The sequence below is a fragment of the Micromonospora sp. GCM10011542 genome (genome assembly GCF_042650685.1).
Taxonomy (GTDB): domain Bacteria; phylum Actinomycetota; class Actinomycetes; order Mycobacteriales; family Micromonosporaceae; genus Micromonospora.
The window spans coordinates 57296-114180 of record NZ_JBHSBO010000031.1; the positions used below are offsets into that span (position 1 = coordinate 57296).

Here is a 56885-nt window from a genome sequence, read left to right on the forward strand (position 1 = left end):
GGCTGCGACCGGCACGTGCCGCGCTGACTTCAGTCATTGCTGTCTGGATGACACCTGGCCCCACGGCGTTGACGGTGATGCCGTTGGGGGCGAGGTCCAGGGCAGCCGCGCGGGTAAGTCCCTCAAGGCCCGCCTTGGCGGCGACGTAGTTGACACGTTCGTCGTGGATCCCGAGCGCGGAGATGCTCGAGATGTTTACGACACGGCCCCACCGTTGGGCGCTCATCAGGGGAGCCACGGCCTTGAGCATCAGGAAGCTGCCCCGCAGGTGCGTAGACTGCACGGCGTCCCAGTCCTCGATTGGCATGTCCAGGATGTGGTTGTCCCGGGCGAAGCCGGCATTGTTCACCAGGACGTCAACCGTCCCGAAGTAATCGCGCACCTCAGCAACGGCGCTGGCCACGGCATCCACGTCGCTGACGTCGGCGGTGACGGCCACCGCGTTACCGCCGGCGGAAGTCACCTGCTCAGCGACCCGGCCAGCGGCCTCAGCGTTGCGATCGACGACGGCCAGCTGATAGCCGGCCGCGGCAAGCTCCACCACGATGCCCGCGCCGATACCCGACGCGCCTCCGGTCACGAGGACTGTCCTGACACTCATGCGGTCACGATGCATCAACGCCAGCACAAGATCAAACGCATTTCGCGGGTCACCTTCCGCATCCACGACGGCGACCAGTTCCTCACCGAAGTCCCTCGCATCACCAAAAGGCCATCGCCAGGTTCAAGGTCCGTAAACCCGAGCCGCCCTAAAGACGCCGCGACGACACGTGTCCGGACCGTCGATCGCCCGCCAACGAGAGGCATCAGACGTCTAGAGGAAGCCAAGCTGACGCGCCGTGTCTTGATAAACCGAAACGAGCTCAGCAAGCCGAATCGGCTTGCGGGACACCATCGACAGATCCTTGCCTTCCCTGGTCCACGGCGGTGGCAATGCGTTGATCCCCTGATCGAACGCAATGCTGGCCACCTCGGTCTCCCACCCCGGCCAGCGCAGGTTCTCGTAGAACTGAGTTACCGCACCGCCGAGCATCGCTTCCAGCCAGTCGCCATACCCGAGCTCGAGATCCTGCCAAGCCAGGCTGTCCGGGCCGAAGTAATGCACAGTCGGTCTCGCGCCCGGCTCCGGCTGCAACCAGGCGAACTGTCCGCCCATTACGTCGAAGGCGACGATCACGTAACCGGCGTCGGGATTCATCTCGGAAGCCACATCCGGCAGCCCGTCGTGCCCACCGCCCAGCACCCGAAGCCATCCATGGTCGATCACCAGTCCGCCACTGTTGGCGACCACCGCCCCGAGCCACGACCTGGTCGTGATCTCCAGCGTTGTCAGGCAGGCTGCGGCCCGCTCACGGTCGGCCGGCAGCACCTCCACCGGATACGGAGCTGCCGCCACAAGCGTCGAAATCTCGGCCCACGCAGACTGGTCCACCACCTCAGCCTCGCAGAAGCATCAACCATGCAAGGTTGAGGGCCTGCCGCCAACCAACCGAGATTGTCCAGCCGGACGTGTCACCCAACATCTCGCCGGCGGAGCCAGCGCTGGTCGTGCTGGGAACCCAGCCGGCGAGGTCAATCCTCACTTGGACCCACCGGTCTGACCCTCGATCTCGAACGCAGTAATCCTGACCTTTCAACCTCTGTAACCGGCGGATCGAGCCACCGAACGCCAAGCCGCGAAGGCCCAACTGGGGTCGGCCATGTCCGCGCTGATGAAGACCGTCTCCAGGTACGTTCCATCAGCGAAGTTGTAGCCGTAAAGGGTGAACACATCACCGTCCTGGCGGTAGAGCCAGGCGGCACGATGGCCCACCCCGTCCCGGCCCTCCTCACCCACCTTGCCTACCGGGTCCGGCGGCAGTTCGGCATCGAGCGAAGCGATGATGTCGGCCCCATCGGCGCATCGCCACGGACTTCCTGGCGAGACCCGCATCATGCGACCGGACGCGCGCCACGTTGTGACACCGTCTCTGGTGCGCTCCCGCGTCCAAGCACCGGACAGCTTGATCGACCAACCACCGCCCAGCAACGTCCGCACGCCTCCAAGTGTGGCGTGCCGCTGGCGTTCCGTCGATCAGCCCCTGCGGCGCAGGTCCAGCAGGCCCGACGTGACCGAGCATCTCCCATGCCTGACCGGAGATCGTCAATTTCGAAGGTGGCCAGCATCCGTCGGCTCGGCGGGAAACGAACCGCGTGGTTTCAAGACCAGGGGGTGGAAAACCTCCAGGCGGAGTCGGATGGTTTCCGGCTTCCGACCGCCCACGGCGCTGCCTAGCGTCAATCGTGTGATCGAACTACGTGAGCTGACGAAACGCTACGGCGGCCGGGTCGCCGTCGACGGGCTGAGCGTCCGGGTGCAGCCGGGGTTGGTGACCGGCTTCCTCGGCCCGAACGGATCCGGCAAGTCCACGACGATGCGGATGATCCTCGGCCTGGATGCCCCGAACCACGGCGAGGCGCTGATCGGCGGCGTCCGGTACCGGGACCTGAACTGGCCGTTGAAGACGGTCGGCGCGCTCCTCGACGCCGGGGCGTTCCATCCCGGCCGCAGCGCCCGAGCGCACCTGACCGCGCTGGCCGCGAGCAACGACATCCCCGGTTCCCGCGTCGAGCAGGTGCTGCGCACCGTCGGTCTGTCCGACGCGGCAGGGCGGCGTGCCGGCACGTACTCCCTCGGCATGCGCCAGCGGCTCGGCGTCGCGATGGCCCTGCTCGGCGACCCGGGCGTCCTTGTGCTCGACGAGCCGGTCAACGGACTGGACCCGGAGGGCATCCGCTGGATCCGGGACCTGCTGCGCGGACTCGCAGCGGAAGGCCGGACGGTGTTCGTGTCCAGCCACCTGATCGCCGAGATAGCGCTGACCGCCGACCGGCTGGTGGTCATCGGCCGCGGTCGGCTGCTGGCCGAGACGACCGTCGCCGAACTCGCCTGCGGCGACGACAGCCTGGAGGACGCGTTCTTCCGGCTCACCTCGCAGGCCACCGACTATCGCGGAGTGGGAGCGTCATGAATAGGTACGGATTTCGGCACGCGGCCCGGATGGAACGGATCAAGCTGGGCAGCGTCCGGTCGACGTGGTTGCTGGCGATCGCCGCGGTGGTCTCGATGGCCGCGGCCGGCGCCGGGGTGGGACTCGGATACCGATCGCACACCCCGGTCGCCACCGCCGCTCAGATCCTGAACAACAGCCTCGGCGGCGCCATCGTGGCCCAGCTGCTCCTCGGCGCGCTCGGCGTCCTGACGGTGACCGGCGAATACGGCACCGCGATGATCCGCTCGACGTTCGCCGCCGTCCCGCGGCGTCGGACCGTCCTGGCCGCGAAGGTCGCCGTGTGCGGCGGCGCGGCTCTCACCGTCGGCCTACTCGCGAGCTTCGCCGGCTACCTGAGCGGGCAGCTCGCGATCCGCGGCACCGCCATCCCGGCCGCATCCCTCGGGGACGCGGCGATCCTGCGCGCGGTCGTGCTGACCGGCGTGTATCTGGGCGTCACCGCGCTGATCGGGGTCGGCATCGGGACGATCGTGCGGCACTCCGGCGCCGCGATCGGCACGCTGTTCGCTCTGATGTTCGTCCCGATGATCGTGGCCGGCCTGTTCGGCGAGAGCGGAATCCAGGTCGGCCGCTTCGTCCCGCTGCTGATGCTGCTCAACTCGATCGCGGTGACCTCGCCTATACCGGGGCTGTTCTCCAGCTGGATCAGCGTGCTGCTGATGTGCGGGTACGCGGCGGTAGCGATCCTGTGCGGCGGCGTGCTGCTGCGCCATCGCGACGCGTGACCAACGACAATGGGCCGATGACCGCGCTGCGCGCTCCGTTCACCACACTGGCCCTGCGCCGGGCGGTGTTCTGCGTCGTCGGCGTGGTCAGCGCGGTCGCGATCCTGAGCGTACCGGCGGTCGTGCCGGCCCTGGGCGTCCTCGTCCTCTGGGCGACCGGCGCCATGTCCCACCAGCCCGCACCTGCCGTCGCACCGGTGTTCCTGGTCCTGTTTCCGCTCACCATCGCGCTCCTAGTCGTGCTGGCCGCCCCGGCCGGGCGCGCGATGGGAGCCGTGCACCGCTCACTCGCCGACCGGCTGCTCGACGTACACGTGGACGCCCCGCCGCCCCGGCTCTCGAAGCGGATCAGCGCCGTGGTCTCCGACGGAGCGGGCTGGCGGGCCGTCGGGTACGGCCTGCTCAAGGTGCCGCTGGCCATCCCCGAAGGTTACGGCGCGTTCTGCTACGTGTTCGGCCTGGTCAACCTCAGCTACCCGGTGTGGTGGCCGCTGTTTCGCAACCACCCGCCCGGAACGCGGCTCGGACCGGTGTGGGCGCTGACGCCGTTCGGCGCCATCGGTACGCGGACGTTCGCCGGAACGTTCCTCATCGCCGCGGCCGGCCTCGCCATGCTGCTGGTCGCACCGTGGTTGATGCGGGCAGGTACGGCACTGGACCTTGCCGCCATGCGACGGCTGCTCGGTCCGCGTCGGCTCGCCGAGCGGGTACGCGAACTGCAGGTCACCCGGGCCCGCGCGATCGACGACGCGGCCGCGATGATGCGCAGGCTGGAACGGGACCTGCACGACGGCGCGCAGATCCGGTTGGCCACGCTGGCGATGAACCTCGGCATGGCAACCGAGAAACTCGGTGTCGACGGCCCGCCGCCCGACCTCGTGCAGGCCCGCGAACTGGTCGCGCTCGCCCACCGCGGAGCGAAGGATGCGCTCGCCGACCTGCGCGACCTGGTGCGCGGGATCCACCCGCCGGTCCTCGACAGCGGCCTCGGCGACGCGCTGGCGACGCTCGCGACGAGCAGCGCCATCCCGGTCGCGGTGACCGTCGAGCTGCCCGACCGTCCGGCGCCCGCGATCGAGACCATCGCCTACTTCTGCGCCTCCGAGCTGCTCGCGAACACGGCCAAACACAGCCAGGCGACCCGGATCGGGCTCGGCGTCGTCCGATCCGGCGAGCGGCTGATGCTGACCGTCGAGGACGACGGCGTCGGCGGGGCGAACCCGGACGGTCCCGGCCTGTCCGGCCTGGCCCGCCGCATCGCCGTCGTGGACGGCCGGATGCGCGTGGACAGTCCGACCGGCGGTCCGACCCGGGTCGCGATCGCGCTGCCCACACGGGTGTGAACGGAGGCGACGACATGCGGGTGGTGATCGCGGAAGATGCCGCGATGATGCGCGAAGGGCTGGTCCGGCTGCTCACCGACCGCGGTTTCGAGGTGTGCGCGGCGGTCGCCGACGCGGACGCGTTGCGGTCCGCGATCGCCGCGGACGCGCCGGACGTGGCCATCATCGACATCCGGATGCCACCGACGCACACCGACGAAGGACTGCGCGCCGCGATCGACATCCGCCGCGACCATCCCGGCGTCGGTGTGCTGGTGTTCTCCCAGTACGTGGAGACCCGCTACGCGACCCGCCTGCTCGCCCACCGGCCGGCCGGCGTCGGATACCTGCTCAAGGACCGCGTCGCCGACGTCGCCGATTTCGTCGACGCGCTGACCCGGGTGGCCTCCGGCGGCACCGCACTGGATCCGGATGTGGTCGGCCACCTCATGCGGGCCGGGCAGGACACGGCCGGGGTGGCGTCGCTGACCCCCCGGGAGCGTGAGGTGCTCTCGCTGATGGCCGAGGGACGATCCAACGCCGGGATCGCGGCGGCTCTTGTCATCACCTCCGGGGTCGTCGAGAAGCACGTTGCGAACATCTTCGCGAAACTCGGTCTGCCGTCCTCGGAGAGCGACAACCGCCGGGTCCTGGCCGTCCTCCGCCACGTCAGCGGCGGCTGATTTCACGTGATGCTTCTGTCTGCACGTACGCTCGCCCGGGCCGGGCACGTCGCTCTTGTCGAGCCACTGCCCCGCTCCCCCACCGAGCGACGAGCCTCACCTGGGTCCGCTGCCACACGTCATGCCGCTTTTCGCGCAGCGCGGCGAGGAGGTTCCGCACCGTTCAGCGGCGCCATCCAGCGCAGGTGTCCGTCGACGCGTACCAGGCTCACCGGCCGGGTGGACTCCGGTCCGTGCCACGCCAGGCAGCCTTCCTCGGCACCCTCGCCATGGTGCGGAGCGAACGCCGGCTCCAGCCAGAGGTGGTACAGGGGACCGCCGTCTCCGATCGAGTCGACCGCCTTGTCGAACGCGGCGCGCCGCTCCGCCGGCACGTGCATCCGGGTCGCGGAGTGGAACACCAGCCGGGCCTCGCCTGGGGGCAACTGCCGGCCAAGGTCCGGGCAGACATCAACCGCGTCACCAGCGATGATCCGGACCGGCTCGGCCACCGCCTGCTCCAGCGCGGCGTCGAGCAGGCCGGCGGCCGATCGGTCCTCGGGCCAGATCAGCGCCCGCAGCCAGCGCCGCTGATCGGGGTCGAGGACATCGACCGGATGGAGGTCGACCCCCGTCCGGCTACCGATCTCGGGCAGGTGGGTGAGGTCGGGTGCGGGTCCGTCACCCCGCCATTCGCTCTCCACCGTCACCCGTGCGTCCGGGGATCCGAAGACCCGGCCGCCGAGCCGGTAGCGGTAGCGGTCGACGTGCAGGTGCAAGCCGGCGCTCGCACCGACCTCGACCAGATGCACCGGACCGTCGACGACGTCCCGCAGAGCCGCGAGGGCGAAGCGCAGGGCCAGGACGCGACGCACGACATTGGACTGCACCAGCCGGGTGGCGATGAGTTCCTCCACCTGCGTGCGGTAGCTGCGGCAGAAGTCGAGAAAGACCGCGCCGGCGGCTGCCGGGTCGCGCGCCGGCGTACCGACGACCGACGGATAGAAGTCACGCAGGTCATGCTCGACGCCGCTCAGCAACAGGTGGTGCACCGCGCCGAAGAGGAGGAACGACGGCTGCTGGCCCGGCCGCCGGTGCAGCAGGAGCTCCAGGGTCAGCTCGTCGTCGGCGACGACCTCGCACAGCGCCCGGTAAAGCGGGGAGGCCTTGAAGGTGTCGCCTGACTGCCGGAAGTGCCCGGCGAGTTCGGTGAGTTCCTCAGCCCTGGTCATGGTGCTCCCGTCGCATCGAGTCTGACGACCCGCCGCGGAGTGGCCGATCACGGCGGGCCGGATCCTGCACACCCTTCAACACCCCGACCGTGCTCGCAAGCGACGCACGACCGAGCGCTCGTGGCATCGACGCCCGGATAGGCGCTCTTCCCCGACGACCGATCCGGTGTTCGGCGTACGGGGCTCACCTGGGGGATGCCGGCCGGAACGCCTCGTCCTCGCAGCGTCCGGCGATGTATCTGGTACGCGGTGAACGCTCAGTTTCCGTAGACTTCGCCGGTGCAAATGATCTCCATGCAGCCTGGCCCCTTGTCGACGGACGCCGTCGCCCTTCGGGAAGCCATCGCGCGGGCACGAACCGGTCTTGTCGACCGGGAGGTGGTCGCCGAGGTTGTGGTGCTGTGCGCCGTCGCCGGCGAGCACGTGCTCGTCATCGGTGCGCCGGGCACCGCCAAGTCCGAGGCCGTACGGCGAACGGCTGATCAGCTCGGCGGTCGGTACTTCGAGTACCTGCTCGGACGGTTCACCGAGCCGAGCGAGATTTTTGGCCCGGTCGACCTGCGCCGGCTGCGTGAGGGATTGGTGGAGTTCGAGACCGCGGGCATGCTGCCTGAGGCGGAGGTGGCGTTCCTCGACGAGGTCTTCCTTGGCTCGACGGCGGTCCTCAACACCCTCCTGGGGATCTTGAACGAACGAGTGTTTCGGCGCGGATCGACTCTCCTGTCGTGCCCGCTGCGGGTCTGTGTCGGCGCCGCCAACAGCCTGCCCGACGATCCGGCCCTCGCCGCGTTCGCCGACCGGTTCCTGGCCCGCGTCTTCGTCTCTGCGGTCCCGGACGCGCGACTCGACGAGCTGTTGGAGGTGGGGTGGAGCGCCGGTTCTCGGCTGTCCGATCCGGCGGAATCACTGCTGCCGGCGGTGGATCGGCTGTCCGAGGCGGCTCGTGGGTGTGATCTCAAGGGTGTCCGCGACCAGCTGGGTGCCGCGATCCGTCGGCTGCGTCAGGCGGGTGTACCGATCAGCGACCGCCGGGCAGTGCGTTCGCAGCGTCTGGTGGCCGCTGCGGCGGCACTGGACGGGCGCACCGCGGCGACCGCCGAAGATCTCTGGGTGCTTCCGCTGATCGCGCCGACCCTCGACGCTCAGGCCTCGGCCCGGGAGGTGCTGTCGGACCTGGTGGCGCTGGGAAGAAATTCCAGTCTGGTGTACGCGGCCGAAGAGTTCACCCGGGGCCAGCAGGCCCGCGCGGACCGGCTGGTCGAGGCTGGCCGTCGCCTGCTCGACGAGTTGGGCACGGGGCCGCTGACGCACGATGACCGGCTGCGCGTCGAAGCGACGCTGCGGGAGATCGACGCGGGGTTCGTCCTGGCCGACGCCTCGACGGCGCTGCAGGACATGCGAGGCCTCCTGGTCGCCGTGATCCAGCAGTGAGCGCACCTCCCCTGTCCCTGCGGTGGCGTCGGCGCGACGAACCGCTGCCCGCTGTGGCCGTGGCCGCGTCCGGTGCCGTGGTGACCCAGCTGGGCGCGGACGCGCTGATGCGGGTGACCGCTGGCGCCCACCTGCGCGCCTGCGTGGGGCGGGAACAGAGCTGGTTGGTCGTGCTCGGCGACGAGGCAGACCTACCGTGGGCCGACGGTGCCGTCTACCTCGGTTGGGACGGTGGTCTGCTGGTACCAACGCTCGCCCAGCCCTGGCCATGCGCCGATCTGCTGCGCGAGCCGCTACGCCGCCTCACCAAGCAGCAGACCGGACTGATCGCATTGTTGCCCGAACTGGTCCTGGCCGGTCCACTGCCGCGGGAGCCGCTCGACCCCGCCCGGCTGGCACCCTCATGACCGACCCCTTGACCCTCCCGGCGTCGCTGGCTCCCTGGGCGCCGGCGCTGTCCGCTCTGACCGGCGACGTGGCACTTGCCCTGGGCCCGCTGGTACGACGGATCGATGACCTGATCTCCGGGACGGAGGACGGCTCCACGGGCGAAGGCCAACCGGACGGGTACGCCGGACTGGCAGCTCGTGGCCCCATCGAGCGGCTCCTCCCGTCGCAGTTGCTGCTGATGCAGGAGCTACCGGACGAGTTCGTCCGCCGCGCCGCGGGCGGGGAGCTTCTCTACCTGGCGCCGGCCACCCGATCCGATGCGGCGCGTGGACGGGTGGCCGTCCTCGTCGACACCGGCCCAGGGCAGCTGGGCGCCGCCCGGCTGGTCCAGCTCGCCGCGCTCGTCGTCCTGCATCGGCGGGCTGCCAGCCAGGGGCGGTCGTTGGTGCTCGGAGTGCTGGGTGAACAACCGGGCACCTGGCGCGACGGTGACCTGCGTGCACAGCTCGCACGCTGGTTGGTCGCCCGCAGCGCTACCGAGCCGGACCCGTCGACCGTGCGGGAGTGGACCGAGCAGCTGGATGCGGCCGATCAGGCGTGGCTGCTGACCGGGCCGCACCTGGCCAGCCACCTGCCGAACAGGAATCGGGTGCTGGTGAGTTACGAGCAGGAGTGGGGTGTCGACGGAGCGAGCACTGTGCGAGTCGTCGTCGGCGAACGACACCTCGACCTCCCGCTGCCGTCCGGCGAGGTCGCGCTGCGGGTCCTACGCGGCACCGGCTTCCGCGACGCCGCCGTCGGGGTCAGCGCCGGTGCCGGTCCGCTGCGGGCGCCGACGTTCCCGAGCGCCGCGCCGTACCTGATCGCCCGCGGCGACGGCCCGACCGAGGTCGTCTCGGTCCGGGTGCCGACCGGGCGACCACGACGACATCAACTGCCCGGTCCGGTGTTGGCCGCCTCCTGGTTCGGCCGCCGACTCGCTGTCCTCACCTGCGTCGACGAGACGCTGCGGGCGGTCGTGATCGGTAAACCGCTGGGCCGGCTGCAGGAGCTCGCCGTACCGCTGGCCACCGTCGGCTTATCGGTCGGCGATGTCGAGGCGGCCGCGAACGGAACGCTGTCACCGCTCTACTTCCAGGGCGGCGACCTGCTGTGCGAGTTCGGCGGCGACTGGCATCTACTGTCCACCAGGGACAGTCACCGGCTGCCGTCCTACGCGACGGTCGCCCCGGGCAGACAGATGGACGGCCCGCGGGTGGCCTGGCGCAACGGCGCCCACATCCGGGTCGCGGGCCTGTCCGGCGAGGTGGCGATCCCCGCTACTGCCCAGGTCGTCCTCGGCGCCGGGACGAGGACGGCCTGGTCGCTGGACGGCACCACCTGGCGCATCCACGCCGCGCCCGGCCTCGTCGGCGACGTGACGGTCCCGCAGGAGACAAAGGTCATCGGCGTGGTCGACATCGACGGCCCGCAGCTGGTGACCCTGTCGAGCGGCGGACTGATCGTGCGCCTGGTCTCGCCGGCTCGGACCCAGACCCTCACCCGCTGGTCGGGTGGAGTCGGTCAGCCGGCCCTGCACCCGAGCGAGCCATGGCTGGCCGTGCCACGCCCGGACGGGCTGATCGAGGTCGCCGACCTCGCCGCGAACCACGTCCTGCGCACGGTCGGAAGCACCGCATGAGTGCGTTCCGCGGTCGGCTCCCGGCCCGCGCCCTTCTCATCGACGTATGCCTGATCGGGGAGGCCGAGGCGCGCCGGCGGGTCGTCGAAACCTGGCAGCCCGCTGCCGCACTGTTCGAACTGCCCGGCGGAGCATGGCTGCTGGAGTTCGCCCAGGCGGTCGAGGTGCGCGCGGAACTGGCTGCCGGCCTCGTTCTCGTCGACAGCGACGGCGTCCTGCACCCCAGCGGCACGCCCGTCGAGGGCGCCAGAGCCGGCGACGTGCTGATCCCCCTCGCGGGCGCGACGACCCGGGTGGGCCGGGCCACGCTGACCCTCGTCGACCGAAGTTCCTGGATCGACCTGACCGCCCTGCGGATCGAGCCGCTCGCGGCACTGGACCGCCCGGTTGTCGCGGCGGCCGCACCAGCGCCCTGGCAACCGCCCCCACCCGCACCCGACCTACGCGCGATGGCCGGTGTCGCGTCGCCGCCGCAGCGGACCCGTCGGCTGTTGTCTGCGTCCACCCGATCGAGCCGTCGGCGCCAGCTCCCCGACACCGTCGTCGCGAAGATCGTCGCGGTCGGCGCGGCCATCCTCGTGTACGGCCTCGCCGCGCTCGTCGCCGCGCCGCTCCCGATGCTGGTTGTCGGCGCCGGTGCGGCCCTGCTGTACGGCATAAGCAAAATAGCCGCGTCGGGTACCGCCGCGTCGGCGGACGGTGGCGTACCGCAGACCAGTCGCGGCACGTCGTCGGGTAGCTGGTGGAACGCGCTGGTCACTCGGCTCGTGCTGGCCAGCCGCGCCGCTCGGCTGGCGGTCAGCGCGCAGCACCGCTATGTACGGCGGCTCAGCGCCGCCTTCGAGCGTCGTGACTGGGACAGGGCCCTGCGTGGAGCGATCTCGGTGAGCGGCCCCGGCGGACGCCCGACACTTCGCCTCCCCCGACCACGCACCGGCGACCTGGTGCCGCACCCGCATCTCGAGGGCGGACCGGCGCTCCCACTCGATTTCGGGGCCCAGCAGCATCTGCGCACGCTCTACCGGCAGGCGGCCACGGAACTCGACCGCGCCGGACGGGTAGAGGAATCCGCGTTCATCCTCGCGGACCTGCTTGGCCTCCCGGTCGAGGCGGTCGCACTGCTGGAGCGACACCGCAGGTACCGGCTCGCCGCCCAGCTCGCCGAAGGACGTGAACTCGACCCGGACCTGACGGTCAGGCTGTGGTGGCAGGTTGGCGATCGCGACCGCGCACTGCAGGTGGCGCGGACCCGGGGCGCATTTGCCGGAGCCGTCGAGCGTCTGGCCCGGGTCGATGTCGCGGCGGCCCGGCAGTTGCGTGCCGAGTGGGTACGTGCACGGCAGGCCGCCGACGATCATGTCGGCGCCGTCGACGCGGCCTGGCCCGACGACGAGCTGCGCCCGCTCGCGGTGACGAACATCCAGGCCGGCATGGCGCTCGGCGGGCACACCGCGGGGTACCTGTTCGCACACCTGGTCACCTGGCGCCCGACCGCCGACACCGTGACCACCGCGATCGCCCTGCTCGACGGCCGAGACGGGGAGTTGGCGCCGGCCCAGCACGGCTTCGTGACCGCTCTGGCCGAGCTGCGCTGCGCCGACAGGGCACAGGACCGCCGACTCTGCACCGCCGCGCTCCGTCTCCTGGTTCGGGATGCAGGACGTGATCCCGCGGTAGATGCCGACGAGCGCAGGCGGGTCGCCGGCAGGCTCCGGCAACGGGCAGACCGCCTGGCCGCCGCCGACCTGCCACCGCTGCCCGCTGGGCGGACACCTGCCCAGGGCACCCGGGTCGACATCACGGCGGCCGGCGAGGCGGGACAACTGCCGATCCATGACGCGGTCCTGCTCTCCGGCCGCACCATCCTGACCGCGCACGGCGAGTTCGGCGTACGCCTGATCGGCCTGGACGGCCGGACGCGCGCCGCCTGGGACGCGCCCGCGCACCAGCTTGTCGTTGCTGATCACGGCGCCAACGTCCTGCTCGTCGCGCGGCGCGGCCCCTCCTGCGAAGTCCGCAGCCTGGATCTGAGCGCGCGCCGGCTACGGCCACCAGTCGCCATCACCGCACACCAGGTGCTGCCCAGCTACGACGGCGCACTACTCACCGTCGTCGACGACGACGGCATCGCGTTCGTCGACCTGACCGCCGACCTCCCCCGCATCAGCTGGCGCGAACTGGACCCCACCATCGCGGTGCTGGACATCGCCCGGAGCCCGACCAGCCTCGCCGCACTGGTCCGGGTCACCCACCAGACAGGCATGGGAGCAGCCAGCACCGAGGTGTGGCGCTGGGACCTGCCCTCCCTCATGCTGCGGGCCCGCCGAACAGTCGATCTCGACGGCCTCGCCAGCGTCGCGGTGCTCGCGTCCTCGACGCTGGTGACGACCAGCCACGATGAGCACGCCGACACCTACCAGGTCAACGGGCATCGTGCAGCGGCCCAAACTGTCGACACGAAGCCCGCGCTGCTGGTTAGCGGCGGGATGTCCGCCCTGCGCATCGACGGTCCGGACGACACCACTGTGGAGATCGTCGACGCTGACCTCAGGGTCGTCTTCCCGCCCGCCGTCGGCGCGATCGGCATCCGAGGGCACGCAGACACCCTCACCGTTTGGGAGCAGAACGGCAGACTGGTCGTCATTGACCTCACGCTCCGCCAGGCCATCGCGCGCCTGCGGACGCACCTCTAGGACGAATCACCTCACCCGCCAGCCTCGTCCGGCTCGCCGCGATCATCAGGCGTGCGTCCGGCGGTCCCACCCACCGTCGGCAACCCCGCCAACCCTTAGCTCAGCGGCTCCGCCGCCCGGGTCGCCGTTGCCATGCGCGCGGATAGCCGAAGGTGCCCAGGGAAATCGGGACAAACGGACCTCGGGGGACTTCTATCTGCGTTCGTCCGGAGGCTGCTCTTTGGTCAAGTGGAGCAGCCACCCCTCGCCGGTGCGGATGAGCGCGTATCGCCGGCGACCGGTGCGGCCGTGCAACGTGAACAGCATCCGGCGGTCGGTGCGGTCGTGCTCCTCCCACGTGCCGATGTCGGCGATCGACTTGTCGGCGTCCTCGTAGGTGAGATGATCGAGGTGATGGTCGGGCACGGCGATCGCGAGCCGGTTGTCGCTGGGACTGTCCGGCATGCCACGAGGCACCGCCCAGGAGCGCAGCACGCCGCCCTCCTCGAGCCGCAGGTCATAGTGCGGTCGTGGTTTGCGGTGGTGGTGCAGGACGAAAGCGGCTGCCACTTTCTCATTGTCGGCGCTCACGGGGCCTAGGATCGTGTCGTGACGCATGCCCGCCTCCGCAGGTTGTCGGCTCTCCTTGGCTGGGCGCTCTACCTCGTAGCGGGCGTCGGGCTGTTGCTGCACTGGGGTTTCGTAATCTGGCTTCTGACGGGCGCAGGCATGCTCGCTATCCAGTGGTCGTATGGCTTCGGTCGGCGTGTCCAAGGACGGAGGGAGCCACGGCCAACATCGAAGGCAGGCCCGTGACGTCAAGGGCTTCTTGACGCAATGACGACGCTGGCTTGCACCCCGGGCAGCTGGTGTCCCAGACGCAACGTTGCCCCATCGCCAATAACGATCGGCGCGACCCTGGTACTCAGACAGCCAAAGCCGGCACCGTGCACGGCCCGAGCCGGCCGGCTGGCCCGCCCCGGTTGAGAGGCCGGGGCGGGCTGCCGTACCGAGGTTGGCCGGGTGCCGCCCAGATCACGGTCGGGGCGTCTCACTTGACGCCGTGCCCGCGGCTCGGGTGTTACGGGTGTTCGGGGTGGTTGTTCGGGCGCTTGAGGTGGGACAGGTCGTGCCGGGCCATCATGTTGCGGTCCGCGACGGACGCGCCCAACGCGAACTGCGGCCAGTAACCCATGATCTCCTGCCGGCTGCGCTCGCTCCATCGACGGGCGAGTTCGCTGCGGGACTTGTAGAAGTTCACCGCGTATCCGCCGGTGTAGAGCCGCAGGAGCGAGTACCCGCCGGGGTACTCCTTGACCGCGGCTACCTCCATCTGCGTGACGTTCGGCGCGATCGGGCTGACCGTACGCTTGTTGCGGTGGGTATGCCCCGCGTGGTGCAGGAAGACGCCGGGTGTCTTGGCGTAGTCGTTCAGAATGGTCGTCGCCTGCTCTGCCTGCAGTGAGCTGCCGGCGGTGATGGGGAACGCGGAGTTCTGCATGACCAGGGGGTGGTGGCCGAAGACGAGCGTGGGCTGCTCGGCGTGCTTGGCCAGGTCGTCGCGGAACCAGGCGAGTTGGTCGGTCGAGAGGGCTCCCGCGTCGCCCCCGTTGCCTGGCTTGTCGTACGTATCAAGGCCGATGACGTGCAGACCGGAGAGGTCCCGGGAGAAGTAGGTCAGCTTGTTGCGCGAGAAGAATCCGTCGTGGAAGCAGTCGTTGCCTTGCCACTGGCCGACGCGGCAGGTGGAGTACGGGTCGCCGGTGTGCGCCCGGTCGTGGTTGCCGCGGGTCACGAAGTAGTCGGTGCCGTAATCGCCGAAGCCGTCGAGTAGTTGTCCGGCGCGGCTGAGGTCGGACGGCACGGCCTCGGCGGAGATGTCGCCGGCGGCCAGCAGGTAGGACGGCTTGTGTCGCCGTACGTCCTCGACCAGGGACTGGAGCATGACCTCTGGGTACGGGGGAAGCCCGGGCTCCTGGGTTATGCCGATGTACTGGGGCTGGCCCCCGACGAGCCCGGCGTGCGTCTCTCCCATGTGCAGGTCGTTGCAGAGCACGATGGAGAAGAGGTACTTCCCCGGTGGCGGCTGCGGGGTGGTGAACGAGAAGGGTCCCACCTCCGTGTCCAGCCCGTACGGCGAGGTGCCGACGGCGTTGCCACTGATCAGGGTGAACGGGGTGGGTGACGCGGCTCGGCCACGGGACCGGGCTTGGTAGTAGTAGGTCTGTCCGGGTTCGAGCCCGGTGAGCTCGACGTAGTGGTAGGCGGTGTCGGAGCTGATTCCGCGGGCGACTCGGTTCAGCCGCGAGGGGTGGGTGCCGTAAATGATCTCGCCATCGGCGGGAGCGGGCTGCATCCGCCCGAGGCCATCATCGGTGCCCGGTAGGCCGGTGTACCAGGTGATGACGGCGTGGTCCTCGGCCAGGGTCACGAGTTCCAGATTGACGGGCAGAACATCTCCTGGCCGGCCTCGGTCCGCCTCGGCGGCACGGGCGGGGCTGGCGAGGGCTAGCGGACCGGCGGCGGCGGCCAGGGCCGTCCAACGCAGCAGGTCACGACGGGTGAAATCGCAAGCGGGCATGACAGGGAAACCTAGGTGGGACGGATAACAGGATCTCAGGCGTGATCTGACCGGATGGTGTCCAGGAAGAGAAGAACGGCGCCGCGACCTACATGGATGAGCCGTGAGTTGACGGGTGGAGGATCCTCGCTACCGCCGTCGTGGGTCGCGGGGCCTGTCAGTTCGCTTGTGTAAGGGCCTGACCTGGTTGGTGATGTTCTGCCATGTCCAGGCGTCCGGGGACATGATGTCGAACTGGTTCATGGCGATCGTCCAGTTGCAGGTTGATCTGCCTCCGCGGGCGGTGCGGCACGTTTCGCTTCCGCTCCTTCCGGGAATGCCGCTGCCCGCTCCGGGATCGCGGAAGGAACAGGACCATGAGCGAAGCCCGCCCACCGTTTCCGCCGTTCGACCTCGACAGCGCGCTCGCCAAGGTGCAGGCTGCCGAGGACGCTTGGAACAGCCGTGACCCGCATCGGGTGAGCCTCGCCTACACGGAGGACTCCGCCTGGCGTAACCGTGATCAGTTCATCACCGGTCGTCAGCAGATCGTCGAGTTCCTCACCGCGAAGTGGGAACGCGAGTTGGACTACGTGCTGCGTAAGAGCCTGTGGTGCTTCCGGGAGAACTTCATCGCGGTTCGTTTTCAGTACGAGTGTCGCGACCGCGAGGGTCAGTGGTGGCGCAGCTACGGCAACGAACTGTGGGAGTTCGACGACAGCGGGCTGATGCGCCGTCGTGAGGCCAGCATCAACGATGTGCCGATCAGCGAGGCCGACCGCCGCTACTTCGAGCCACGGCCCGAGGAGGAGCGCGGCGCGGGTAACGACTTCCCACTGCGGTGACCAGAGCGTCGGGGCTTGCGGCTGGTTGACCCCGTGCGTATGACGCCCCCCACAGTTGTGGACTGATCAGTCCCCTACTCGTAAGCTTGTCGCATGGGTAGGCCAAGGACGTTCGACATCGACACGGCGGTGGACCGTGCGATGGAGTTGTTCTGGCGTCAGGGATTCGAGGCGACCTCGACCGAGGATCTCGTGGAGAGCCTCGGAATCGCCCGGGGCAGTCTGTACAAGGCGTTCGGATCCAAGGAGCAGCTCTATGCGCTGGCGCTTCGCCGTTACTGCCAGCGCCACGCGGTAGGGCTGACCGAGGTGTTGGACCGGGCGGAGCAGGTGCGTCCGGCGATCCGGGCGGTGCTCCTGGAGTTGGTGGAGGCCGATCTGGCCGATCCGGAGCGGGGCTGCCTGCTCGTCAACGCGGCCACGGAGCGCTCGGCGCACCCGGACACGGTGCTGCAGGTGTCCCGCACGATGGGTCAGGTCGAGTCGGCCCTGGCCGGGGCGTTGGAGCGGGCGCGGGTCCGCGGCGAGATCGCGGCGGACAAGAAACCGCAGGAGCTGGCCCAGTTCCTGACCACGTTCCTGCAGGGTCTGCGGGTGATGGGCAAGGCCCGCGCTGACCGAGCGTTCCTCGACAATGCTGTGGAGGTCGCCTTGGGCGTCCTCGACTGACTTTTTGCTGCCCGAATTAGGAACCGATCAGTCAACAACTGGGAGTAGTAGTGAATCTCGAATTGCAGGGCAAGGTCGCCATCGTCACCGGCGCGAGCAGGGGCATCGGTCTGACCACCGTGGCGGCGTTGCTCGACGAGGGTGCGCACGTGGTGGCGAGCAGCCGTACGAGCACACCAGAGCTCGACGCCCTGGCCGCGCGTGGCGCCACCGTGGTGCTGGCCGACATCACCGACGCGGATACCCCGCAGCGGCTCGTCGACGCCGCGCTGTCGACGTACGGGCGCCTGGATGTCCTGGTCAACAACGTTGGCGCCGGCAGTGCCCGGTCAGGATTCCTCGACGTCAACGACGCCGAGTGGGCGCGAGTGTTTGACGTGACGTTCTTCAGCGCCGTGCGCACCAGCAGGGCGGCCCTGCCAGCCCTGCTGGACAACGGCGGGGCGATCGTCAACATCAGCAGCATCAACGCGCGGCTGCCGTTCCCGATGGTGGTCGACTACTCCGCGGCCAAGGCGGCGATGTCCAACCTGACCAAGACCCTGTCGGAGGAGTTCGCGCCGCGTGGCGTACGGGTCAACGCCGTCTCGCCCGGCCCGGTGCGGACCCCGTTCTGGACCGGCCCGGACGGCTTCGCGCACGCGGTCGCCGCCAGCGCGGGTGTCAGCAGCCAGCAGGCACTCGACGAGGTCGTGCCGCAGAGCATGGCGATCAGCACCGGCCGGATCACCGAGGCCCGCGAGGTCGCCGACCTGGTGCTGTTCCTTGCCTCCGCCCGCTCCGCCAACACCACCGGCGCCGAGTTCACCCTCGATGGTGGCCAGGTCAAGACCCTCTGACCAGGAATGCTCACCATGGGCCGGCCGGGTCCTCACCGACCCGGCCGGCCGTCCGTCGGTCAGTGCTGGGCCAGGCGTCCGGCCGAGGGCGCCAACCTCACCTCATCAGCGAGCCGGAGGTCCCGGCGAATCCGCGGGCTCTGCACGCCGCGGTGGCGGGTCAGCGGATGAGGGCGCGGGTGAGGAGGTGCTGCAGGGCGTCCTGCTCCTCGGGGGCCAGAGGGGCCAGGGGGCTGTCCTCGGAGAGCAACGCGAGGAGGCGTTCGCGGAGTTCGGTGCCCTTGGGGGTCAGGACGAGCTGCTTGGCGCGGCGATCGTCGGGGTGTGGATGGCGTTCGAGATAGCCCTGCTCTTCGAGGCGATCGGCGATGAAGGTGATGTTGGAGGGCTCGCAGCTCAGCCGTTCGGCGAGTTCCCGCAGGGTCAGGGGGTGGGTCAGCTCGCGCAGCAGGTTGCCCTGTGAGGCGGTCAGACCGAGGGCGGCCGTCCGGGCCCGAAGGTGGGCGTCGATCTGATTGGCCAGGTCTTTGACCAGCCCGCACAGCCGGCGGTCGCTCTGGCCTGGGGTCTCGCGCGAGGTGGACACGTCACAACTTTACTACAACTCACATAGTTGCAGGTGAAGTAGTTCTAGCTGTAACTTGTTTGTCGGGCCGCTGCTGGGCGGCACCTCTCCGAGCACGAGGTAGGACCATATGGCCACGACGCCAGATTTCGACCGCACACGACTGACCAGCGCACCGCGCGTCCGTTCGCTCAGCCTGGGTGAACTCAAGATCACGTACGTCCCGGACGGGCTGGCCCTGTGCAAGCCGCGCGGCTGGCTGCCCGCCGCCACCGACGCGGACTGGGCGGCGAACCCCGATCATCTCGACGACGGCGGCTTCCTGCCCGCAGCCATCGGCGGGCTGCTGGTCGAGCGGGGTGACCGGGCGCTGCTCATCGACACCGGCTTCGGACCGGAGTCCCACCCCGACGACCCGGCCAACCCGATGCTGGGAAGCATCCACGGCGGCGAGCTGCTGAACGGCCTGCGGCGGCTGGGCCGCGAGCCGCACCAGATCGAGGCCGTCGCCATCACCCACCTGCACCTCGACCACCTGGGCTGGGCCTGGAGCGCCGAGCCTGGCACCGATGCGCTGCCGTTCGCACACGCCACCCACTTCATCGCGGCACCCGAGTGGAAGCGGCGCGACCTGGCCGCCGGGGGCGGGGCGACCGAGGAACGTCTCGCCGCCTTCGCACCTAGCGTCCGTACGGTCGAGGACGGCGAGGAGATCTTCCCCGGCGTGCGGGCCTCTTTCTCGATCGGACACACCGTCGGCCACGCCACGTACGTCATCACCGGCGGCGACCAGCGGCTCATCGCGTTCGGCGACGCAATGCACGCACCGGTCCAGGTCACCCACCCCGAATGGGGCTGCGGGATCGACCACGACCCTGCCGAAGCCGCCGAGTACCGCCGCCGCCTGGTCGAAGAGCTGAGCCGCCCCGACACCATCGGCTACGGCAACCACTTCGCCGACGTGGTCTTCGGACGCGCCGAACGCCGAACCGACGGCCGGTTCACCTGGGTCCCGGTCGCCTGACCGTCCCGCGGACCAGCATCGCCGTTGGCCGTCCTTGTTTCGCCATCACCGCCGCCACGCTCACCCTGCCCAGCGCGAGTGATCGGCAACGGTGCCCGGCGATGAGCGGCTGCGCCGCTCATCGCCGGGCCCAGCAAGTCACACGAATCGCTAGAGAAGCGGAGAATTGTCATGAAGCACATCAAGCTGGGGGACCTGGACGTCTCCCGCATCGGTCTAGGCCTGGTATCGATGTCTTACGCCTACACGGGGGCCGGCACGGACGACGCGGAGTCGATCCGCACCATCCACCGGGCCCTGGAACTGGGCGTTACTCACCTCGACACCGCCGAGGTCTACGGCCCGTACATCAACGAGGAACTCCTCGGCAAGGCGCTCAAGGGCCGCCGGGACCAGGCCGTGGTGGCGACGAAGTTCGGCATGATCTCGCATGCGCGCGGCGGGGCAGGGCAACTCGACAGCAGCCCGGCCAACATCCGCACCGCCGTCGAAGGCTCGCTCAAGCGGCTGGGCACCGACTACATCGACCTGTACTACCAGCACCGGGTCGACCCGAACACGCCCATCGAGGACACCATCGGGGCGCTGGCCGAACTGATCACCGAGGGCAAGATCCGCCACATCGGCCTGTCCGAGGCCGGACCGGAGACGATCCGCCGCGCCCACGCCGTGCATCCCATCGCTGCCATCCAGTCGGAGTACTCCCTGTGGACCCGGCACCCGGAGGCACAGGTGCTGCCCCTGCTGCGCGAGCTGAACATCGGCTTCGTGCCGTACTCGCCCCTGGGACGCGGATTCCTCACCGGCCAGATCCGCTCGACCAGCGGCTTCGACGAGACCGACCTGCGTAAGAACAACCCACGCTTCACCGGCGAGAACCTCCAGCGCAACCTGCGTCTCGCGGACGAGGTCCAAGCCATTGCCGCCGAAGCGGGCACCACTCCGGCGCAGATCGCACTGGCCTGGCTGCTGACCCGGGGCGACGACATCGCCCCCATTCCCGGCACCAAGCGCGTGGCCCGCGTCGAGGAGAACACCGCCGCCGACGCTGTGGAACTGACCGCCGAACAGATCGAGAAGCTGGACAACCTTCCTCCCGCTGTCGGCGAAACCCACGACGAAGCCGCCATGCGCCTGTTGGAGCGTTGACCCCAGCCCCGGCTGTGGCCGCACACTCACGAACGGGCCCTTGCCGCTCGCGCACGGGCGGCATCGACCCCATGAGCTCTGACCGCAAACGTTCCTGGCCGGTCGAGCCCGGCGAAACCTCGTCGGGCGGTTTGGTGCGCAGCGTGCAGACGTGCCCCTGCGCCTGCACGCTGCGCACCACGAGCCCGGCGGCCTCCGGGAACTTCACGTACTGGGAGACGATTGGCTTGCTGATCTCAGTGGCTGAGCCAGCCCTTCCACAGTGGCCGGCAGCTCCTCACTTGAGCACTTCTTCAGATGGAAGGCGGAATATTCGTCATGTCAAGTGATCTTCGCTGCGCCGTACTGGACGACTACCAGGACGTGGCGCTCGACCTGGCGGACTGGTCCCGGGTCCGGGCGACCAGCTTTCGCGAGCACTTCGCGAACACCGACGAGCTCGTGGCGGCCATCCACGACTGCGAAATCGTGGTCGCCATGAGGGAGCGCACGCCGTTCCCCGCCGAGGTGTTCGACCGGCTGCCGAACCTGCGGCTGCTCGTCACCACCGGCATGAGCAACGCCGCCATCGACCTGGAGGCGGCGCGGGCGCACGGCGTCACGGTGTGCGGCACGGGCGGCGGCTGGACCTCGACGGTCGAGCTTACGTGGGCGCTGATCCTCGGCCTGGCCCGCCACCTGGTGCCCGAGGCGACCGCGCTGCGCACCGGCGGTCCCTGGCAGCACACCCTCGGCACCGACCTGCACGGACGCACCCTCGGGCTGCTCGGCCTGGGCAAAATCGGGTCGCAGGTGGCGGCGGTCGGGCGGGCGTTCGGCATGGACGTGCTGGCCTGGAGCCAGAACCTGACGCGCGAGCGGGCCGAGGAGGGCGGCGCGCGGCTGGCCCCCGGCCTGGACGCCCTGCTCGCCGGCTCCGACGTCGTCTCCGTTCACCTCGTGCTCGGCGACCGGACGCGCGGCCTTGTCGGCGCGCGTGAACTCGCGCTGATGAAGCCCACCGCCTACCTGGTCAACACCTCGCGGGCGGCGATCGTCGACCAGTCCGCCCTGGCGTCCGCGCTGCGCGAGGGACGGATCGCGGGGGCCGGGCTGGACGTGTTCGACGAGGAGCCGCTGCCCGCCGGTCATGAGTTCCGTACGCTGCCGAACGTGCTGGCCACGCCGCACCTCGGCTATGTCAGCGAGCTGAACTACGCGACGTTCTTCCGTGACGCCGTGGACGACATCGGCGCCTTCCTCGACGGCAGCCCGATCCGGGTGCTGTCCTGACTCACTCGACCCTGGTCCTGGCCCGGAAGGCAGCGGTCTTGACACGGTTCTGGCAAGCCGTCGAGCAGCGCCTGCGGCCGTCCGTAAGACGGCGGTAGCGGGGCTTCTGACGGCCGCCGCCACGCTGATGGCATCACTGCTCGGGCAGCTTGCGCATGGTGGTCAGTGGGGAGAAGAGGACCCAGAGCACCCCGAGCAGGGCGCCGAGGCTGGCGATCCAGAGGGCGGAACGTACCCCGATCGCGGTGCCGAGCCCCCCGCCGATCAGGGCGCCGACTGGCCGGATGCCGTAGTTGACGGTGCGTTTGAAGCCGGAGACCACCGCGAGCATCGTCTCCGGTGTGGCCGCGATCTGCACCGATCCGGCCGCGATGTCGAGGACCATGACGCCCAGCGCGGAGACAAACTCGGCGGCGAACAGCAGCGCGAGTACCAGCGGCCGCGGTCCCCCAGCCAGCGGCACGAGGACCAGTGGGGCCGGGAAGACGACGAGGCCGAGGATCACCGCGGGGCCGATGCCGATCCGGCGACTGAGCGGGCCGGTGACCGCTGCGCCGAGCAGTCCGCCGAACGCGCCGGCTCCGATGATCAGGCCCAGCACGCCCGGGGGGACGTCCAGCTCGGTGGTCACGTACAGCACGAAGAGCGCGGCGAACATGTAGTTGAACAGGTTGAGCGTGGTGGTGCCGAGCAGGATCGCCCGTAGCACCGCAGAGCGGGCGACGTACCGCACGCCGGCGGCCATGCCCAGGCCGTCGCCCCTCTGTACGGGACGCTCGGTGGCCCGTATCCGGATCAGGAACACAGCCGACGTCAGGTAGCTGAGCACGTCGGCGACCAGAGCGACCGGGGCGGTGAGCACCTGCACGAGCACGCCACCGATGCTCGGGCCGGCCACGTACGACATGGCTCTGCTGCCGTTGATCAGACTATTGGCATCCACGTAGTCCGGCCGCCGGACCAGGGCGGGGAACAGGCTGCTGTGCGCCACCTCGAAGAACACCGAGAGGGTCCCGATCAGGAACGCCGCGACACAGAGCAGGGGCAGGTCCAGTGCGTCGGCCCACCACAGCAGCGGCACGGCCAGCAGAAGGCCCGCCCGGCCAAGGTCGGCGATGATCATCACTTGGCGTCGGCGCGGGTACCGGTCCACCCAGGCGCCGGCCGGCAGGGAGAAGAACAGGTTCGGCAGCAGCGAGGCGGCGGTCAGGTACCCCATCTCGGCGGGTCCGGCGCCGATCGCGAGCACGGCCAGCAGCGGCAGGGCGAGCACGGTGATCTGATCGCCGAAGAGCGAGACGGTCTGCGCGGACCAGTAGCGACGGAAGGCCGACTGCCTCAGCAGCCTCGGGATGCGCGGCCGACGCGGCGGTGCCGGGTCAGCCAGATCGAGAGGTTGTGTCACGGGTCTGCCTTCGCTCGCTGGCCATCGGCGGTTACGGGTCCACGCGGTACCGCCATCTGGATGATCTGCACCGGGCGAGACCCAGGTGGGCGTCTCGCCGGGTCGGCAACCCGTTCGTCGTACCGGGCCAGCAGCGTGTCGACCTCATCCGTGAGCTCGCGCAGCTCAGTGGCGGTGACGTGCAGCAGCGCGTCGCCGAAGCCGGCGGCGGCCCGCCATTCGACGGGCTCGTCGCCGCGGATCGCGAGGTAGTCCTGCGCGTATTGCATGTAGAGGCCGAGCAGCACGCTGTTGAGCTGGTCCGTGGCGGCCTTCATCGCCGGGTCGTCGGAGTCGTCGTCCCAGGACGTGTCCTGCCGGGTGGCCCGCCAGGGCCGTTCCCGACCGTCAACCCCGGGAACGCGTTCGGCGAACCCGTACTTGGCGAGCTGTCGCAAGTGGAACGAGCAGTTCGGCACGTTGTCGTCGAGCCGGGCGGCAGCCTGAGTTGCGGTCATCGGGCCGTCCCTGCGTAGCAGCCCGATCAGACGCATCCGCAGCGGATGTGCGTACGCTCGCAGGGAGCGCGGGTCGGTGAGTTTGATTGAACGCTCAGGTACCCGTTCGGTCACACCCTAGAGGATGCTTTAGAAAGCAATCTCTAGCAACTGTCTTCCGTCCGACACCCATCGGCCGTCGTCGGGGTCGCCCTTCCCGTGGACGGCGGATACACCGCGCAGTAGAGCCGATCGGCCGGCGGGTGATCGTGCCGATCGCCGGAGGGGCCGGTCTGGTTGCCGAGGTCAGCGCAGGGTCTCCTGAAGTTGTCCCGTGCGAGCGATGCGGGCGAAGACGTGAGCGCTGGGTCTGGGCAGCCGGGTGAACGAGTCGTCGACGCCGATGAGCCCGAATCGGGGTCGGTATCCCTCGCTCCACTCGAAGTTGTCGAACGCCGACCAGTGCAGATATCCGCGCACATCGACGCCTTCGGCGCGGGCCCGGGCGAGGGCGTCGATGTGGGTGGTGAGGTACGTGATCCGTTCGGTGTCGTCGGTGGTGGCGATGCCGTTCTCGGTGACGTACAGCGGCAGCCCGGTGGCGGCGGCGCGGTGCAGCATCACCCGCAGTCCGTCAGGGTGCACCGCCCAGCCCATCTGGGTCAGCGGGGTGCCGGCCGGCGGCTCACCGAACCAGGTGGGTGAGGCCGGGTCGACCCACTGTTTGCGGTAGTACTGCACCCCGAGCCAGTCACCGCCATCGGGGCCGGCGAGGTTGTCGAGGTAGCGGTCGACGATCTCGTAGCGCATCAGCCGGTGCAGAGACCGACAGGCATCCTCGTCGCGGGCCGGAGCGAGCAGCGGCAGCTGCACGGCCAGCCCGATCTGGGCGCCACCGGCGGCGCGGATCGCCGGGACCGCCGCGAGGTGGGCGTCCAGCAGAATCGAGCCGACGCGTCTCCACAGGACCGGATTGGTCAGGCCTGGTGGATGGTAGCCCTCGAGGTAGCCGTGCAGGGCGATCATCTGCGGCTCGTTGATGGTGCAGATGTACGGCATCAGCGAACCCAGCTCAGCCGTGACACGAGCGCAGTACCGGGTGAACACGTCGATGGCGTCCGGGGCGAGCCAGCCGCCGCGGGCGGCGAACCAGCGCGGCAGGGTGAAGTGGTGCAGGGTGACGAAGGCGGTCATGCCGGTGCCGGCGAGCGCGGTGAGGACCCGCCGGTAGTGGGCGATGGCGGTTCGGCTGAACTCGCCGGGCGCCGGTTCGATCCGGGACCACTCGATCGACAGGCGGTGTGCGTTGTGCCCCAGGGAGCGAAGGAGCGCGAAGTCGTCGGCGTACCGCTGGAAGTGGTCGATGCCGTCGCCGGACGACGCCTGCGCGGCCGACGTGGGGTCGTGCTCGAAGTCCCACCAGTCGTTGTTGGTGTTGCCGCCCTCGACCTGGTGGGCCGAGGTGGCGCTGCCCCACAAGAAGCCGTCAGGGAAGTCCACGCGTGTCCTTTCGGCGGGTGGAGGCGTGGCCTCCGCGCCCGGGGCGCGGAGGCCACGTCACATCACCTGGTGGTGAAGGTGTAGGTGCCCGACGGCGCCCGGTAGACGGCATAGTCGCCCTCGGTGCGCAGGAACTTCGTGCGGTGCGGAGTGCCGGTCACCGTGCCGCCGAGGGTGGGTACCCACACCTCCGCGGTGCTGTTCGGCGGGACGGTGACGGTCAGCCGCAGGCTGTCGCCGGTGCGGGTCCACTCGGAGCGGGCCGTACCTTGCGGGGTCGTGTAGCTGCCCTTGACGAACGTCAGGTCGCCGACCACCTTCGGCTGGATGACCAGGTCGCGGTAGGCGGTGGTGCCCTCGGCAGCACGGATACCCGCCAGGCCGGCGTGGAACCACTCCTCGATCTGGGCGAGGATCATGTGGTTCTTCGAGTCGCCCCGGTTCCACCGCTCCCCCATGGTCGTCATGCCACCCGGGTTCGCGGTGGTGGACTCCATAAAGTAGCCGTAGCTGGGCTGCTCGTCTTCCTGGATGAGGTCCCACAGCACGTCGTCACGGCCTCCGGCGGTAAGCGCCCGCACGGTCGGTGCCATGCCGATGGTGCCGCCGCTGAAGTGCGGGCCGTCACCGACCGGGTGGAACGCGTAGACGAGTTCCACGAGCGCGTCGAGGACCGGTTGGCGTTCCCCGTCGGGCACCAGGCCGGCGTCGAGGGCGAGGGCCTGCGCCGTCTGGGTGGCGCCCGCGGTGCCGGCGTTGCCGGTGCTGGTGTAGCGGCGCAGGGTCGTGTTGTAGAAGGCCGCGTTGAACGCCGTCTTGATGTCCGCAGCGAGCGCCGTGTACTTCTGCGCGTCCGCGGGACGGCCGGTCAGCTCCGCCAGCCTCGCGAGCTCGCTGATCATGAGGTAGTAACCCCAGGTGCCGGTGATCCGGCCGGAGGTCTGGTCGGCGGACACCCAGTCGGCCAGGGCTGCATCGACGATGTGCCCGACCGCCTTCTGCCGCTGGATGTAGTCGGCGAACCGCACCATCGGCTCGTAGTAGCGGGCCGCCGTCTCGGTGTCGCCGTACAACTCCCGTAGGAATCCCGGCACCAGGATGATGGCGTTACCCCAGTTGATCTCGTCGCCGAAACGACCCGAGTAGCCCCAGTCGTAGACGGGGGTCTTGAGCGCCACGTTGCCGAACATCGGGGTGTCCGCCATCGACTGGCCTTCGACCAGGTGCCGCTCGTGGGTGCGCAGGTACGCGGACAGGTCGAAGTTGCGGTGGATCGAGCCCATCGGCATGGTGTAGTCCGCCGGGTAGGACAGCTTCTCCCGGCCGGGGCAGTCGGTGAAGACGGACATGATGTTGCCGGCGAACGAGTACCAGGCCATGTCGTGGATACGGTTGACTCGCGCGTTCGACGTGAGCACGGTGCCGGCGACGGGCGTATCCGCCTGCACTCGCAGCCCGGTGATGGTGTCCCTGGTCGGGACGTAGCCGTCGGGCAGGCCGGTGACCTGCACCCACTGCATGCCGAAATAGTTGAAGTCCGGCCGCCAGGTCTCCCCGCCACGTAGCCCTGCGGCGGTGTAGGTGTTGAACAGGTTGGTGCCGCGGCTGCCTCCACCACCCATCAACGATGCCTGATCCACGGTGCCGTCGGCCGCGAGGGACTCGGCCGGCGACATGCGGATCGTGGTGCCGGCCGGCACACCCGGCTTGAGCTTGAGTTGCGGCAGGCCGACGATGTTCTGCCCGAAGTCGAACACCCAGGTGCCGGGTTTCGGGTTGGTCACCGCGACCGGGGTGAACTCTTCGGCGATCTTGATTGGTGGGGCGGTGCGTCCGACCAGCTTGGTCGCGAGGTTCGGCGGCGGTGCGATTCCGGCGGCGATCCATGCGGCCGGGCTGCCGTCGCGCCGCTTCGCGGTGGCTGTCAGGTCGGCGCTCGGCTGGTCCCATCCGGGCTGCTCGCGGCGGGCGTCGTGATCCGACCCGGAGTACCAGGCGTCGGTGACGAGCGGCCCCAGCGAGGTGCGCCACTCGCGGTCCGAGACGATCACCGTCGAGGTCCCGCTTGTGTACGAGACCTCGAGCCTCGCAATGAGCCGTGGGCTGACGGCCGCTCCGGCGCTGGCATCGCTGGCTGCGATGTTGTTGCCGGATCCGGTGACCGTGGCGCCGGTGGAGTGCGGTTTGGACAGGCCGGGGGTGAAGGTGATGCCGGTGCCGTCGGCACCGGCCGTCCCGATCGCGGTGATGGTCCGCGACTCCAGGTTGTCGCCGCCGCCCGCGGTGTCGATGTTGATGGTGCCGCCGACGTGGTAGCCGGTGACGCTGTCGAGGCGCACCGTGGTGGCCCCGGCCTCGGTGTCGCCGGTGAGCACGCCGCGGCCCTTGAGCTGGCTCTGCCACCAGGAGTACGGCGAGGTACGCCCGACCGCCGGGTTGGTGACGCTGCGCCGCACGTACGCTGGGCCGTTGCCCAGCTTGACCCCGACGGTGTTGTCACCCTTGCGAAGCTCGTCGGTGATGTCATAGCCGCGGTATTCACTCGACAGTTGGTAGTTCGAGTAGCCGGGGGCGAGCACCTCGTCGTTCAACGCGCGGCCGTTGACGGTCGGCAGGTGCATGCCGACGCCGGACAGGTAGAGCCGCGCGTGACTGATCTTACGGCGTGGGTCGATGCTGAATTGGCGGGCGAAGATCGGCATCGGTTGGGTGTCGGCGCGGTCGGGATACTCGATCCATCTCGCGCTGCCCCAGTCGGATTGCTGGAGCAGGCCCATCTCCCAGGTGGAGCGGGCGCTCCAGGCGGAGGCGCGCCGGTTGGCGTCCCAGACCCGGACCTGCCAGGCGAGGCGTTGCCGGGAGCCGAGTGCCGTGCCGGAGTAGCGGACGCCGGATTGGACGGCGGAAGTGACCTTGCCGGAGTCCCAGATGAGCCGATTGCGGCCGAGGTCGCGGACCTGGATCTGGTAGGCGGTCTGCCGGTCGGCGGCCGCCGACCGCGTTTCGGCGAAGCGCCAGCTGAGCAGCGGGTTGGGGTTGTCCAGCCCGATCGGCTGGTCGGGGCGGCCGTCGACGCGCAGGTCCACGACTCGCACGTCGGGACCGATGGCACCGGCCGGGGTGGCAGCGAGGACGGTGGTCGCGGCGAGTGTCGCGGCGAGCCCGAGTGCGGTGATCAGGCGTACGGCTCTCATGATCCTGCCTTGTAGTCGGCGTCCATGTCCTTGAGGACCTCGGCGGGGGTGGCCTGGCCGCTGAAGATCTCCTGCAGGCCGCTGAGCATGGTCTGCTGGACCTTGGCGTTGGGCCACAACTGATCCATGAACGGCACTGTGCGGTTGTCCTTGACGTATGCGGTGAGCTCGGTCAGGCCGGGGTCGATGGTGGTGGTGGCGGTGGGCAGAGTCGGCAGGCTGCCCTGGGCCTCGTTGAACAGCTTCATGCCCTCTGGTGACATGACGAAGTTGACGAACTTGAGCGCGAGTTCCTTGTTCTTCGCCTTCGCGTTGACGCCATAGCCCATACCGGCGGCGGCAGGCATGACGAAGCTCGCCGCGTCGTCGGTTGCCGGCAGCGCCTTCATGGTGAACGTGCCGCTGGGGTTCTTCTGCTTGAGCAGGGCGATGACCCAGTTGCCCTGGATGATGCCGAGCGTCTTACCGGTCGCGGCCAGGGTCTGGCTGGCCTCGTAGCTGGTGCTGAGGGGGCTCTTCTGGAAGCAGCCGGCCTTGTTCATTTCCTGGTACTTAGCCATCGCGTTGGCCCATGCCGACGCGGCGAAGGTGGCCTGGCCGCTCTGCATCTTGGCGTCGAAGTCCTTGTCCGTGCCATAGACGTCGGTGGCCACCAGGGCGTACAGGGCGAGCTGGGTAACCCAGTTGTCCTGAACGCCCAAGGCGAAGGCGGGGGTGCCCTTGCCTGCGGCGGCCCTGCAGAAGGCGAGCAGGTCGGTCCAGGTACCCGGCGCGGTCAGGCCAGCTTTGCGCACCGCCTCGTCGTTGTAGACGGCGCCGATCCCGTTGAGCCCGAACAGCGCGTTGTAGGTCTTCCCCTCGTACTGGGCGAGCTTCTTGAACGCGTCCGGCAGCTGTGCGGCCCACGGCTGGTCGGACAGGTCGAGCAGGTAGCCGGGCTTGGCGATCACGTACGTGGCGCCGGGGTTGCCGTTGCCGGGCCAGACCGACATCACGTCCGGTGCGGTGCCGGAGGACAGCTGCGTACGGATCTGCTGCTGATGCTGGTCCGCGCCGCTGGTGGTGAGGTTGATCTTCACGCCGGGGTTCGCCGCCTCGAAGGCCTTCACGACCGGTTCGATGGAGCCCTGGTCGACCGAGGCGATGGTGAGGGTGTTCTCGCCGCCGGAGCCGGCGTTGGTGCCGCTGCTGCAGGCCGCCGTCAGGGTCGCGGCCATCAGTGCGGCAGCGACGGCGGTAAGTCTGCGTGTTGTCACGATGTCTCCCACGGTGGAGATGGATCAGGCGGGGGCGGTGAAGGTGTAGCGGCCGGACGTCAGCCGCAGGGTGAGCCCGGCGGCAGTCGGTTCGACCCCGAGAACCCCAGGGGTTCCGGCGGCGGGCACGTCGTTCTCGCGCACGTCGCCGGGGTCAGCGGTGGGGATCTGCAGTACGGCGGTGCTTCCCGGCGGCACCGTGACGGTCACGGTGAGCCGGTTGTCGGTGATCGACCAGCCGCAGGCGACGAGCCCACGCGCGGTCTGCTGCTCGGCGCGCGCCCAGGTCAGCCGCCCGCCCGGGGTCGGGCGCAGCACCAGCTCCCGGTAGGCGACCGAATCGGCGCTCTGGTCGATGCCGGCGACCCGACCGTAGAGCCAGTCGCCGACGCTGCCGAGGCTGTAGTGGTTGAACGAGTTCATCGCGGCCGACTGGAATCCGTCCTGGCCGGTCCAGCCGTCCCAGCGCTCCCAGATGGTGGTGGCGCCGTGCCGGATCGAGTACAGCCAGGACGGGTATTCGTCCTGGTGCAGCACGGCATAGGCGACGGCGGCCCGGCCGTGGTCGGTCAACACCGGGCACAGCAACGGCACTCCCACGAATCCGGTGGTGAGCCTGTTGCCGCGGTTCTCGATGTTGGCGGCCAGCTGCCCGACTGCCTTGTCGACCAGGCCAGCCGGGACCAAATCGAATCCCAGCGCCAACAGGTACGCGGTCTGGGTGCCTCCCTTGACGCTTCCGTCGTCACCCACGTACGCATCGATGAAGGCTCTTCGTATCGCCGTGTGCAGCGCCCGGTACCGAGTCACCTCGCCGGCTCGACCCAGCACCGTGGCGGCGTCCGCGACGATCTGTGCGCTGCGGGCGAAGTACGCCGTGGCCAGCACGTCGCGCGGTGTCTCCGCGTCAACCTGCAACCAGTCGCCGTACGAGTTGCCGGTGCGATGTTCCCAGAGCAGATTGGGATTGTGCCGCCGGATGTGCTCGACCCAGGCGACCATCGCGTCGAAGCAGCGCTCCAGGACCCGTCGATCGCCGTAGGTGCGCCACAGCAGCCACGGGATGATGACGCCAGCGTCGCCCCAGGCCGGAGCACCCTCACGATCCATCGCGACGATCGGGGCGACGTCGCGGAACGCTCCGTCGGTGTCCTGGCCGTCGACGACGTCGCGCAGCCAGCGGGCGAAGAACGCCGACACGTCGGCGTTGCGGGCGGCCGTCGGTGCGAACAGCTGTGCGTCGGCGAGCCAGCCGAGCCGTTCGTCACGTTGCGGGCAGTCGGTGGGGACTGCGATGAAGTTGCCGCGCTGCCCCCAGCCGATATTGGCGTACAACTGGTTGATTAACGGGTCGGAGCATTCGAACCGGCCGGTCCACTCGAGGTCGTTGTGCACGACCCGAGCGATCACGTCGGCTTCGGTCAGCTCGCCCGGGTAGCCGCTGATCTCGGCGTACCGGAACCCGTGGAAGGTGAACTGCGGCTCGAACACCTCGGCGGCGCGGCCCGCGGTGACGTAGGTGTCCGTCGCGCGGGCCCGGCGCAGGTTCTCGACGTACAGTTCGCCGTCGGCCAGGACCTCGGCATGGCGTACCACGACGCGGTGCCCCGCCGGCGCGTCGTGCAGGCGCAGGCGTAGGCGACCGACCAGGTTCTGGCCGAAGTCGACGATGAATCGATCCGGGCCGCGACGGTGCACGGCCACGGCGGCTGCATCCATGGTGACCCGGATCGGGGCGTCGGGTTCGGCGGTCAGCGGACCGGGCTCGGTATCCAGGATCGCGGCCGGCCGGAAATCGCCAGAGGCACCGGGGCTGTCCCAGCCGGTCAGCTCGTGGCGGGCGTCGACGTACTGGCCCATCATCAGATCGGCGGCACGGATCGCGCCGCTGTGCTCGGTCCAAACATCGCCGGTGGCCGTCACCTGGCGGGAGCCGTCGGCGAAGTCCACTACCAGCTGCGCGAGAAATTGTGGGGCGTCACCGTAGTGCCGGGCAGGACGACGCGGGTCGAAGCCGACGTACCCGGACCACCAGCCGTCGGCGACAATCGCGGCGAGCACATTGTCGCCGGCGTGCAGCCGGTCGGTGACGTCGTAGGTCTGGTACTGGATCCGCTGGTGGTACTCGGTCCAGCCAGGCGCGAGCTCGACGTCGCCGACGCGGGCCCCGTTGAGACGGGGTTCGTAGACGCCACGGGCGGTGGCGTACAGCCGGGCCCGTACCGGCCGGCTCGGCAGGTGGAACTCCGTGCGCAGGTACAGCGGCGCCTCCGCCGGGCCGGGCGTGTCGAGGTCCTCGTCGGTGGGCGGGTCCACAGGTGGCATCGCCTGCGGGTCGCGGCCGATCCACACCGCAGTCCACTCCGCCGGCTGAAGTAGGCCGGTTTCGAACCAGCTCTGCGCGCGCCCGCTGTGTGTGTCCGTCTCGTCCCAGATCTCGACGCGCCAGTGATATCGCGTCGTTGGCCGCAGGGCCGGGCCTTCCCACGCGACCAGGAGGTTCTCGGTGGACTCGTGACGACCGGTGTCCCAGATCAGCCGGGACACCTCGTCGAGGTCCTGCTCGTTCTCGGCCGCGGTGATGCGGTAGGCGCTCTGGGCGGCGCCACGCCGTTCGCTGCTGAGCCTCCAGGACAGCCGTGGGCGGGGTTCGTCAAGCCCGAGTGGTTGGGTCCGCTGCTCAACCTGCAAGCCGTAGGGGGTCATCCCTTCAGCCCTCCGGCGAAGCCGTTGATGATGCTGCGCTGCAGCGCGAGGTACACGGCGAGAACGGGCACGATGCTGATCAGCAGGGCGGCGAAGATGAGGTTCCAGTCGGAGACGAACTGGCCGACGAAGCCGGCGACCGCGACGGGCATGGTCTGCTGGTCGCTGCCGCTGAGGTAGAGCAGCGGGGTGAAGAAGTCGTTCCAGACGCTGACGGCGTTGAGTACCAGCGCGGTCAGCGTGATCGGCTTCATCATCGGTAGGACGACGTAGCGAAAGGTCGCCAGCGGTGTGCACCCGTCGATGGCGGCGGCGTCCTCGAAGTCGCGGGGCATCGCCCGCAGGAAGCCGACGTAGAGGAAGGTCGTGAACGGCACCTGCAGGCCGGCGTGGAACAGCACCAGCGACCACACCGTGCCGAGCAGGCCGAGGTCACGGACCGTCTGGTAGAGCGGCAGCGACGCAAGCTGGAACGGCAGGACCAGCCCCAGCAGGATCAGCAGGAAGGTGCCGCGTGACCAGTGGGCGGTGGAGCGGGCGAGAGGGTAGGCAGCCAATGAGGAGACGGCGAGCACGATCAGGACGCTCGCGGCGGTGACGAGAACACTGTTGAGCAGAGCCCCGCCGAGTCCTGCTTCCTGCCAGGCCTGCGTGAAGTTGCCCAGCGTTGGCGCAACGGTGGGGCTGATCGGTGACGAGGTGTCCGACGGGGCCCGCACGGCCAGGTTGATCAGCACGTAGACCGGGAACGCGAAGGCGAGGGCCACCGCGATCATGACCACTTCGAGCACGAAGGTGCGCTTGGTGTAGCGGTTCATGACGTCGCCCTCTCGTTGCGCGACAGCACGGCGTACTGGCCGGCGGAGGCGATGGCGACGATGACCGTCAGCACGACGGCGAGGGCGACGCTGTAGCCGAACTCGCCGAGGGTGAAGGCATCCTTGTAGATCAGGGTGGAGATGGTGTCGGTGGCGTGTCCGGGACCGCCACCGGTCAGTGCGTACACCTGGTCGAAGAGCTTGATCCCGCCGATGATGGACAGCATCAGATTGATGGTGATGGCGGGGGCGAGCAGCGGCCGGATGATGGACCAGAAGCGGCGGATCGGGCCGCTGCCGTCGATGGCGGCCGCTTCGTAGATCTCCTTGGGCACCGACTGCAACCCGGCCAGGAAGATGACCATGGAGTAGCCGGCGAACTGCCACACCACGACGAGCACGATCATCCAGAGCGCCAGGTCCGGGTCACCGAGCCAGTCCTGGCGCCACGAGCCGAGGCCGACCGCGCCGAGCAGGGTGTTGACAGCACCGTCGTAGCCGAGCAGGTTGCGCCACAGATAGGCGGTCACGATCGGTGTGACCACCGCCGGCGCGAACAACAGCACCCGCAGGAAGTTCCGGCTCTTGATCATGCTGTTGACGCCGAGCGCCAGCAGTAGCCCGATGCCGTTCTGAATCACCGTGACCGCTACCGCGATGAGCAGGGTGTGCCAGACGGCCGACACGGCGTCCGCGTCGTGGATCATGTCGGTGAAGTTGCGCAGGCCGATGACCGTGAAGTTCGGGTCGAGGCCGTCCCAGTCGGTGAAGGCGTAGTACAAACCACGTGCGCTGGGCACCAGGACGACGAAGGCGAACAGCAGCAGCGCGGGAATCATGAACCACCACGGCGGCGCGCCCGGCTGACGGCGTGCGGGCACGACCGTCGTCGGTGGTGAGGAACGTTCTTTCACCTGGAGTGTCACTGGATACCCACTTGATTGAATCGTTTCATACCGCGCGGAGCGAGGGCCTTGCCGTCGAAGATGCGAACAGTGAGGAGGCGCGCACCTGCGTCTCGCGTCGCGGCCGTGGTGCGAGAAACGGGCAACGTTTTCCAAATGTCTCGCCGACCTTAAGAGCCGACACCGACGAGCGTCAAGAGGTGTACCGGTCGAAGCGCTGGCAGACCAGATGGGGACGGCGATCGTCTTGATCACCCTGAGGCCTCGCCATGGAGACGTGGCATCCCTAAACTGGGCAACGTTTTTCGGAATGAGGAGATCGGATGCCGAGACCGCCAGCACCGACGCGCCGCGTCACGATCATCGACGTCGCCAGACATGCCGGGGTGTCCACCACCGCCGTGTCCAAGGTGCTGCGTAACGCATACGGCGCCAGCCCGCAGATGCAGGCCAAGGTCCGTGCGGCCATCGACGAACTAGGCTATCGCCCGTCGGCGTCCGCCCGCGGGCTTCGCGGCCAGACCTACACCATCGGCGTGATGCTGCCCGACCTCCGCAACCCGTTCTTCGCCGACATCCTCGACGGCGTCAACGCTCAGCTGGACGGCACCGACTACCAGGTGCTGATCGCCGCGTCCTGCAACAGCGAGCCCGGCGAAGCCCACGTCACCGACGCGATGATCGACCGCAACATGGACGGTGTCATCCTCATCGCCCCGCTGACCTCCCGGCAGCGCCTGGAACGCATCGCCCGCACCGTACCCACCGTCGTCGTCGGCCGGCACGGACGCTCGGCTGTCTACGACACCGTCGCAGACGACGACTTCATCGGCGCCGGCCTGATCGTCGCTCACCTCGTCGAGCTCGGGCACCGCCGGATCGCCCACATCGAACATCACGAGACCAATCCGATACGGCTCACCGAGATGCCGAACGCCGTGCGCGCCGACGGCTACCGCCACGCCATGCGTGCTCACGGCCTCGACGAGCACATCGACATCGCCTCCACCACCTACACCCAGCAGGGCGGCTATCTCGGCGCGAAGCAGCTGCTCGCCCGGCCGCAACGGCCGACGGCCATCTTCGCCGGCGCCGACATCGTCGCCATGGGAGTCCTGGACGCCCTCGCCGATGCTGGCCTGTCGGCGCCCGCCGACATCTCCGTCGCCGGCTACGACAACACCACCTTCGCCGCCTTCGGTCCGATCTCACTGACCACCGTCGACCAGGCTGGTCACCAGATCGGCACCAACGCCGCCCGACTACTGCTCGACCGCATCACCGACGGCAGTCGGCCGACAACCCAGGTGAAGCTCTCCCCCACCCTCGCCGTCCGGCGGACGACAGCGCCCCTGTAGTCCCGACGGCAACCCCTGCCACCGGGGAGCCCCTCGGCCCCGCACCTCGGAGGTCCTGGACCCGGCGGTTGGTTCGAGTTCGATCTCGCGGTCCGGCCCGGTGAACCGTTCGTGCCGCGGTCGGTGGAGACGTACGACGGGCCGCAGCTCAAGGACTACCAGGTGGTGGTGGACGGGGTGGTGGCACACACCTGGTCGATGAGGCCGGTCAGCGCCGGGTGCGTCGGGGCTGTTCGCTGGATCGGCGTACGACCAGCTCGGGCTGGAACACCACGTGCCGGTGCCGGTGCGTGTCGCCGGACTCGGCCTCTTCGAGCAACAGCTCCGCCGCGGCGCGGCCGAGCTGGTCGCGGGGCTGGCGCACCGACGACAGTGGCACCGCCGCGGCACCGGCGAACTCGATGTCGTCGTAGCCGACGATGGCCACGTCGATCGGCACCCGCACGCCGCGCGCGGTCAGCTCCTGGAGCACACCGAGCGCGATCAGGTCGTTGGCGCAGAACACGGCGGTCGGGCGCTTGCGGACCGGCAACGCGAGCAGCTCCTCGGCGGCACGTCGGCCTGCGGCGACGGTCAGGCTGGTGGTCACCGCCACGCGGAGTTCAGCGGCGCGGCCGCGGTCCTGCAGAGCTGCGGCGGCCCCGGCGTGCCGGTCGGCGACCTGGGCGATGGTGAGCGGGCCACCGAGGTAGGCGATGCGTTGGTGGCCCTGATCCAGCAGGTGGTCCATGGCGAGTCGGCCGCCGAGCACGTCGTCGACCGCCACCGAGCAACGGTTCGCCCGGCCCGTTCCCCGGTCCACCAGCACCACCGGGATGCCTCGCTCGATGAGCCTGTCCAGGGTGGGCTGCGGGCCGTGGTCGACCGGGGTGATGAGCACACCACGGACCCGCTGCTCCTCCAGCAGCTCCAGGTGGCGGCGCTCCCGGGCGCTGTCCTCGCCGCTGTTGCAGACGACGAGCATGGCGCCGGCGCCCTCGATCACCTGTTCGGCCCCCCGGACCACGTCGGTGAAGAACGGGTTGGCCACGTCCAGGACGACGATGGCGACGGTGCGGCTGTGCCCGGCGCGCAGTTGACGAGCGGAGTCGTTGCGGACGTAGCCGAGGGTGGTGATGGCGTCGAGCACCCGCTGACGGGTGGCGGGCGAAACCGTGTCGGGTCGGTTGAGCACGTTGCTCACGGTGCCGAGGGAAACCCCGGCGTGCCGAGCGACCTCCTTGATGTTCGCCGTTGCCATGACTCCCCAGACGCTCCGTACGGTGGTCGCGGCCCGTGCTGGCCGGGCTGCTCGGCAGTGTATAGCGCCTAAAACGTTTCATCCACCTCCCGAGCAGCACTGCGAGTCGGCCCCGGAGCCCCTGTCAGCAACAGCAAAGAATTAGCAACGAAACTCTTGACGCTCTCGAAGGCCGACCCCTACCGTCCATGCAACGGCGCATGAAACGATTCAGGAGGGGTGCAGATGACCGTCGACGCACCGGGCACCCAGGCTCCGCTGCTGGTCCTCGACGGCGTGACGAAGTCCTTCGGGGCCGTCGCCGCGCTGCGCGGGGTGCACCTGGCGCTGCACCCCGGTGAGGCCCACGCCCTGGTCGGCGAGAACGGGGCGGGAAAGTCCACTCTGGTGAAGGTTCTGGCCGGCGCGCACGCGCCGGACGCCGGGGAGATGAACCTGGACGGGCAACCGCTGCGACTGCGCGGTCCCGCCGACGCCCGGGCCGCCGGCATCGCGGTCATCTACCAGGAGCCGACGCTCTTTCCGGACCTCTCCGTGGCGGAGAACATCTTCATGGGTCGGCAACCGCTGCGCGGCCTGCGTCGCATCGACACCGCCGCGATGAACCGCGACGCCGAGCGGCTGTTCCAGCGGCTGGGGGTCCGGATCGACCCGACCCGCCCCGCGCGTGGCCTGTCCATCGCCGACCAGCAGCTCGTCGAGATCGCCAAGGCCATTTCGTTCGACGCCCGCGTCCTGGTCATGGACGAGCCCACCGCCGCGCTCTCCGGTGTGGAGGTCGAACGGCTCTTCGCAGTCGCGCGGGCGCTCTGCGAGGGTGGGGCGGCCGTGCTGTTCATCTCGCACCGGTTCAACGAGGTGTTCGACCTGTGCCACCGCGTCACCGTGCTGCGCGACGGCGCCTGGGTCTCCAGCGACCACGCCGCCGACCTGACCGTCGACGAGGTGGTGCGGCGCATGGTCGGCCGGGACGTCTCCTCGCTCTACCCGAAGCAGGACGCCGAGCTGCGGGACACGCTGCTCGAGGTCCGTGGGCTGACCCGGGCCGGCGTCTTCACCGACGTGTCGTTCTCCGTCCGGGGCGGGGAGATCGTCGCGCTCGCCGGGCTGGTCGGCGCCGGGCGCAGCGAGGTCGCCCGCGCCGTCTTCGGCGTCGACCGCTACGACACGGGCGAGGTGCTGGTGGCCGGCCGCGCCGTCCCGGCGGGCAACCCAGGCCGGGCGATCGGCGCCGGCATGGCGCTGGTCCCCGAGGACCGACGGCAGCAGGGCCTGGTCATGGAGCTGTCGGTGGAGCGCAACGCCACCCTGGCCCGCCGCCGGGCACTGAGCAGGCTGGGCCTCCTGCTCGGCGGCGCCGAGCGCGCCGAGGCCCGCCACTGGACGCGACGGCTACAGGTGAAGGCCTCCCGGCTCGGCGCGCCCGTGGCGACCCTCTCCGGTGGCAACCAGCAGAAGGTCGTCCTCGCCAAGTGGCTGGCCACCGAACCACGGGTCCTGATCATCGACGAACCCACCCGTGGCATCGACGTCGGCACCAAGGCCGAGGTGCACCGGCTGCTCTCGGAGCTGGCCGGCGAGGGCCTGGCGATCCTCATGATCAGCAGCGAACTGCCCGAGGTGCTCGGCATGGCCGACCGGGTTCTCGTGATGCACGAGGGACGACTGGTCCGCGAGCTGCCCCGGGCCGAGGCGGACGAGACCTCCATCATGTTCGCCGCCACCGGTCAAGGAGCGACCTCATGAGCCTCACCGACGCCGGCGCGCCCGAACGGGCCGCCGGGAACGCCCCGACCGACCCCGGTCGGCAGCGCCGCAGCCGCACCGAACGGCTGCTCGCCGTACGCGAGCTGAGCCTGCTGATCGCGCTCGGCCTGCTGGTCCTGGTGACCACCCTGCGCAACGATCGGTTCCTGAGCGGCCAGAGCATCAAGGATCTGCTGCTCGGCTGCGCGATCCTCGTGATCCTGGCGGTCGGCCAGACCCTGGTCATCGTCACGCGCAACGTCGACCTCTCCGTCGGCTCGATCCTGGGTCTGGTCGCCTTCGCCACCGGTTCGCTGTTCCTCTCCGCGCCCGGCACGCCCTGGCCCGTGGCGCTCGTGGTGGGTGTCGCGCTGGGCGCACTGTGTGGCGCGGTCAACGGCGGCCTGATCGCGGTGGCCCGGGTGCCCGCCCTGGTCATCACCCTCGGCACCCTCTACGCCTTCCGCGGCGTCGACTACTACTGGGCGTCCGGCCGGCAGATCAACGCCGCCGACATGCCCCCGTCGTTCCTGCGGCTGGGCAACCAGACCGTGCTCGGCGTACCCGTGCTGTTCCTCGTCGCGCTGGTCGTCGTCGCCGTCGTCGGTATCTACCTGCGCTCCTACCGCAGCGGCCGGGAGCTGTACGCGATCGGCTCCGAACCGGCCGCCGCCCGGCTCTCCGGCATCCCGGTGGGCCGACGGGTGTTCGCGGTCTTCGTCGCCAGCGGCGCCCTCGCCGGGCTCGCCGGTGTGCTGTACGCGGCCCGGTTCGGCACCCTCGACGCAGCCGCCGGCAGCGGCCTGGAACTCCAGGTCGTCGCCGCCGCCGTGGTCGGCGGGGTGGCGATCTTCGGCGGCAGCGGCAGCGCGTACGGCGCGGCGCTCGGCGCCGTGTTGCTGACCACGATCGGCAGCTCACTCGCCGTCCTGCGCATCGACCCGTTCTGGCAGCAGGCCGTGGTCGGCGCACTCATCCTCGCCGCCATCGGGCTGGACCGGCTCCTGGCCCTGCGGGTGGCGGCCCGGCTCCGAGGGAGAAGCGCGCATGGCGCATGACAGCCTGTACGCCGCACCGCCCACCGCCGAGGCCGAGCCCGGCGCGGGCCGCCTCGCCAGCCTGCGCGGGCTGTTCGGCTCCTGGGACGCGGTGATCGTCGCCGCCCTCGTGGTGGCCGTGCTGGTCGCCAGCCTGACCGTGGAGAATTTCGCCACCGGACGCAACGCCCAGTTCCTGCTGCTCGACCTGATGCCGCTGGCGCTCATCGCGCTGCCGATGACCCTGATCGTGATAACCGGTGAGATCGATCTCTCGGTGGCCAGCATGGTTGGGTTGTGCAGCACGTTGATGGGGCAGCTCTGGCTCACCAGCGGGCTGTCCCTGGAGCTGATCTGCGTCCTGGTGGTGCTGCTCGGCGCCGTGCTCGGCGCGGTGAACGGCCTCTTCGTCACCGGCTTCGGTCTGCCGTCGCTGGCGGTGACCATCGGCACGCTCGCCCTCTACCGGGGGTTGTCCTTCGTGGTGCTGGGCGATCAGGCGGTCGCGGACTTCCCGGCCGACTGGACCGTCGCCGTGGTGCGCACCATTCCCGGCACGTCGATCCCGGTCGTGGTGGTCCCGCTGCTGCTGCTCGCAGTGATCTTCGGGGTCGTGCTGCACGCCACCGCTGTCGGTCGCGCGCTCTACGCCATGGGCAACAACGACCAGGCCGCCACCTTCACCGGCGTCTCGGTGGCCCGGACGAAGTTCTGGCTCTTCGTGGTCTCCGGCGCGGTGTGCGGGCTGGTCGGCATCTTCTGGACCCTGCGCTACGCCAGCGCCCGCGGCGACAACGCCACCGGCCTGGAGTTGACCGTGGTGACCGCCGTGCTGCTCGGCGGTGTCTCGATCTTCGGCGGTCGGGGTGCTCTGCTCGGTGTGTTGGCCGGCGTGCTGCTCCTCGGCGTCCTGCGCAACGCGCTGCAACTCGCCGACGTCGACGCCAACGCGCTGACGATCGTCACCGGCAGCCTGCTCATCGCATCCGTCGTGCTGCCCAACGCCGTCGCGGACATCCGCGCCCGGCTGCACCGTCGACGACAGCGGCACCCCGTCGCTTCGTGACGCTCCCCCGCACACCTATCACCCCCGGAAGGATGACGATGTCCGCATACCGCAGAGGCCTCCGTGTCGGGGCCACCAGCCTCGCCGTCGCCGCACTGCTGCTCAGCGCCGCCTGTGGCGGCACCACCCGGGACAACTCCAACAACGACGGCGGCGCCGGCAACCAGGCGAGCGGCGCGGCCAATCCCGACGCCGCCATCAAGGAAGGGTTGAAGATCGCCTTCCTGCCGAAGGCCCTGAACAACCCCTACTTCACCGTCTCGGACAACGGCGGCAAGGACGCGGTCACCGAGTTCAAGGGCGAGTTCAAGGAGGTCGGGCCCTCCGAGGCCAGCGCCTCCTCCCAGGTCAGCTACATCAACACCCTGTCCCAGCAGGGCATGGACGTGATCGTCACCTCGGCCAACGACCCGAACGCGATCTGCGGGGCGCTCAACCAGGCGAAGGCGGCCGGCGCGAAGATCGTCACCTTCGACTCGGACACCAAGCCGGAGTGCCGCCAGATCTTCGTCAACCAGGTGACCGCCGAGGGCATCGCCGAGAACCAGGTCAAGCTCATCTCGCAGCAGATCGGCGGCGAGGGCGAGATCGCCATCCTCTCCGCCACCGCCAACGCGACCAACCAGAACGCCTGGATCGCGCTGATGAAGAACGAGCTGAAGAAGCCCGAATACAGCAAGATCAAGCTGGTCACCGTGGCGTACGGCAACGACGACGACCAGAAGTCCTTCCAGGAGACCCAGGGTCTGCTCCAGTCGTACCCCAACCTCAAAGGCATCATCTCCCCGACCACGGTCGGTGTCGCGGCGGCCGGCCGTTACCTCAGCGGGTCGCAGTACAAGGGCAAGGTCAAGCTGACCGGGCTGGGCACCCCGAACCAGATGCGCCAGTACGTCAAGGACGGCACCGTCGAAGCGTTCGCCCTGTGGAGCCCGGCCGACCTCGGTTACCTGGCGGCGTACGCCGGCGCGGCACTTGCCTCCGGCCAGATCACCGGCGCCGAGGGTGACAAGTTCAAGGCCGGCAAGCTCGGCGAGTTCACCGTCGGGAAGGACGGGGTGGTCATCCTCGGCCCGCCCACGGTCTTCGACAAGAACAACATCGACCAGTTCCAGTTCTGACCGCCCTCCCGGTCGGTGCCGGCGCACGCCGCGCCGCACCGACCGGGGGAGCCGACGGGAGAACCATGCCCCGCGTCTGCTTCACCCTCCAGGTCGACCCAGACCGACTGGACGAGTACCGCGCCCGCCACTCGCGGGTCTGGCCGGAGATGCTCACCGCCCTGGCCGAGAGCGGCTGGCACGACTACTCGCTCTTCCTCCGCGACGACGGCCTGCTCGTGGGCTATCTGGTCACCGACGACTTCGCGGCGGCCCAGGCCGCCATGCGGGCCAGCGACGTCAACGCCCGCTGGCAGGCGGAGATGGCGCCGTACTTCGTCGACCTCGACGACGGCGCCCCCGACCGCGCCATGCGGCCGTTGGACGAGGTCTTCAACCTTGAGGCGCAGCTTGCCGCAGATCCTGCGGCGCGGTCCGCCGTACAGACGGGAGAGACACCATGACGCAGCTCGACGCGCAGACCCTGAAGCGGGTCAGGCGGGCCCTGCGCGGCCAGCGCATCGAAACCCCGTCCTGGGCGTACGCCAACTCCGGAACCCGGTTCAAGGTGTTCCCGCAGGAGGGTGTGCCGCGCAACCCTTACGAGAAGATCGCCGACGCGGCGGTCGTGCACCAGCTCACCGGCGTCGCACCGACGGTGGCCCTGCACATTCCGTGGGACCGCGTCGACGACTACGCCGACCTGGCCGCGTACGCCCAGGACCACGGCGTCAGCCTGGGCGCGATCAACGCCAACGTCTTCCAGGACAACGACTACAAACTGGGCAGCGTCACCAACCCGGATCCGGGGGTGCGCCGCAAGGCCATCGACCACCTGCTCGAGTGCGTGGACATCATGGACCGCACCGGATCCCGGGACCTGAAGCTCTGGTTCTCCGACGGCACCAACTACCCAGGCCAGGACGACATCCGCGCCCGGCAGGACCGGCTCGCGGCGGCGCTGCGCGAAACCTACGACCGGCTCGGCGACGACCAACGGCTGCTGCTGGAGTACAAGCTGTTCGAGCCGGCCTTCTACACCACGGACGTGCCGGACTGGGGCACCGCCTACGCGCACTGCCTGGAGCTGGGCCCAAAAGCGCAGGTGGTCATCGACACCGGGCACCACGCGCCGGGCACGAACATCGAGTTCATCGTGGCGTTCCTGCTGCGCGCCGGGAAGCTCGGCGCGTTCGACTTCAACTCCCGCTTCTACGCCGACGACGACCTGATGGTCGGCTCCGCGGACCCGTTCCAGCTGTTCCGGATCATGTACGAGATCGTCCGGGGCGACGCGTTGGCGCCGGAGGCCGGCATCGCGTTCATGCTCGACCAGTGCCACAACATCGAGGCGAAGATCCCGGCCATCATCCGCTCGGTGCTCAACGTGCAGGAGGCGACCGCGAAGGCGTTGCTCGTCGACGCTGACGCGCTGGCCGCCGCGCAACGCAGCGGTGACGTGCTCGCCGCCAACGCGGTGCTGATGGACGCGTACAACACCGACGTCCGGCCGCTGCTCGCCGAGCTTCGTACGGACCTGGGCCTGGATCCGGACCCGATGGCCGCGTACGCCCGCTCCGGCTACTTCGACAAGATCCGCGCCGAACGCGCCGGCGGCCAGCAGGCCGGCTGGGGCGCCTGACCACGCTTGAGAAACGCAGACTGGGGACGTGAGGACGATGCAATCCGAGGTTCAGGCGCTGATCGCGCGCAGCAACCGGCTCGGCGCCGACCCGACCACGACGAACTACGCCGGGGGCAACACCTCCGCCAAGGGTGCGGCCACCGACCCGGTCACCGGTGGCCCGGTCGAGCTGCTCTGGGTCAAGGGCTCCGGCGGCGACCTCGGCACCCTGACCCCGGCCGGTCTGGCCGCGCTGCGGCTGGACCGGCTCCGCGCCCTCGTCGAGGTCTACCCCGGGATCGAGCGGGAGGACGAGATGGTCGCCGCGTTCGACTACTGCCTGCACGGCCGGGGCGGGGCGGCGCCGTCCATCGACACCGCGATGCACGGACTGGTCGACGCGGCGCACGTCGACCACCTGCACCCCGATGCCGGCATCGCGATCGCCGCGGCCGCCGACGGGCCCGAGCTGACCAAGGAGATCTTCGGCGACCGGGTGTTGTGGGTCCCGTGGCGGCGGCCCGGATTCCAGCTCGGCCTGGACATCGCCGCGGTGGCGCGGGCCAACCCGCAGGCGATCGGCGTGATCCTCGGCGGGCACGGCATCACCGCGTGGGGCACGACCAGTGACGAGTGCGAGCGTAACTCGCTGGAGATTATCCGGTCCGCGCAGGCGTTCCTCGACCAGCGGGGGAAGGTCGAGCCGCTCGGCCCGGTCATCAGCGGCTACGAGCCGCTGCCGACCGATGAGCGGCGGCGGCGGGCGGCGGCGTTGTTTCCGGTGCTGCGGGGCCTGGCGTCCACCGATCGGCCGCAGGTCGGCCACTTCACCGACAGTGACGTGGTGCTGGACTTCGTCGCGCGGGAGAAGCACCCCGCGCTCGCCGCGCTCGGCACCTCCTGCCCGGACCACTTCCTGCGTACCAAGGTCCGACCGATGGTGCTCGACCTGCCGCCCGTCGCGCCTGTCGAAGACGTGATCGCCCGGCTTCGGGAACTGCACGCCGCCTACCGTGACGACTACCGCGCCTACTACGAGCGGCACGCCACCCCGGACAGCCCGCCGATGCGCGGTGCCGACCCGGCCGTGGTCCTGGTGCCCGGTGTGGGCATGTTCAGTTTCGGTGCCAACAAGCAGACCGCCCGGGTCGCCGGCGAGTTCTACGTCAACGCCATCAACGTGATGCGTGGCGCGGAATCAGTGTCGAGGTATGCGCCGATCGACGAGGCCGAGAAGTTCCGGATCGAGTACTGGGCCCTGGAGGAGGCGAAGCTCCAGCGCATGCCGAAGCCGAAGGCCCTCGCCACGCGGGTCGCGTTCGTCACCGGAGGTGGCTCCGGCATCGGGCGGGCGATCGCCCACCGGCTCGCCGTCGAGGGCGCGTGTGTCGTGGTCGCCGACCGTGACGCACAGGCGGCCGCCGCTGTCGCCGCCGAGATCGGCAGCGCCGACGTGGCGGTCGCCGTCGCCGCCGACGTCAGCGACGGTGAGGCCGTGGCCGCCGCCCTGCGCGAGGCGGTGCTGGCCTTCGGCGGGGTGGACCTGGTCGTCAACAATGCCGGGCTCTCGCTGTCCAAGTCGTTGCTCGAGACGACCGAGGCGGACTGGGACATCCAGCACGACGTGATGGCGAAGGGCTCGTTCCTCGTATCCCGGGAGGCCGCGCGGGTGCTGCTGGCGCAGGGCATGGGCGGAGACATCGTCTACATCTCCAGCAAGAACTCGCTGTTTGCCGGCCCGAACAACGTGGCGTACGGGGCGGCGAAGGCCGACCAGGCGCACCAGGTCCGGCTGCTCGCCGCCGAACTCGGCGGCCACGGCATCCGGGTGAACGGTGTCAACCCGGACGGGGTGGTCCGCGGCTCCGGGATTTTCGCCGGAGGCTGGGGTGCCCAACGGGCGGCCGTCTACGGCGTGCCGGAGGAGAAGCTGGGCGAGTTCTACGCCCAGCGCACCCTGCTCAAGCGAGAGGTCCTGCCCGAGCACGTCGCCAACGCGGTCTTCGTGCTCACCGGCGGCGAACTGTCGCACACCACGGGTCTGCACGTCCCGGTGGACGCCGGTGTCGCTGCGGCCTTTCTCCGCTGATGAGCGCCGTGCGACTGGCCGCCGTGGACGTGGGCGCGTCCAGCGGTCGGGTCATGCTCGCGCGCGTCGGGCCGGGGACGCTGGATCTGACGGAAGCGCACCGGTTCCGCAACGAACCGGTGCAGGTCGCGGGCACCCTGCACTGGGACGTCCTGGCGCTCTACCGGGGCGCGCTGGACGGGCTGAGGGCTGCCGGCCCGGTCGCCGGCCTCGGCATCGACACCTGGGCGGTCGACTACGGGCTGCTCGACGCCACTGGCGCACTGCTCGGCAACCCGGTGCACTACCGCGACGGGCGCACCGAGGGCGTCAGCGACCGGGTGGCGAAGCAGCTCGGACCGGAGCGGCTCTATGCCACGACCGGGCTGCAACACCTGCCCTTCAACACCCTCTACCAACTCGCCGCCGCCGCCGGTACACCCCAGCTGGAGGCCGCGCACCGGCTGCTGCTGATTCCGGACCTCATCGCGTACTGGCTCACGGGTGAGGTCGGCGCCGAAGTCACCAACGCCTCCACCACCCAGCTGTACGACCTGCGTCGCCGCGCCTGGGCGACCGATCTGATGACCGACGCCGGGATCCGCAGCGAGCTGTTCCCGCCACTGCGCGAGCCGGGCACCCGGATCGGTCCGGTCCTGCCCGCGCTCGACCTACCCGGATCGCCCCACGTCGTAGCGGTGGCATCGCATGACACGGCCTCGGCGGTGGTCGGTGTGCCGGCGGCCAGTGAGCACTTCGCCTACATCTCCTGCGGCACGTGGTCTCTGGTCGGGGTCGAGCTGGACGCCCCGGTGCTCAGCGAACCGAGCCGGCGGGCCAACTTCACCAACGAAGCCGGCATCGACGGCACGATCCGCTACCTGCGTAACGTGATGGGGCTCTGGCCACTGCAGGAGTCGCTGCGCGCCTGGGGGACCACGGACCTGCCCGCCCTGCTCCGGCAGGCGGCCGAGGAACCGGCCTTCCGCTGCGTGGTGGATCCCGACGATCCCATCTTCCTGCCACCCGGCGACATGCCCGCACGCATCGCGCAAGTCTGTCGGCGTACCGGGGAACCGCCGCCGGACAGCCCCGCCGCCACGGTCCGGTGCATCCTGGACAGCCTCGCGCTGGCGCACCGGCGCGCAGTCCAGCAGGCGCAACGACTATCCGGTCGGCACGTCGACGCCGTGCACGTCGTCGGCGGTGGCGCCCGCAACGACCTGCTGTGTCAGCTCACCGCCGACGCCTGCGGCCTGCCCGTGCTGGCCGGGCCGGTCGAGGCCACCGCTCTGGGCAACGCGCTGGTACAGGCCCGCGCCCTCGGCGTGATCGGCGGTGACCTGGCGTCGCTGCGGTCCGTGCTGCGGCTGACTCAACAGATCGTGCGGTACGAGCCACGCCGCGACGCGGCAGCGTGGCGGGCGGCTGCCCGACGTCTCGGATGGGAGGACTGAGCATGCGCATAGCCCTGTTCGTCACGTGCCTGGCCGACACCCTGTTCCCCGAGGCGGCCAAGGCGACGGTGCGGCTGCTGGAACGGCTCGGTCACGAGGTCGTCTTTCCGCAGGACCAGACCTGCTGCGGGCAGATGCACATCAACACCGGCTACCCGGACGACGCGCTGCGGCTGGTACGTCGGCACGTGCGGACCTTCGCCCCGTACGACGTGGTGGTGGCCCCATCCGGTTCGTGCGTCGGCTCAGTGCGCCACCAGCACGCGCTGGTCGCCCGTCGAGCCGGCGACGAGCGGTTGGCCAGCCGGGCCGAGGACGTCGCGAGTCGCACGTACGAGCTGTCGGAGCTGCTCGTCGACGTGCTCGGGGTGACCGACGTCGGCGCCTACTATCCGCACCGGGTGACCTACCACCCGACGTGCCACTCGCTGCGGATGATCCGGGTGGGCGACAAGCCGCTGCGGCTGTTGCGTGCGGTCCGCGGCCTGGACCTGGTGCAGCTGCCGCAGGCCGAGCAGTGCTGCGGCTTCGGCGGCACGTTCGCGGTGAAGAACGCGGACACCTCGACGGCGATGCTGGCAGACAAGATGCGTCACGTACTCGCCACCCGGGCCGACGTCTGCACCGCCGGCGACGCCTCCTGCCTGATGCACATAGGTGGTGGCCTGGCCCGACTGCGCACCGGCGTACGCACCGTGCACCTCGCGGAGATCCTGGCCAGCACCGAGGCCGCCGCCGACCCGATCGAGCAGCCGCAGCCGCGGACCGGCGGGGTGCCGGCATGACCCGCACCTTCCTCGGCATGCCGGCCACCGCACCGCGCGGTGTCGGGCACCTGCGCGGCGACGAGCCGTTCCCGGTCGCGGCCCGGCGCAGCCTCGCCGACGCCCAACTACGCCGCAACCTCGGCCACGCCACCGCCACCATCCGGGCCAAGTCGGCTGCCGTCATCAGCGAGGTCCCCGACTGGGAGGAACTGCGCGAGGCCGGCCGGGCCATCAAGGCCGACACCATGGCCCGCCTGCCGGAGCTGCTCGACCAGTTGGAGACGGCGGTCACCGCCGCGGGCGGCACCGTGCATTGGGCGGTCGACGCCGTCGAGGCCAACCGGATCGTCACCGACCTGGTCACCGCCACCGGCAGTGACCGGGTCATGAAGGTCAAGTCGATGGCCACCCAGGAGATCGGCCTCAACGAGGCGCTGGAGGCCGCCGGCATCGAACCGGTCGAGACCGATCTCGCCGAGCTGATCGTCCAGCTCGGCCGGGACAAGCCCAGCCACATCCTGGTCCCCGCGATCCACCGCAACCGGGCGGAGATCCGCGACATCTTCCTCCGCGAGATGCCCGGCGTGGACCCGGCGCTGACCGATGAACCCGCGATCCTGGCAGCGGCGGCCCGTCGTCACCTGCGCCGCACATTCCTCAGCACCCGGGTCGCGATCTCCGGGGCGAACTTCGCGGTCGCCGAGACCGGCACCCTGGCCGTGGTCGAATCCGAGGGCAACGGCCGGATGTGCCTCACCCTGCCGGACACCCTGATCACCGTGATGGGCATCGAGAAGGTCATCCCCACCTGGGCGGACCTGGAGGTGTTCCTGCAACTGCTGCCCCGGGCCTCCACCGGCGAGCGGATGAACCCGTACACGTCGATGTGGACGGGCGTCACTCCCGACGACGGGCCGAAGAACTTCCACCTTGTGCTGCTGGACAACGGCCGTAGCGCGGTGCTCGCCGACGAGGTTGGCCGTCAGGCGTTGCACTGCATTCGTTGCTCGGCCTGCCTGAACGTCTGCCCCGTCTACGAGCGTGCCGGTGGCCACGCGTACGGGTCCGTCTATCCCGGACCGATCGGCGCCGTGCTCTCGCCCCAGCTGACCGGCGTCGAGGACAACGCCTCCCTGCCGTACGCCTCCTCCCTCTGCGGCGCGTGTTTCGACGCCTGCCCGGTGAAGATCGACATCCCGTCGATCCTGGTACACCTGCGCGCGGAGCACGTGACGGCGTACCGGAGCGACCATCGCATGCCGAGCGCCGAGGCGATCACCATGGCCGCCGCCGCGTACACCATGGACCACCTGCCCTTGTACGAGGCCGCCCAGCGCGGGTCGCGGCTCGCCCGCTTCGCCGGCCGGCGTGGCCGGGGCCTTCCTCCCCCGCTGTCCGGCTGGACCGTCGGCCGCGACCTACCGCAGCCGCCTCCGCAGACCTTCCGCGAATGGTGGGCGCAACGATGACCTCCCGCGACGTGATCCTCGGTCGGCTACGTGCGGCTCTCGGCCCGCCACCAGGCTCCCCAGGTGAGGTCGCGCGCGACTATCGACCGGCTGGCGGTGCCGTGCACCTCGACGTCCTCGTGCACCGGCTCACCGACTACCGGGCGACGGTGCACCAGTGCTCCGACGGCGAGGTGGCGCAGATCGTCGACACGATTCTCGGCGGACGGCGGGTCGTGATCCCGGCAGGGCTGCCCCGGCACTGGCTGCCCGACACCGTCGAGGCGCTCACCGACGACGATCTCCCGACCGAAGAGATCGCCACTGCCGACGGGGTGGTCACCGCAGCGGCGGTGGCGGTCGCCGAGACCGGGACCGTCATCCTCGACGCGGCCGCCGACCAGGGTCGGCGGGTCATCACGCTCCTGCCCGACGTGCACATCTGCGTGCTGCGTGTCGACCAGGTCGTCGCGGGGGTGCCGGACGCCCTCGCGCGCCTCGATCCCCACCGCCCACTCACCTGGATCAGTGGCCCGTCAGCGACCAGTGACATCGAACTCAACCGGGTCGAGGGCGTCCACGGCCCCCGCCACCTGCACGTAGTGATCGTCCCACCCCGTGCACACCACTCCGGTGGGTCACCCCTGCAGCCCGGTGTGGGCGAGGGCGCTCGATGAAATCCACCACCCGCCCGCAGCCGGTGCAGCTGATCCGGGTCGTGCCACCGTCGGGCAACATCACCGTCGCCAAGCAACAGGTATGGCTCGGCCCCACCCTCGCTGGCACCCCAGTCACGATCTGGGTCGGCACCGACCGGCTGCACGTGCTCACCGCCCACGGCACCGCATCACGTCCAGCCCATCAAGGCTGTCCCAACGCGACCTCGCCCGGCTCCTGGCCAACCGCAGCGCACCCGCCGGCGCGCCCCCACTACCGCAGCCCGAGCCGCAGACCACCGCCGTCGAAGTCGACCGGATCGTCAACGCCTGCGGCGGCATCAGCATCGCCGGCCGCCAGACCGCCCGACAAGCGTCTCGCCGAGCAGCCCGTTCTTATCCTTCAACCATGACCGAGCAATGGACCGACTCGGACGCCTGGGTCTTCTCCTCGATCGAGGGAACGGGCCCTGACGACGGATGCACACTCACCCAGATCATCAGCAAAGCCGACAGCATCAACCACGCCATCCTGACCGAGGCGGAGTTCATCCGGGCCGTGGCACGCTTGGTCGCCGCCGACCTCATCGTTGCGCAGCCCGAGACCAACTGCTACTGGCACAGCGAGACAGGACGAGAGCTGCATCAACGATGGATGGAACGAGGCGGACTGTTCAGCTGGATGGACGTGATTCCACCACAGCTGCGCCGACTCGGCCAGCCGCAGGATGCCGCTTGGTCGCTGCCCGCCGGCACCTTCGAACACGCAGTGCAGGAACACCATCGGTGGGCCGAAGCGATCCTCAACCGACAGCGACGCTACGGCCGCCAGAACTCAGGAAACAGGCCATAACAGCCCTCGCGGCTGCCCTCGTGCGGCCTGCCGCGGCACCCACACGGCGGAGCCCTGGTCGGGCCCGCCTGGCTCCTGGCTGTTCGTGATGGGCGCGGTCACTTACCGGCGGGTTTCAACCCCTTGACGAACGCGGCGAACTCGGCCCGCTGTTCCTCGGTCATCAGGCCCTTCGGAATCGTGATCCCCTGGAGCTTGCCGAACATGATGTACCAGACGTCGGGGGTCTCGATGACGCGGTCGATGCCGGCCCACCGAACCCGCAACTCGGCGAGTGGGTAAATCTCCGTGAGCCACTCGGTGTCCAGGGTCATGTGAGACCCGTCCTTGATGACGTCGGACTGTGCATGCATCGACCGAGCCACTGCGATCGGTTCGATCGCGACCACGAACAGCAGGCCGAGGACCAGGACCACATAGGCAAAGAGCCTTGCGGGGTCCAGTGCCACCAGGGCGAGGCCGAGGACGATCAGCACCCCGCTCATGAAGCGGATGAACTTCAGTTGCGGACCGAGGATGAACCGGAGTGTGCGCCGTAGCTGTTTTTCGTCATAAGGGACCCGCATGGAGATCTGCACCTCCGCATCCTAGATTGATCGTCAAAGGGCGCTGCTGGCGACGTCAATCACTGAGGTCATCAGCGTCGAGGCGCCGCGTGACGTACCTGTGGAACTATTCGGATGGGACCGTCCGGGTGGCTTGGATGGCCCGGCGCAGCCGACCGTCAGCAGCCAACTCCCCGAACATGTAGATCTCCGTGGTGATGGTGCCGCCCTTACGCAGCTCCGCGATGAGCCGGTACCGGGCGGCGACATGGTCGCCGTCCACCAGCGCCTGCTCCACCTCGACACGGAGACCGGCTGCCCGTTTGCGGGCTGGACGGATGTGATCCAGCAGCCGCTTCCGGTCCAGCAGCACGCCGTCGTTGACCAGCTCATAGTCCGGCGTGTGGTATCGGTCAAGCACGGTCGCCGGATCCTCCTCGCCCAGCCCCGCTTCCTGCGGATAGTGGATTAGATAGCTGGTCAGATCGGTACGGGGCGTCATTTGCTCTCCCTGAAACGACTTATCTTTGACAGCGTGTCTACGATAATGCCTCAGCGGTAGATTAGACAACATGTCAGAGATAGCGGGTGGTCGGCGCCGGCGGCGGCGTTCGGACGCCGAGCGCAGCGCCGCCGCTGTACTCGACGCCGCCGTCCAGGTGCTCGGTCGGCATCCGGACGCGAAGGTGGAACAGGTCGCCGCCGCAGCTGGCGTCACCCGCCAAACCGTCTACGCCCATTACCCGTCCCGGCCGCTGCTGGTGGCCGCGGTCATCGACCGCATCACCGCCGAAGCCGTCGCCGCCCTCGACGCCGCCAACGTGGACAGCGACACCGTCACCGAGGCGCTGCTGCGCTGGCTGGACGTCACCTGGCGGCTGTTCGACCGGTACCCGCTGCTCCTGCACCCGTCGGCGACCGCCGTTAACCAGGCGGACTCCGAACGTCAGCATGTCGCGGTCAACGAGCGCCTGGAGCGGCTGATCAGGCGCGGCCAGGCCACCGGCGAGTTCGACGGCACCCTCAGCCCGGCCTGGTTGGTCTCCGCGACCATCGCGCTCGGTCATTCTGCCGGCGGCGAAGTCGCCGCTGGCCGCATGACCACCGCGCAGACCGCGGCAGCGCTACGCCACAGCATCTTGCGCCTCTACGACGCCCGCGAGCCCTAATCAGCGACGGTCTCCTGCCACTCCCGGATCCACTTAATCTTCACCAGTGCACCCAGCCCGCCAGCACACGAACCTCAATGCCGCGGTCGAGGGGCCACGGACCGCCGCTCACGCCGAGGCCCGGCCGCGACGGTTACCGAAGCCCGCGACAGAAAGCTGCAGAACTGGCTGACCCCGTTAACTTTGCAGAGCCACGATGGCGGCGAGCTGCGCTGTGATGGCCCACACGTCCACGACCCACCCGTCGAGCGTCACCTCGACATGCGCGCGCAGCGGCTCGATGGCCTCTGATGGCAGGTCCCATAAGCGTTCGAGGAAATCGTCCGCGCCGAACTTCTCCACCATGTTGACCACAACCACGGTGAGACTCTAGCCAAGACGCCCCTGCCACGCTGTTCCATGATCGGCAGGACAGGCTCTAGGCCGTTTTTCAGAAGTGCTCGTGTTGGGCCTACTCGGAACGGTGGGTAGCCTGCCGGCATGGCAAAGGTTGTCACCTACCTGGAGATGAATAACGCCAAGGACCTGCGACCTGGGAAGGTGGTGCGGGAACTTCTCCTACGGCGCGTTGACGGTGGCCTGCCGTTCGTGCGTGCCACCAATGCGCAAGTCGGAGCTCCCTACGGGTGGCGGAGTGCGTCTCGCACTAACGAAGAGTGGCAGGAGCTGATGCGGTGTCGTCCGCTGCGCCAGTACTGGTTCATCACCCTGAAGGACGAGACCGTGGGGGTTGCAAATTTGGAACCCCAGCCTGACGGAGATGTGGAGATCACCACCTTTGGGCTGTTGCCCGAATACGTCGGGAGGGGCCTCGGTGGCCATGCGCTGACGCTGACCATCCGGCAAGCATGGGACAGTGAGGCCGTGGAGTCTCCGGCTGTACGCAGGGTTTGGCTGCACACATGCTCGTTGGACCATCCGAATGCACTACGCAACTATCAGCGACGCGGCTTGACTGCCTATCGCACCGAGGTCGAAGCCGAGTAATGGTCGGCTCAGGCCGAATCAAGCCGGCGAGTACGCGCGGGTACGGCTGGGACATCCGGCTTCCGGTATTCTGCGCCGGTCGGCCCACACGGTGAAGATTACGTCGTCGGAGGTGTGGCGGTACGGCGCCTCGATGATCATTAAAACGTGCGCTGCGCGACGCTGGCCGGTATCCGCTCCGGCGGAGCGGACGCGCTGGACGCCGTGCTGTCCTCCGCGCTGTGGATGAACGTGTCGGCGTAGATGGTGCTGTACATGGCCGCAATCCTCTCGGGGCGGCCCTGAGGGTCTTGGAAATTGGCGACACGGGCTGGCAACCTGGCGCAATGACGAGCATGTCGCGGGCGATCGGCCAGGCCGACCGGTCGGGCGTTCTGCACCCGGAGAACCTGGAGCGCTACGCGGCGACGATCCATGACGCCGACGCCTCCATCGCCCATGTTGTCGCCCACTTCTGGACGGTGGCGTGGGACCTCCCCGACGGGGAGTTCGTCGAGCAGCACATCATCGCCGATCCGGCCGTCACGCTGACCATCGAAGCGGGCCACGTCCCCGCCGAGCTCGTCGTGACCGGGGTCCATCGGCATGCGTGGACCCGCGACATCGCAGGGTGGGGCACAGCGTTCGCGATCCGGCTCCGGCCCGCCGGACTCGCCGTCGTGAGCGACCTGGCCCCGAAAGCGATCGCCGACCGGACACTTCCGGTCGTCCCTGACCTGGACGCCCGGCTACACGCCCTGATGCGGGCGGTTGCCCACGCCCCGGACGTCGAGTCCCGGATCGCCCAGGCAACGAGGCTCATCGCCGAGATGTCAACCGAGCGGCCATTGACTGCGCGACAGCTGCTCGCCAACGACGCGGTAGCCGCGATCAACCAGGGCGATCCCCTGCCGGCAGGTCCGTCGACGCGGACCGTCCAGCGCGCCCTTTCCGAGACGATTGGTCACGGCCCGGGGTGGGTCAGGAGGTGGGTACGGCTCCAGGAGGTTGCTCGGCAGTTCGCGACGGGGGGCGAGGCGGGCGCAGCCGACATCGCCGCCCGGCTCGGCTACGCCGACCAATCACACCTGGTCAACGACTTCCGCGCCGCTGTCGGCATCACACCCGGGCAGTACCTGAGATCACTCCGCCAGATCGGCGAGACCGCCCGGATGGCACCGTCGGCGAGGTGACGTCGTACACCAACGTACGGCGAGCCAAGGTTGTCGGGGTCGTCGGCGCGGCGCGCCCAGCATCGCCAACGCGGCAGGTACCCAGCTCTGGCCGTAGATCAGGACACTTGGCGGCCGTTCAGCGCTCTTGTTCCCGGCACGGGTGGGGTTCAAAGGCCGAGCGGCACGGGTTGGTCTGGTACTCCGTCCGCGATCAATGCGGCCAACGGCGTGGCGAGGTCGCGTGGCGAGAACAGCTCCGGGCCGAGGTAATCCCTGATCTCTGAAAGTGACCACCAGCGCCAGCCAGTGACGTGCTCGGCGGCGAGTTCTTCATCGGTCATGGCACCGCGCGGCGTGAACGACGCGGTCCGAACGAGGAAGTAGTCGTTCACGACGCCATCGTGGCCGGGTGCATGCCCGGCCGCGACGACCTCCTGGCGCCAGACCTGTGGCGGGTCGACATCGAGGGTAAGACCAGTTTCCTCGTGCAGTTCCCGCCGTAGGGCGGCCAGCGGTGTCTCGCCGTCTTCGACGCCACCCCCGGGAGCAACCCACACCACGATCGTGCCAGCGTAATCGGGGATGGCGAGTCGACACAGCAGAACATGGTCGTCTTCGTCGAAGACGATCGCACGGGCGGATCGCCGAAGGTTCACCGTGGACATCCGGACACCTTACGGGTCAACGAACACCGTCGACGACGCGAGAGGCTGCGCGGGGTCGGCGTCGACATGTGGTGGTCCTAGCCGAAAGTGCCACTCAACATCTGACACCAAGCCCGTCACTCATCAAGTGGAACCGGATATCGCCGGCAGTCGGCTGTCCGGTCTCATGACGTGCGTGACAAATCGTTATCAGGACCTGCGTTACGCGCCGCGAGAGCGCGGAAGCGGCCGGCTGAGCGGTCCAAGCACGTCAACCTGATACACCACACCCGACCCTGAGGCCGAAGAGCACCTTCACTGGCTGGAGGAAGCGTCTCGCTCCGCTCCCGATGGTGCTGTCAGCGTGGATCCGCATCGTGGGTGACGTGTGGCTGGTCGGCACGCACCCGCAGATCAGATAGGGACCGGACTGTCAATGAGCAAATCAGGATTGATAGAGGCCACAAGCGACCCGGAACTGCAAGGTATTGAGATTCCCATCTCTGCCGGCGGAGTTCCTGGCCGACGAGGGAAACCAACTCTATGCTTGCCGCCGAACGCACTGCGGCTCATCCGGGCCGAGGGGACACCAATACAAGGACTTGCGAATGCGCCGGGAGTCTGTTCTGAACAACGGCACTGCTGGCGTCAGCGAAGTAACACCGGACGGCGAACCGCCGACCTCTACCGCAGAGGGCGTCGCGCGCCAATCCGCGGTCGCCGAGGAACAGGCGTTTCTCGACTTGGCCACGGCCCGGCGCGACAGGCTGGCCGACCACCTACAGGTCGAGCTTTCGTCAGAGGCCCTGGACGCGTTGGAGCGGGCCCGGCAGCGCATGCTCCGCCAGCAGTACGAAGAGCTACGGCGAGCACGGGAAGGGCTGGTCTTCGGCCGCCTCGACGGTCTTGATGGCACTGTGCGACACGTAGGCCGTGTCGGTCTCCGCAACGACAGCGAGGACAGTGAGCCACTGCTGCTCGATTGGCGCGCTCCCGCAGCTCGGCCGTTCTACACCGCGACGGCTGTCGACCCGCAAGGTCAGGCACGGCGCCGTCACATACGTACGAGGGGGTCGGCCGTCGTCGGCGTGGACGACGAGCCATTGGACGGGACCATAACGGCGGAACTCGTCGGTGAAGGCGCTCTCCTGGCCGCCCTCGACCAGCGGCGCACCGGCCGCATGTCGACGGCAGTCTCCACGCTGCAACGCGAACAGGACGACATCATCCGGGCCGAGGCGACCGGCCCGCTGATCGTTCAGGGCGGTCCCGGCACCGGCAAGACGGTGGTTGCTCTACACCGCGTCGCCTACCTGCTGTTCGCCCACCCGAAGATGGCCGACCAAGCGGTCCTGGTCCTCGGCCCCTCGCCGCGATTCCTCCGGTACATCGCCCAGGTGCTGCCCGCGCTCGGTGAGACCGCCGTCGTCTCGGCGACCTGCGATACGTTGCTGACCGTGATCCGCGTGGGCCGTGACGAGAGCCGGCTTCTCGCCGAAATCAAGGGCCGCGCCCTCTGGCAACCCGCGCTCGAAAACTACGTCACGTCGCTGCTTCCCCGGCCCCGTGAGCTGAAGCTGCGCTGGGAGGGCGAGTTCTACGTCATCGCGGCCGC

Annotated in this window: 51 protein-coding genes (2 of these 51 running past the window's edge); 31 read left to right on the forward strand and 20 right to left on the reverse strand. The window is 69.3% G+C overall.

Translation table 11 applies throughout. The features are described 5' to 3' along the window. The 3 genes from ACFOW4_RS10800 to ACFOW4_RS10810 form a co-directional block, all read right to left on the reverse strand. Positions 1-667, reverse strand: partial view of an SDR family NAD(P)-dependent oxidoreductase gene (locus tag ACFOW4_RS10800; RefSeq protein ID WP_377526708.1) — the 5' portion only. Its footprint begins 155 nt before the window's first position; only the first 667 of its 822 coding nucleotides appear in the window; it begins with the start codon at positions 665-667; its stop codon lies beyond the left edge, outside the window. Between the two features lie 147 nt (positions 668-814). Then, positions 815-1432 carry a DUF2625 family protein gene (locus ACFOW4_RS10805; protein WP_377526711.1) on the reverse strand — a complete coding sequence of 206 codons (618 nt, stop codon included), beginning with the start codon at positions 1430-1432 and terminating at the stop codon, positions 815-817. A gap of 201 nt (positions 1433-1633) precedes the next feature. Further along, positions 1634-2038, reverse strand: a complete 405-nt coding sequence (locus tag ACFOW4_RS10810) for a hypothetical protein (protein WP_377526713.1) — start codon at positions 2036-2038, stop codon at positions 1634-1636. Between the two features lie 247 nt (positions 2039-2285). On the opposite strand from ACFOW4_RS10810, the gene ACFOW4_RS10815 reads away from it, so the two are divergent. The 4 genes from ACFOW4_RS10815 to ACFOW4_RS10830 are packed head-to-tail and all read left to right on the forward strand — an operon-like array spanning position 2286 to position 5783. After that, positions 2286-3011: an ABC transporter ATP-binding protein gene (locus tag ACFOW4_RS10815; RefSeq protein WP_377526715.1), complete on the forward strand. Its 726-nt coding sequence runs from the start codon at positions 2286-2288 to the stop codon at positions 3009-3011. Between the two features lie 29 nt (positions 3012-3040). Then, positions 3041-3778 carry an ABC transporter permease gene (locus ACFOW4_RS10820; RefSeq protein ID WP_377526716.1) on the forward strand — a complete coding sequence of 246 codons (738 nt, stop codon included), beginning with the start codon at positions 3041-3043 and terminating at the stop codon, positions 3776-3778. A 17-nt stretch (positions 3779-3795) separates the two neighbouring features. Further along, positions 3796-5121: a sensor domain-containing protein gene (locus ACFOW4_RS10825; protein ID WP_377526719.1), complete on the forward strand. Its 1326-nt coding sequence runs from the start codon at positions 3796-3798 to the stop codon at positions 5119-5121. A 14-nt stretch (positions 5122-5135) separates the two neighbouring features. Further along, positions 5136-5783, forward strand: coding sequence for a response regulator (locus ACFOW4_RS10830; RefSeq protein WP_377526721.1), 648 nt, complete (start codon positions 5136-5138; stop codon positions 5781-5783). A gap of 119 nt (positions 5784-5902) precedes the next feature. Here the strand turns inward: ACFOW4_RS10830 and ACFOW4_RS10835 are convergent, their stop codons facing one another. Beyond that, positions 5903-6994 (reverse strand): DUF2332 domain-containing protein, encoded by a 1092-nt coding sequence (locus ACFOW4_RS10835; protein WP_377526724.1) that lies wholly within the window; start codon positions 6992-6994, stop codon positions 5903-5905. Positions 6995-7303: 309 nt separating this feature from the next. On the opposite strand from ACFOW4_RS10835, the gene ACFOW4_RS10840 reads away from it, so the two are divergent. The 4 genes from ACFOW4_RS10840 to ACFOW4_RS10855 are packed head-to-tail and all read left to right on the forward strand — an operon-like array spanning position 7304 to position 13189. After that, the gene (locus ACFOW4_RS10840) at positions 7304-8425 is read left to right on the forward strand and encodes an AAA family ATPase (RefSeq protein ID WP_377526725.1); all 1122 of its coding nucleotides are present in this window, start codon (positions 7304-7306) and stop codon (positions 8423-8425) included. Next, a complete protein-coding gene (locus ACFOW4_RS10845) occupies positions 8422-8832 on the forward strand; it encodes a hypothetical protein (protein WP_377526727.1) in 411 nt (136 codons plus the stop codon). Before ACFOW4_RS10840 ends, ACFOW4_RS10845 begins: the two co-directional genes overlap by 4 nt. Then, positions 8829-10496 carry a hypothetical protein gene (locus ACFOW4_RS10850; RefSeq protein ID WP_377526728.1) on the forward strand — a complete coding sequence of 556 codons (1668 nt, stop codon included), beginning with the start codon at positions 8829-8831 and terminating at the stop codon, positions 10494-10496. Before ACFOW4_RS10845 ends, ACFOW4_RS10850 begins: the two co-directional genes overlap by 4 nt. Continuing rightward, complete coding sequence (locus tag ACFOW4_RS10855; protein ID WP_377526730.1) at positions 10493-13189, forward strand: bpX6 domain-containing protein; 2697 nt, start codon at positions 10493-10495, stop codon at positions 13187-13189. Before ACFOW4_RS10850 ends, ACFOW4_RS10855 begins: the two co-directional genes overlap by 4 nt. A 192-nt stretch (positions 13190-13381) precedes the next feature. Here the strand turns inward: ACFOW4_RS10855 and ACFOW4_RS10860 are convergent, their stop codons facing one another. Both ACFOW4_RS10860 and ACFOW4_RS10865 read right to left on the reverse strand, forming a co-directional pair. Continuing rightward, a complete protein-coding gene (locus ACFOW4_RS10860; RefSeq protein ID WP_377526731.1) occupies positions 13382-13759 on the reverse strand; it encodes a DNA polymerase ligase N-terminal domain-containing protein in 378 nt (125 codons plus the stop codon). Between the two features lie 490 nt (positions 13760-14249). Continuing rightward, positions 14250-15749: a metallophosphoesterase gene (locus tag ACFOW4_RS10865; RefSeq protein WP_377526733.1), complete on the reverse strand. Its 1500-nt coding sequence runs from the start codon at positions 15747-15749 to the stop codon at positions 14250-14252. A gap of 356 nt (positions 15750-16105) precedes the next feature. On the opposite strand from ACFOW4_RS10865, the gene ACFOW4_RS10870 reads away from it, so the two are divergent. The 3 genes from ACFOW4_RS10870 (at position 16106) to ACFOW4_RS10880 (ending at position 18081) form a co-directional block, all read left to right on the forward strand. Beyond that, positions 16106-16573, forward strand: a complete 468-nt coding sequence (locus ACFOW4_RS10870; protein ID WP_377526734.1) for a nuclear transport factor 2 family protein — start codon at positions 16106-16108, stop codon at positions 16571-16573. Between the two features lie 93 nt (positions 16574-16666). Then, a complete protein-coding gene (locus ACFOW4_RS10875; protein WP_377526736.1) occupies positions 16667-17242 on the forward strand; it encodes a TetR/AcrR family transcriptional regulator in 576 nt (191 codons plus the stop codon). A 50-nt stretch (positions 17243-17292) separates the two neighbouring features. Continuing rightward, complete coding sequence (locus ACFOW4_RS10880) at positions 17293-18081, forward strand: SDR family NAD(P)-dependent oxidoreductase (RefSeq protein ID WP_377526738.1); 789 nt, start codon at positions 17293-17295, stop codon at positions 18079-18081. Positions 18082-18241: 160 nt separating this feature from the next. Here the strand turns inward: ACFOW4_RS10880 and ACFOW4_RS10885 are convergent, their stop codons facing one another. After that, on the reverse strand, positions 18242-18667 hold the full coding sequence (locus tag ACFOW4_RS10885; protein WP_377526739.1) for a MarR family winged helix-turn-helix transcriptional regulator: 426 nt from the start codon (positions 18665-18667) through the stop codon (positions 18242-18244). Positions 18668-18776: 109 nt separating this feature from the next. Here ACFOW4_RS10885 and ACFOW4_RS10890 point away from each other — a divergent pair, with 109 nt between their 5' ends. The 3 genes from ACFOW4_RS10890 (at position 18777) to ACFOW4_RS10900 (ending at position 22091) form a co-directional block, all read left to right on the forward strand. Beyond that, positions 18777-19670, forward strand: coding sequence for an MBL fold metallo-hydrolase (locus ACFOW4_RS10890; protein WP_377526742.1), 894 nt, complete (start codon positions 18777-18779; stop codon positions 19668-19670). A 171-nt stretch (positions 19671-19841) separates the two neighbouring features. After that, positions 19842-20819: an aldo/keto reductase gene (locus tag ACFOW4_RS10895; protein ID WP_377526743.1), complete on the forward strand. Its 978-nt coding sequence runs from the start codon at positions 19842-19844 to the stop codon at positions 20817-20819. 318 nt (positions 20820-21137) lie between these two features. After that, the gene (locus ACFOW4_RS10900; protein WP_377526746.1) at positions 21138-22091 is read left to right on the forward strand and encodes a D-2-hydroxyacid dehydrogenase family protein; all 954 of its coding nucleotides are present in this window, start codon (positions 21138-21140) and stop codon (positions 22089-22091) included. A gap of 133 nt (positions 22092-22224) precedes the next feature. On the opposite strand, the gene ACFOW4_RS10905 is transcribed toward ACFOW4_RS10900, so the two are convergent. From ACFOW4_RS10905 to ACFOW4_RS10940, 8 genes are all read right to left on the reverse strand, one after another. Continuing rightward, positions 22225-23496, reverse strand: coding sequence for an MFS transporter (locus tag ACFOW4_RS10905; RefSeq protein WP_377526747.1), 1272 nt, complete (start codon positions 23494-23496; stop codon positions 22225-22227). Beyond that, complete coding sequence (locus tag ACFOW4_RS10910) at positions 23493-24107, reverse strand: winged helix-turn-helix domain-containing protein (protein ID WP_377526749.1); 615 nt, start codon at positions 24105-24107, stop codon at positions 23493-23495. Before ACFOW4_RS10910 ends, ACFOW4_RS10905 begins: the two co-directional genes overlap by 4 nt. A gap of 171 nt (positions 24108-24278) precedes the next feature. Beyond that, positions 24279-25472 carry a glycoside hydrolase family 1 protein gene (locus ACFOW4_RS10915; protein WP_377526750.1) on the reverse strand — a complete coding sequence of 398 codons (1194 nt, stop codon included), beginning with the start codon at positions 25470-25472 and terminating at the stop codon, positions 24279-24281. A 62-nt stretch (positions 25473-25534) separates the two neighbouring features. After that, entirely contained in the window at positions 25535-28666 is a 3132-nt protein-coding gene (locus ACFOW4_RS10920) for a family 78 glycoside hydrolase catalytic domain (RefSeq protein ID WP_377526751.1), read from the reverse strand. Next, the gene (locus ACFOW4_RS10925) at positions 28663-29922 is read right to left on the reverse strand and encodes an ABC transporter substrate-binding protein (protein WP_377526753.1); all 1260 of its coding nucleotides are present in this window, start codon (positions 29920-29922) and stop codon (positions 28663-28665) included. Before ACFOW4_RS10925 ends, ACFOW4_RS10920 begins: the two co-directional genes overlap by 4 nt. A gap of 24 nt (positions 29923-29946) precedes the next feature. Further along, positions 29947-32628, reverse strand: coding sequence for a family 78 glycoside hydrolase catalytic domain (locus ACFOW4_RS10930; RefSeq protein WP_377526754.1), 2682 nt, complete (start codon positions 32626-32628; stop codon positions 29947-29949). Beyond that, on the reverse strand, positions 32625-33446 hold the full coding sequence (locus ACFOW4_RS10935; RefSeq protein WP_377526756.1) for a carbohydrate ABC transporter permease: 822 nt from the start codon (positions 33444-33446) through the stop codon (positions 32625-32627). The genes ACFOW4_RS10930 and ACFOW4_RS10935 overlap by 4 nt, the downstream gene beginning before the upstream one ends. Next, on the reverse strand, positions 33443-34327 hold the full coding sequence (locus tag ACFOW4_RS10940) for a carbohydrate ABC transporter permease (RefSeq protein ID WP_377526757.1): 885 nt from the start codon (positions 34325-34327) through the stop codon (positions 33443-33445). The genes ACFOW4_RS10935 and ACFOW4_RS10940 overlap by 4 nt, the downstream gene beginning before the upstream one ends. Positions 34328-34674: 347 nt before the next feature. Between ACFOW4_RS10940 and ACFOW4_RS10945 the strand changes: the two genes are divergently transcribed. Next, positions 34675-35709: a LacI family DNA-binding transcriptional regulator gene (locus ACFOW4_RS10945; protein WP_377526759.1), complete on the forward strand. Its 1035-nt coding sequence runs from the start codon at positions 34675-34677 to the stop codon at positions 35707-35709. 208 nt (positions 35710-35917) lie between these two features. On the opposite strand, the gene ACFOW4_RS10950 is transcribed toward ACFOW4_RS10945, so the two are convergent. Beyond that, positions 35918-36949 carry a LacI family DNA-binding transcriptional regulator gene (locus tag ACFOW4_RS10950; RefSeq protein ID WP_377526762.1) on the reverse strand — a complete coding sequence of 344 codons (1032 nt, stop codon included), beginning with the start codon at positions 36947-36949 and terminating at the stop codon, positions 35918-35920. Between the two features lie 225 nt (positions 36950-37174). Here ACFOW4_RS10950 and ACFOW4_RS10955 point away from each other — a divergent pair, with 225 nt between their 5' ends. From ACFOW4_RS10955 to ACFOW4_RS11010, 12 genes are all read left to right on the forward strand, one after another. Next, positions 37175-38695: a sugar ABC transporter ATP-binding protein gene (locus ACFOW4_RS10955; protein WP_377526763.1), complete on the forward strand. Its 1521-nt coding sequence runs from the start codon at positions 37175-37177 to the stop codon at positions 38693-38695. After that, entirely contained in the window at positions 38692-39753 is a 1062-nt protein-coding gene (locus tag ACFOW4_RS10960) for an ABC transporter permease (protein WP_377526765.1), read from the forward strand. Before ACFOW4_RS10955 ends, ACFOW4_RS10960 begins: the two co-directional genes overlap by 4 nt. Continuing rightward, positions 39743-40798, forward strand: a complete 1056-nt coding sequence (locus ACFOW4_RS10965; RefSeq protein WP_377526766.1) for an ABC transporter permease — start codon at positions 39743-39745, stop codon at positions 40796-40798. The genes ACFOW4_RS10960 and ACFOW4_RS10965 overlap by 11 nt, the downstream gene beginning before the upstream one ends. 32 nt (positions 40799-40830) lie before the next feature. After that, entirely contained in the window at positions 40831-41919 is a 1089-nt protein-coding gene (gene rhaS / locus ACFOW4_RS10970) for a rhamnose ABC transporter substrate-binding protein (RefSeq protein WP_377526768.1), read from the forward strand. A gap of 65 nt (positions 41920-41984) precedes the next feature. Beyond that, a complete protein-coding gene (locus tag ACFOW4_RS10975) occupies positions 41985-42362 on the forward strand; it encodes an L-rhamnose mutarotase (RefSeq protein ID WP_377526770.1) in 378 nt (125 codons plus the stop codon). Then, positions 42359-43540 (forward strand): L-rhamnose isomerase, encoded by a 1182-nt coding sequence (rhaI, locus tag ACFOW4_RS10980; protein ID WP_377526773.1) that lies wholly within the window; start codon positions 42359-42361, stop codon positions 43538-43540. Before ACFOW4_RS10975 ends, rhaI begins: the two co-directional genes overlap by 4 nt. A gap of 37 nt (positions 43541-43577) precedes the next feature. Next, positions 43578-45611, forward strand: coding sequence for a bifunctional aldolase/short-chain dehydrogenase (locus ACFOW4_RS10985; RefSeq protein WP_377526819.1), 2034 nt, complete (start codon positions 43578-43580; stop codon positions 45609-45611). Further along, positions 45611-47047 carry a rhamnulokinase family protein gene (locus ACFOW4_RS10990; protein WP_377526774.1) on the forward strand — a complete coding sequence of 479 codons (1437 nt, stop codon included), beginning with the start codon at positions 45611-45613 and terminating at the stop codon, positions 47045-47047. The genes ACFOW4_RS10985 and ACFOW4_RS10990 overlap by 1 nt, the downstream gene beginning before the upstream one ends. 2 nt (positions 47048-47049) lie before the next feature. Continuing rightward, positions 47050-47832: a (Fe-S)-binding protein gene (locus ACFOW4_RS10995; protein ID WP_377526776.1), complete on the forward strand. Its 783-nt coding sequence runs from the start codon at positions 47050-47052 to the stop codon at positions 47830-47832. Continuing rightward, positions 47829-49283 carry a LutB/LldF family L-lactate oxidation iron-sulfur protein gene (locus ACFOW4_RS11000; RefSeq protein WP_377526777.1) on the forward strand — a complete coding sequence of 485 codons (1455 nt, stop codon included), beginning with the start codon at positions 47829-47831 and terminating at the stop codon, positions 49281-49283. The genes ACFOW4_RS10995 and ACFOW4_RS11000 overlap by 4 nt, the downstream gene beginning before the upstream one ends. Next, complete coding sequence (locus ACFOW4_RS11005; protein ID WP_377526778.1) at positions 49280-49939, forward strand: lactate utilization protein C; 660 nt, start codon at positions 49280-49282, stop codon at positions 49937-49939. The genes ACFOW4_RS11000 and ACFOW4_RS11005 overlap by 4 nt, the downstream gene beginning before the upstream one ends. 388 nt (positions 49940-50327) lie before the next feature. Then, on the forward strand, positions 50328-50771 hold the full coding sequence (locus ACFOW4_RS11010; protein WP_377526780.1) for a hypothetical protein: 444 nt from the start codon (positions 50328-50330) through the stop codon (positions 50769-50771). 98 nt (positions 50772-50869) lie between these two features. Here the strand turns inward: ACFOW4_RS11010 and ACFOW4_RS11015 are convergent, their stop codons facing one another. Beyond that, the gene (locus ACFOW4_RS11015; RefSeq protein WP_377526782.1) at positions 50870-51349 is read right to left on the reverse strand and encodes a YcxB family protein; all 480 of its coding nucleotides are present in this window, start codon (positions 51347-51349) and stop codon (positions 50870-50872) included. Positions 51350-51443: 94 nt separating this feature from the next. After that, the gene (locus ACFOW4_RS11020; protein ID WP_377526785.1) at positions 51444-51818 is read right to left on the reverse strand and encodes a nuclear transport factor 2 family protein; all 375 of its coding nucleotides are present in this window, start codon (positions 51816-51818) and stop codon (positions 51444-51446) included. 184 nt (positions 51819-52002) lie between these two features. On the opposite strand from ACFOW4_RS11020, the gene ACFOW4_RS11025 reads away from it, so the two are divergent. Further along, on the forward strand, positions 52003-52485 hold the full coding sequence (locus ACFOW4_RS11025; protein ID WP_377526787.1) for a TetR/AcrR family transcriptional regulator: 483 nt from the start codon (positions 52003-52005) through the stop codon (positions 52483-52485). A gap of 177 nt (positions 52486-52662) precedes the next feature. Here the strand turns inward: ACFOW4_RS11025 and ACFOW4_RS11030 are convergent, their stop codons facing one another. Further along, positions 52663-52845, reverse strand: coding sequence for a hypothetical protein (locus ACFOW4_RS11030; protein ID WP_377526790.1), 183 nt, complete (start codon positions 52843-52845; stop codon positions 52663-52665). 120 nt (positions 52846-52965) lie between these two features. Between ACFOW4_RS11030 and ACFOW4_RS11035 the strand changes: the two genes are divergently transcribed. Next, a complete protein-coding gene (locus ACFOW4_RS11035) occupies positions 52966-53472 on the forward strand; it encodes a GNAT family N-acetyltransferase (protein ID WP_377526792.1) in 507 nt (168 codons plus the stop codon). A gap of 335 nt (positions 53473-53807) precedes the next feature. Then, complete coding sequence (locus ACFOW4_RS11040) at positions 53808-54644, forward strand: helix-turn-helix domain-containing protein (RefSeq protein ID WP_377526794.1); 837 nt, start codon at positions 53808-53810, stop codon at positions 54642-54644. Between the two features lie 149 nt (positions 54645-54793). Here ACFOW4_RS11040 and ACFOW4_RS11045 read toward each other — a convergent pair whose 3' ends face one another. Further along, positions 54794-55291, reverse strand: coding sequence for an NUDIX hydrolase (locus tag ACFOW4_RS11045; protein WP_377526797.1), 498 nt, complete (start codon positions 55289-55291; stop codon positions 54794-54796). Positions 55292-55878: 587 nt separating this feature from the next. On the opposite strand from ACFOW4_RS11045, the gene ACFOW4_RS11050 reads away from it, so the two are divergent. After that, positions 55879-56885, forward strand: the start of a protein-coding gene (locus ACFOW4_RS11050; protein ID WP_377526799.1) for a HelD family protein. 1183 nt of this gene lie beyond the right edge of the window; 1007 of the gene's 2190 nt are visible here — the first part of the coding sequence; it begins with the start codon at positions 55879-55881; the stop codon falls past the right edge of the window.

What these genes read in the sequence shown, in the direction of transcription:
- ACFOW4_RS10820 (WP_377526716.1), top strand. Translation starts at nt 3,041, where the DNA reads ATGGAACGGATCAAGCTGGGCAGCGTCCGGTCGACGTGGTTGCTGGCG.
- ACFOW4_RS10825 (WP_377526719.1), top strand. Translation starts at nt 3,796, where the DNA reads ATGACCGCGCTGCGCGCTCCGTTCACCACACTGGCCCTGCGCCGGGCG.
- ACFOW4_RS10830 (WP_377526721.1), top strand. Translation starts at nt 5,136, where the DNA reads ATGCGGGTGGTGATCGCGGAAGATGCCGCGATGATGCGCGAAGGGCTG.
- ACFOW4_RS10835 (WP_377526724.1), bottom strand. Translation starts at nt 6,994, where the DNA reads ATGACCAGGGCTGAGGAACTCACCGAACTCGCCGGGCACTTCCGGCAG.
- ACFOW4_RS10850 (WP_377526728.1), top strand. Translation starts at nt 8,829, where the DNA reads ATGACCGACCCCTTGACCCTCCCGGCGTCGCTGGCTCCCTGGGCGCCG.
- ACFOW4_RS10855 (WP_377526730.1), top strand. Translation starts at nt 10,493, where the DNA reads ATGAGTGCGTTCCGCGGTCGGCTCCCGGCCCGCGCCCTTCTCATCGAC.
- ACFOW4_RS10865 (WP_377526733.1), bottom strand. Translation starts at nt 15,749, where the DNA reads ATGCCCGCTTGCGATTTCACCCGTCGTGACCTGCTGCGTTGGACGGCC.
- ACFOW4_RS10870 (WP_377526734.1), top strand. Translation starts at nt 16,106, where the DNA reads ATGAGCGAAGCCCGCCCACCGTTTCCGCCGTTCGACCTCGACAGCGCG.
- ACFOW4_RS10875 (WP_377526736.1), top strand. Translation starts at nt 16,667, where the DNA reads ATGGGTAGGCCAAGGACGTTCGACATCGACACGGCGGTGGACCGTGCG.
- ACFOW4_RS10890 (WP_377526742.1), top strand. Translation starts at nt 18,777, where the DNA reads ATGGCCACGACGCCAGATTTCGACCGCACACGACTGACCAGCGCACCG.
- ACFOW4_RS10895 (WP_377526743.1), top strand. Translation starts at nt 19,842, where the DNA reads ATGAAGCACATCAAGCTGGGGGACCTGGACGTCTCCCGCATCGGTCTA.
- ACFOW4_RS10900 (WP_377526746.1), top strand. Translation starts at nt 21,138, where the DNA reads ATGTCAAGTGATCTTCGCTGCGCCGTACTGGACGACTACCAGGACGTG.
- ACFOW4_RS10920 (WP_377526751.1), bottom strand. Translation starts at nt 28,666, where the DNA reads ATGAGAGCCGTACGCCTGATCACCGCACTCGGGCTCGCCGCGACACTC.
- ACFOW4_RS10930 (WP_377526754.1), bottom strand. Translation starts at nt 32,628, where the DNA reads ATGACCCCCTACGGCTTGCAGGTTGAGCAGCGGACCCAACCACTCGGG.
- ACFOW4_RS10935 (WP_377526756.1), bottom strand. Translation starts at nt 33,446, where the DNA reads ATGAACCGCTACACCAAGCGCACCTTCGTGCTCGAAGTGGTCATGATC.
- ACFOW4_RS10945 (WP_377526759.1), top strand. Translation starts at nt 34,675, where the DNA reads ATGCCGAGACCGCCAGCACCGACGCGCCGCGTCACGATCATCGACGTC.
- ACFOW4_RS10950 (WP_377526762.1), bottom strand. Translation starts at nt 36,949, where the DNA reads ATGGCAACGGCGAACATCAAGGAGGTCGCTCGGCACGCCGGGGTTTCC.
- ACFOW4_RS10955 (WP_377526763.1), top strand. Translation starts at nt 37,175, where the DNA reads ATGACCGTCGACGCACCGGGCACCCAGGCTCCGCTGCTGGTCCTCGAC.
- ACFOW4_RS10960 (WP_377526765.1), top strand. Translation starts at nt 38,692, where the DNA reads ATGAGCCTCACCGACGCCGGCGCGCCCGAACGGGCCGCCGGGAACGCC.
- ACFOW4_RS10965 (WP_377526766.1), top strand. Translation starts at nt 39,743, where the DNA reads ATGGCGCATGACAGCCTGTACGCCGCACCGCCCACCGCCGAGGCCGAG.
- rhaS (WP_377526768.1), top strand. Translation starts at nt 40,831, where the DNA reads ATGACGATGTCCGCATACCGCAGAGGCCTCCGTGTCGGGGCCACCAGC.
- ACFOW4_RS10975 (WP_377526770.1), top strand. Translation starts at nt 41,985, where the DNA reads ATGCCCCGCGTCTGCTTCACCCTCCAGGTCGACCCAGACCGACTGGAC.
- rhaI (WP_377526773.1), top strand. Translation starts at nt 42,359, where the DNA reads ATGACGCAGCTCGACGCGCAGACCCTGAAGCGGGTCAGGCGGGCCCTG.
- ACFOW4_RS10985 (WP_377526819.1), top strand. Translation starts at nt 43,578, where the DNA reads ATGCAATCCGAGGTTCAGGCGCTGATCGCGCGCAGCAACCGGCTCGGC.
- ACFOW4_RS10990 (WP_377526774.1), top strand. Translation starts at nt 45,611, where the DNA reads ATGAGCGCCGTGCGACTGGCCGCCGTGGACGTGGGCGCGTCCAGCGGT.
- ACFOW4_RS10995 (WP_377526776.1), top strand. Translation starts at nt 47,050, where the DNA reads ATGCGCATAGCCCTGTTCGTCACGTGCCTGGCCGACACCCTGTTCCCC.
- ACFOW4_RS11000 (WP_377526777.1), top strand. Translation starts at nt 47,829, where the DNA reads ATGACCCGCACCTTCCTCGGCATGCCGGCCACCGCACCGCGCGGTGTC.
- ACFOW4_RS11005 (WP_377526778.1), top strand. Translation starts at nt 49,280, where the DNA reads ATGACCTCCCGCGACGTGATCCTCGGTCGGCTACGTGCGGCTCTCGGC.
- ACFOW4_RS11010 (WP_377526780.1), top strand. Translation starts at nt 50,328, where the DNA reads ATGACCGAGCAATGGACCGACTCGGACGCCTGGGTCTTCTCCTCGATC.
- ACFOW4_RS11020 (WP_377526785.1), bottom strand. Translation starts at nt 51,818, where the DNA reads ATGACGCCCCGTACCGATCTGACCAGCTATCTAATCCACTATCCGCAG.
- ACFOW4_RS11035 (WP_377526792.1), top strand. Translation starts at nt 52,966, where the DNA reads ATGGCAAAGGTTGTCACCTACCTGGAGATGAATAACGCCAAGGACCTG.
- ACFOW4_RS11040 (WP_377526794.1), top strand. Translation starts at nt 53,808, where the DNA reads ATGTCGCGGGCGATCGGCCAGGCCGACCGGTCGGGCGTTCTGCACCCG.
- ACFOW4_RS11045 (WP_377526797.1), bottom strand. Translation starts at nt 55,291, where the DNA reads ATGTCCACGGTGAACCTTCGGCGATCCGCCCGTGCGATCGTCTTCGAC.